Here is a 55,512-nt window from a genome sequence, read left to right as displayed (position 1 = left end):
CGTCATCTGCCTGCTTCAGGCAGCCGACGGCGGACCGCTGGAGGGTTCGGTGCGCGGCTGACGTCGGCGCGGCGTGACATTAACCTGTCGATGGTGGAGCCGACATCAACGAGGGACGACCGTCGCAGTCAGCTCCGCGATTTCCTGCGTATTCGCCGCGAGCGGTTGACACCACAAGACGTCGGCATCGTCGACGTCGGTCGCCGCCGCACGCCAGGCCTGCGACGCGAGGAGGTCGCATCGCTGGCCGGGGTCGGCCTGTCCTGGTACACCTGGCTCGAACAGGGACGCGATATCAAGGTCTCACCCGAGGTCCTCGACGCGATCTCCCGTGCGCTGCTGCTGGCGGAGCCCGAGCGTACGCACCTCTACCTGCTCGCCGGGCTCAACCCACCTCCGGTCGCGACCGACCGCCAGACTGCGATCCCACCCGAACTACGCAATCTGCTCGACGCGTGGTTGCCCAGGCCGGCCATTCTGCGGGACATGTACTGGAACGTGCTCGCGGTCAACGACGCCACCCGCACGGTGTTCGGCCTGGGCGACGACGACCGCAACTGTCTGGTGGCGTTCTTCACCAACGAGCGGTACCGCGGTGTCCACGCGTCGTGGGCCACCGCCGCTCCCGCCGTGGTGGCGGCGTTCCGTGCCGATGCCGCGCACTTCCCGGGCGACCCCGAGTTCGGCCGGATCATCGACGACCTGCGCTCCCGGAGCCCGGAGTTCGCGGCGATGTGGGCGCGCCACGACGTCGGCGTCGCATCCCAGTCCGTCAAGGCCGTCCGCCATCCCGAACTGGGCGACCTCTACTTCGACACCACCACCATGCGGATCGTCGACCAGCCACAGTGGTTTGTGGAGATGTACAACCCGCGTCTGTGATCATCCTGGTGGTGGCGGTCCCATGTTGAGTCCGCACTGGTTGCGGCGGCCGACACCACGCACGCTGGTGTGATGACCGACAACGACTTTCACGCTCCGACCACGGCCCTGATCACCGGTGGCACCAGCGGGATGGGCCTGGAGACCGCACGCCTCCTACTCCAGGCCGGTGGCAGGGTGGTTATCACCGGACGCGACACCGAGCGTCTGGCGGCGGCACTGGCCGACCTCGGCGGCGGCGACCGTGTGCTCGGGATCGCCGCCGACGCCGCCGATCCCGAAGCCCTGGATACGACGATGGCTGAGGTCGCCGAACGATTGGGCCGCCTCGATCTGCTGTTCGCGAACGCGGGAGTCGCGGCATTCCAGCCCGCCGACGAGGTCACGGACGCGGAGTTCGACCGCATCGTCGGGATCAACTTCAAGGGCGTGTACTTCACGATCCAGAAGGCCCTGCCGCTGCTCGCCGACGGTTCGGCGATCATCGTCAACGCATCGTGGACGCTGCACCGCGGGATGGCGGGTGCGACGCTGTACTCCGCGACCAAGGCCGCGGTGCACAGCCTGGCCCGCACGTTGGCGGCCGAACTCGCCCCGCGGCGGATCCGGGTCAACTCGGTGAGCCCCGGGTACATCGCGACGCCGATGTTCCACGACAACGTCGCCGACGACGCACACGATGACATCCGTTCTGCGATCCCCGCAGCGCGGTTCGGCACTGCCGAGGACGTCGCCGCGGCCGTGGTGTTCCTGGCGTCCCCGGCGGCGTCCTACGTCAACGGGCAGGACCTCGTGATCGACGGCGGCCTGGTCGGCGCGTCCTCGGGGGTGCGGGTCTGACGTCAGCGGGTCAGGTCGGCGACGATCGTCGACGACCAGGTCTCGACGCGTGAGTCCAGTCCGGACAGCGCCCGACGGGTTCGATCTCTCCCGAACGCCGAACCGATGGCGTCGAGTTCGAGATGCCCAAAGTCGTTCTCCCGGCGGACCTCACGCGACATCTGCGGTATGCACCACAACCGCCGCCAGCCCCACCCTGTCGCGCCGCTGCCCTCACCCATGGGGTCGATTCAACGAGTGCGGACGAGGTTGCCGCAAATGGTTTTTCGGCGATGGGAAAGAATCGGGTCAAGATGACCGACTCCGACCCGGACTCCGACTCCGCCTCCGACCCCGACGACGCCCCAGCCCCGGCCCCAGCGCCCGGCCCGTCCCGACGGCGCCACATCCTGCGACTGGCACTGTTCGCGGCGTTCCTGCTCGGACTGTTCTATCTCGTCGCGGTGACGCGTGTCATCGACGTCGAGGGTGTGCGGAACGCGGTCAACGCCGCAGGCCCTGCGGCCCCACTCGCCTACGTCGTGATGTCCGCCGCCCTGGGTGCGATATTCGTGCCGGGCCCGATCCTGGCCGCCGGCAGCGGTGTGCTCTTCGGCCCCGTCCTCGGGACGTTCGTCACGCTGGGCTCGGCGATGGGCACCGCGGTGATCACCAGCCTCATCGGTCGCCGCGCCGGCCGCGAGAGCGCGCGTGCACTACTCGGGACCGACCGTGCCGACCGGCTCGATCAGCAGATCCAGCGGCGGGGGCTGTGGGCGGTGGTCGGTCAGCGATTTGTCCCGGGGGTCTCGGATGCACTGGCCTCCTATGCCTTCGGCGCATTCGGCGTTCCGTTGTGGCAGATGGCGGTCGGCGCGTTCATCGGGTCGGCGCCACGGGCCTTCGTCTACACCGCGCTGGGCGCGTCGATCGGCGATCTGTCTGCACCACTGGCCTATTCGGCCATCGCGGTGTGGTGCGTCACGGCGATCATCGGGGCGTTCACCGCGCACCGTGGCTACCGCGCGTGGCGGAGACGCTCGACCGTCGACTGATCCGCCGAACGTGAAGTCGATGGTGAGATCTGACCCGATCCTCGACATCGAGTTCACGTTGGGCGCAGCGAGAGTGGTCTACTCGCCGCCGGCGTCACTCGACGAGGCGCCGCCGGAGTCACTCGAACTGGATGCGTCAGCCTTGGCGGCACCGACGCGTACGGTGCTGCGAGAACTCCTGTCGCCGAATCGCTTCCGAGGCGGAGCCTGCTTGGACTCCGCGTCGTCGGTGTCCTTGGCAGCATCGGAGTCCTTGGCAGCTTCGGAGTCCTTGGCAGCTTCGGAGTCCTTGGCAGCTTCGGAGTCCTTGGCAGCTTCGTCTGCCTTCTTGACCGGTGTGGAGGTGTCGGCTCCCGCGGAGGGCGCCTCGTCTTCGGTCGTCTCCTCCTCGACGACGGCCTTGACTGGCTCAGCGATCTTTACCGTCTCGACTGTCTCAGGGACCGGCTCAACCGTCTTGACCAGCTCAGCGACGGGCTCCACGTCGACCTCGTCCAGCACGATCGTCGTGTCGGCGAGTTCCTCGGCGACCGCCTCGGACTCGACCACAACCGCCGGCGCGTCGGGCGCCCACTTGACGTCGCGCGGTGCGGGCGGCTGTCCCCACGGGGTCAGAAGGCCGGGGGCGGGAATCGGCGTGCCGCCGATCTCGCCGGTCAGCAGCGGCCGCAGGTCGCCGTACCCGCCGAAGAGCAGACCGTCGATGACATGGCCCGGCGCCGCGGCCAGCGCCTCGAAGAACGGCTGGAGTTCCCAGTTCGACATCGACTTGAAGATCTGGGCGTGTGCGGCGCCGGCGCCGCCGATGGCGCTCAGCAGCGGACCGATCAGCCTGATCACGCCGTACTCGATCAGTCCGGGTATGGCCCGAATCTCGTCCCCCAGCACCGGGAACTGGCGCGCCACAACCTCGGCGACCGCGTCGTTGAGCGGGCCGAACAGCAGTGGAGCCACCGGCATCAGGAAGGAGTCAGCGACGAGCGCGTAGTTCCAGTGCGTCAGCTCCACGTCGGCCCACTGCGCGTCCACCTGATTCCACAGCGCGGGAAGTTTGGTGACCAGTCCGTCGACGCTCTGCTGGACGGTGGCGGCGGCGGCCTCGGAAAGCAGCTGTAACGAGCTGGCCAACCCCGCCGGGGTGACCGTGGCGGTGACGACCCGGTGCGCAACAACCACGGGCTCGTCGGCGGGCAGAACGGCGACCGCCGACCAGGTGATGGCACTCGCCCCCACGATCGCCACTCCGGCACCGAAGGAACGTCGAATCGCCTTGTACGCCATGTCTTCTTGGTGCTCCTACGCCGAGTTGCATCGCCTTAACAGGCGAACCCTAACCGAGCGACTCGGGAGATTGGGGGCTACCTTCCTGCTCATAGAGGATGCCGAGTCGGTCGATTCGCCACAGCTGGCCGTAGACGATGAGCGTCGCGCCGAACACAGTCGGCCAAACCTCGAGGGCAACGAGCCCCCAGACCAGCAGCGCGGCGCCGACGACGGCGCCAACACTCCAGAACCGTTGAACCACAGAGAACCCGACCGGCATACCCGACTGTCGCTGCAGCCAGAGCCGTTCACCGTAGATACCCTTCGACGACCAGGCGGTCGGCTTGTCGATCGGTGCGAAGGCATGCGGGTTCCACCACAGCCAGGCAATGACCAGGGCAAGTGGCGCGAGCGCCCACCAGCCGATCCAGACGCGACTCCAGATCGACAGGATGAACAACGGGATCGCGGCGAACCGGGTCCACACGCTCCACGGGTTGGCGTGGCGCTTCCAGGCCTGCTCGCTCATGCCGGCCATGCGTGCGTATCTGTCGAGAATTCTCATCGGAGCATTCCCCTCGCCAGGGACCGGACGGTGGCATCGAGAACCTGGCGGTAGTCGGTGAAGCGGTCGCGGTGCATCACGATCAGACCGGCAGCGCGGATCACGTCGACAAGCACCTCGGGGTCGATGTCGTCGACGACGGCGCCGTCGCGCTGACCTGCGGCCAGATACTCGACGAGCGGGGTGAGCAGCTGCGGGCTGATGCGTGCGATCTGTTCTCGGCCGACGCGACGGGTCACCGCGTCGAGTTCGTCCGGATGGGAGAGCAGTCTGCGGTAGAAGGGATCGGCGACGAGCACGTCGGCGATGGCGTGCATGACCGCGACCAGGCCCTCCTCATCGACCGGCCGGTCGAGCAGGCCGGTGAATCGCGCGGCGATACGCGGGGCACGCCGCAGCATCACCTCCAGGTAAAGCGTCTCCTTGGAGTCGAAGAAGGCATAGAAGCTGCCCTTGGCGATACGCGCGGGACCCACCAACTCCTCGAGCGAGGTCTTCTTCAGTCCCTGTGTCGCGAACAGGTCCTCGGCAGTGTCGACGAGAACCTTTGCAATGCCTTGTTTCTCGCGGTCAGTGAACGCCACAGCCATATCTATGACTCCTTTGGTCATCTGGTCATAGCCTACTCGCCCAGGCCGCCGGCCGCATAGCAGTCGCACTGAAATCGGCCCCTGCAATGCCCCGGCGCCCGCCAAATTGCATGTGCTTGAAAAGGGAGCAAACAATTGCGTGCCGAACATTCAATGGTCGCCCGGTGAGGGTGGCCTGTTCACGAAGTACGCACTTCAGCGGGCGCCAAAACGGCCTGTCCAGTACTACGCCGGTGCTACATTCGGCTCACCAAAGCCGTCAAATGGGGGTCTCGAAATGGCAGATGCAGATTGGTCCAAGCCCGCCGCCATGGCGATACCCAAGGAAGGGTATTTCGAACTCGAGCGGGGTCGGTACGGCCCGATTTTCCCGCGCACGCCGGCCTGCTACGGATTCTCGATCATCGCCAAGGTCAAGGAGGGTCGCGAGGAGATCGTCCGCGCCTATGGGAAGACCATCGAGGAGACGATTGCCGCCAGCCCCGAGGCACTGGCACCGTTGCGCCTGCACTATCTGCGGTGGGTGCTGTTCGACGTCGGCTCCGGCCTGCACTTTCAGTACCAGGGCATCTTCGACACCGACTTCGACAAGTACACCGAGGACGCGGTCGCCCTGTTCAGCGCGACCGGGATCACGACGGTTTTCACGAATCTCGAAGGCTTCCCTGAGGATTGGAAGGAGAACCCGGACGCGTTCATCAAGTTCGTCCGTGATCACCACTACCCCAGCTTCCTGGAGTACGGCGAGTACCCGTACGCGACGGCCGACGAGATCAAGAAGGCGCTACGGCTGAAGGCGGCCTTCTCGACCATGCTCGATCAGATGCAGTAGATGCTCGAGTTCGACGACATCCAGCACATCCTGCTGACCCGCACTCCAGCGATCACGGGCCGGTACGAGTTTCTGACGTTCGACACACCCGACGGCGGGCGCGCCTGGCTGACCGAGCTGCTCGACAAGGTCCAGTCAGCGACGGCCGCGCAGGACACGATGGACGAATCAGATCGCTGGGTTACGTTGGCGTTCACCTGGAATGGCCTGCGCGCGCTCGGCGTGCCAGAGGAGTCGTTGGCCACCTTCCCAGATGAGTTCCGCGAGGGCATGGTGTCGCGTGCGGGAATCCTCGGCGACACCGGGACGAGCGCACCCGAACACTGGGTGGGCGGTCTGGCCGGCGAGGACTGTCACGCGATCGCGATCCTGTTCTCCCGCACCGACGAGCAGTGCAAGCGCTCCATCGAGGCGCACGACGAATTGCTTGCTCGCACCGACGGTGTGCGGTCCCTGTCCTACCTCGACCTCAACGCGACACCACCGTTCAACTACGCGCACGACCACTTCGGCTTCCGGGACCGGTTGTCGCAGCCGGTGATGAAGGGCTCTGGCGAGGAGCCCACTCCCGGCTCCGGTGCGGCGCTGGAACCCGGCGAGTTCATCCTCGGTTATCCCGATGAGAACGGCCCGGTCGCCAATCTCCCTGAGCCCGAGGTGCTGTCACGCAACGGAAGCTACATGGCGTATCGGCGGCTGCAGGAGCACGTCGGTGTCTTCCGCGATCATCTGAGCGAGTACGCCGACACCGCCGACGGCCAGGAACTGCTGGCCGCCAAGTTCATGGGCCGCTGGCGCAGCGGAGCACCATTGGTGCTCGCACCGGACAAGGACGATCCCGAGCTGGGCGCCGATCCGATGCGCAACAACGACTTCAACTACAAGGAGATGGACCCGCTGGGTTATGCCTGCCCACTGGGATCGCATGCGCGCAGGCTCAATCCGCGGGACACCGCCCACAACATGAACCGCCGCCGGATGATCCGCCGCGGTGCGACCTACGGACCGGCGCTGCCGGAGGGCTCACCGGACGACGGCGAGGATCGCGGTATCGCCGCGTTCATCATCTGCGCGAGCCTGGTGCGCCAGTTCGAGTTCGCGCAGAACGTGTGGATCAACGACAAGGCCTTCCATGAGTTGGGCAACGAGCACGACCCCATCTGCGGCACCCAGGACGGCACACTGGATTTCACGATTCCCAAGCGCCCCATCCGCCAGGTGCACAAGGGATTGCCCGCCTTCACGACGCTGTTGGGCGGGGCGTACTTCTTCCTGCCGGGGATCAACGCGCTGCGCTACCTCGCCGGGCTCGGCAACTGACGACTATCGCTAGGGTGTGACTCTCGCGGCGTCGACAGTGAAGGCGATTGCCACGGTGGCCAAGTCATTGGTTGTCGTGAGGTCCAGTCCGGTGAGCGCCGTGAACGTCCGCAGTCGTGCGCGGACAGTGTTTCGGTGCCGATACGTTCGTTCGGCGATCATGGCGATGGTTCCGCCATGCGATACGAGATCTCCGACAGTCTCCAGCAGCCCGCTGCGCTCCCCCGCACTCAATGCGGCCAGCGGTTGAAAGACGGCGGCATGTATTGCCTCGGACAGTTCGGCGTTCGCAGCCGTTACGGCATTGAGCCAGTTGTCGTTGAGCCACTGGATCCCAGGGTGCGCACGCCCGCGAACTGCCATGCGCGCAAGGCGGATTGACTGAGCAACAGAGCCCAGACCGTCTGCGTGGGCGATCGAGCAGACGTGGTCACTCAGTGCGACGAGGTCATCGCTTACATCGGAACGGTCGTCAGGAACATGGGCGACTCCCCTCAGCTCCTGCGCGAACCAACTGAAGTAGAACGGGTACCCGCGCGCTTGCAGGCGGGTGGCGCACTCGGCCACGAGCTCCGGTCGAGGGATCGGGAAGGCGCCGACAACGCACACGTAGTGACCTGCGACCGGCAGTCCGAGCACCGTGGCCGCGTGCTCCACGACCTGCGGGTGCAGATCCGAGTCAAGGAGCAGCCGATCGAATGCGGCGGAACGGATTTCGTCAAGACTGTCTTGAGCCTTCTGGTAGCCGTGGACCACCTCCTCGGTGTTCAGCTCGACTGCCTCCCAGACCATCAACGACGAGCGCTCCAGGAAATCCGCACGAGCGCTGGCGCCGATGGCACGGCCCTCGGCAATGAGTGCCTCCCACAGCGATTTGAGGTCGATTCGGAACGCGTGCAGGACGCTGGGCAGGGGAACCCCCTGCTGGGCGCGGATGTGCCCAACATCGAGTGCGGCCGACTGCAGCGAATCGGGGATGGCACTGCCGGCCAGCCTGGTCAGCGCCAGTCGCATGGTTCGGTCCATGTGATAACGCAGGTCGTCACGGCTGACCGGCCCTCCGGTGTAGGTCGGCTCGTCGTCGATCGTCCGCTGCACAGTCATGTCGACGATCTCGTCGATGCGCACCTCGAGTAACCGACGAGCCGTCGTGCGGATGAGCTCAGTCGTGAGGTCCTCACCCATCGCCTCCCCTTCCGTCTGATTGGCTGTCCGGCTCAGTCACCGAAACTCTCGTAATTGTGCAATATGCACAGTGTAGGCGGATTTCTGGCGCCGTACCGGGCATTGACCAGGACGTTTTGACCTTCTTGAATGTGTGGTGCCCCACACCGCAACGGCTGCTCGAGAACCTGTCACCCGAGCAGCGGAAGGAAGTTTGATGCCCCACACGCCAGCTGAACCGCCCGTCACAGACGACGCCTGGGTGTCAGCTCTCACAGAGCGCCTCAGTGGGTGTTACGGGATCTCGGCCGTCAAACTGGCCTTCCTCGGCGGCGAACTCGATCGCAACTACCGGGTGTCCACCACCACCGGCGACCTCTACCTCGCGAAGCTCCAGGTCCGCCGGGAATCCCGCACCGACAAGAAGTGGCAGGACGACATCCTGGCCCACGTCGCCGACCAGGACCTGGCGGTCGCGGTTCCGACAGTCGTTCCCAACGTCAGCGGTGCGCGCAGCACCGTCGTCGACGCAGGTCCTGCCTATGGTCGACTCTCCGTCCTCAACTGGGTGCATGGAACCGAGTTGGCGAGGGTGGACGATCACTCCGACGCTCTGCTGACCGAGCTGGGCGCCACCGCCGCGCGAGTCACCAACGCACTCAACGGGTTTCCGCCAGCAGATCTGCCCACAACGCATCACTGGGACATCACGCGGTCCCGCGCGGCCATTCAAGAGTGCATCGACGCCGATCCCTACCTCGCGGAAGAGCCATACATCCACACCGTTCTGCAGTGGTTCGACGAGATCGAGCCGCTCCTGTCGACACTGCCACCATCGGTGGTGCACCAAGACCTCAACGACAACAACGTTCTGGTCGAGACTCGCGACGGCGGCGACCAGGCCATCGCGGGCGTGCTGGACTTCAACGACGCACTGTTCAGTGTCAGAGTCGCCGAGGTCGCGATCGCGGGCGCATACGCGATGCTGCGCAAGGACGCACCGCTGACCGCCCTGGGACATGTCGTGGCCGGCTATCACGGAGTTAACCCGCTGACCGAGGACGAGCTCGCCGTGATCTACCCGATGGCGGTGGCGCGGTTGTGCGTTCAGGCGCTGACCTGGACAACCCGTGGGCGCACGAACCCGACTGCGTACGGCAGCATGCGGATGCGTCACACACTGCCAACGCTTCAACTGGTCCTCGCCATCCATCCCGACGACGCCCGGGCGCACCTGAATGCCGTATGCGGACTGTCGACTTCAGAGAAGGTGCAGCAACAGTGAGTTCGCAACCGACGTACATGGCCAATGCCTTTGGTGGCGACGAGGATGTGCTCGACGAACCCGGCAAGCTCCTCAACCGACGACGCGCAGCGGTCTTGGCGCCCAGCTACCGGCTGTTCTACCGGCGACCCGTCAACATCGCACGGGCCGAGGGTGTTTGGCTCTATGACTCCGACGGCAACGAGTACCTCGACGCCTACAACAACGTGCCGGTGGTCGGCCACAGTCATCCCCATGTTCAGCAGGCCGTCAGCGAGCAACTCGGTGCGTTCAACACCCACACGCGGTACCTGACGGAACCTCTCATCGCATACTCGGAGCGACTGCTTGCGCTCTTCCCGCGCCCGCTGTCCAAGGTCACCTACACCTGCACCGGCAGTGAGGCCGTCGACCTAGCGCTGCGGATCGCGCGGTATCAGACTGGCGCTCAAGGCATCATCTGCACCTCGCACGCGTATCACGGCACGACGGCGGCAGCCGCGCAAATCTCTCCAAGCCTGGGGCCGAACAATGAGATCGGACCCAACGTCGTGCTCGTTGACGCTCCAGATCTCTATCGGGAGAGCCCAGACCTCGCCGGGGCGGCATTCGCCGAGCGCGTCAAGGCCGCGATCACAACGCTTGAGGAACGTGGTGTCGGCCTGGCCGGCATGATCGTTGACTCGGTGCTGTCCAGCGACGGATTGCAGTGCGACCCCGCCGGGTTCCTGGCACCTGCCGCGAGAGCCGTACGCGACGCGGGCGGACTGTGGATCGCCGACGAGGTGCAGTCAGGATTCGGGCGGCTCGGCACCGGGTGGTGGGGGTTCTCCCGCCACGGGCTGGAGCCGGACCTGGTGGTCCTCGGCAAGCCGATGGGCAACGGCATCCCCATCGCCGCTGTGATCGGAACGGACGATGTGATGAACCGCTTCGGCCGAGACATCCGCTACTTCAACACCTTCGGGGGTAACCCGGTCAGCATCGCCGCGGCCGCGGCGGTCCTCGACGTCATCGAGGCCGACGACCTGATCGCCCATGCGCACACCGTTGGTCAGCGGTTGCTCGCCGGTTTGACCGAGCTCGCCGAGCGCCACACCATTCTGGGCGATGTCCGCGGCAGTGGATTGTTCATCGCCGCCGAGTTCATCACCGACCCACAGAGCCGCGCGCCGAACGCCCCCGCCGCCTCGAACATCGTCAACGAGCTGCGGGAACGCCGAATTCTCATCAGCGCGACCGGACGCTCGGAGAACATCCTGAAGATCCGGCCCCCGCTCCCATTCCAGATTGAACACGCCGATCACCTGCTGGCGACTCTGGATGCCGTGTTGACCGCCGAGGCCAGAGCAAGTCGTTGACGTGAAATCAAATCCCCCCAAAACCGAGGAGAAGTAGTGCGCGCAGTGTTGTTCTCAGGCAAGTTCGGCGACGTCGAGATGGCGGATGTGGATCTCGACAAGCCCGGCCCCGGTGAGGTCAGGGTCAAGATCGCCGCGACCGGCGTCTGTCACTCCGACTTGCACATCATTCGCAATGAGTGGCCACTTCCGGTGCCAATGGTCCTGGGCCACGAGGGCAGTGGCACGGTGACCGAACTGGGCGCGGGTGTCACGGACCTCGCCGTCGGCGACCACGTGGTGCTGTCGTGGGTGGCGCCGTGCAACGAGTGTCGGTACTGCAAGTCAGGCCACGTGGCCCGGTGCTCCGTGGCGATGAATCTCGTCGCCCCCGGCGGCGTTCTCCAAGACGGCACCTCGCGGATTCGCCACAACGGCGAGTCGATCTTCCACTACCAGGGGGTGTCCTCGTTCGCCGAGGAGGCGATCGTGCCCGCCAGCGGTGCCATTCGCGTGCGCAAGGATGCGCCCCTGGACGTCATCTGTCTCATCGGCTGTGCGATCGCCACCGGCGTCGGCGCCGTGACCAACACCGCACAGGTCGAGAAGGACGCAACCGTCGCTGTCATCGGGTGCGGTGGGGTGGGTCTGTCCGTCGTGCAGGGGGCGCGCATGGCCGGTGCGAGCCGAATCGTCGCCATCGACGTCCAGCCTTCCAAGACGCAACTGGCTCTCACCCTCGGGGCCACCGACGAGATCGACGCATCCACGGTCGATCCCGTTGCGGCGCTTCGCGAGATCCTCCCGGATGGGGCCGACTACGTCTTCGACGCCATCGGTAAGACGACCACCACCGAGCAGGCCATCCGCATGCTCGGTCTTGGCGGGGCCGCCGTCGTCGTCGGGCTTCCAGAGGCTGGCGCCACAGCGTCGTTTGAGCCCCTGGTGCTGGCGGAGGCCGACCAGCGGATCCTCGGCTCAAACTACGGCAGCGTCCGCCCGGCCATCGACTTCCCGGAACTCGTGGATCGCTACATGGCGGGCGACCTCAAGATCGACGAACTGGTCACTGCGCGGCGCCCGTTGGAGGACGCCGCGGCCGCACTGGAGGAACTCGCCACCGGCGCCGCACTGCGCACCCTGCTCATCCCAGATCAGCACTGATCCGACCGACCCGCTAAGGAACATGCACGATGGACAGTCCGAACTCTTCAGCTCCGATCGCCGAGGCCGGCACGCCGAAAGGCACCGCACCGCTCTCCCTGCTCAGCCGCAACCTGGGTGTTCCCTCGATCGTCTTCATGGTGGTCGCGGCGGCTGCGCCGCTGGCCGTGGTCGCCGCCAACCTGCCGGTCCTGATCGCCCAGAGCGGTAACGGTGGCGCACCGTATTACTTCCTCGTGTGCACCATCCTGCTGGGGGTGTTCTCGGTCGGGTTCACGCTGATGAGCCGCTACGTTCCCAATGCAGGCGCGTTCTACTCGTACATCCAGGCCGGTCTTGGACGCATCACCGGGACGGGGGCGGCCGCGGTCGCGGTCTGCTCCTACTCGATGTTGCTCATAGGCGTCACTGCGTACTTCGGGGTGGCGACAGAGAACCTGTTGTCCACCGGCATTCCGTGGTGGGTGTTCTCACTGGGGCTTCTCGCGCTCGTCGCGCTCCTCGGCTACCGCGACATCGAGCTCAGTTCCAAGGTTCTCGTCATCGCGCTCGTTCTCGAGATCATCGTGGTGGTGGCGATGAACATCGGGGTGTTCGTCCACAGCGGCAGTGCTGGCTCATCGCTCTCCGTGCCGCTGAGCACCCTCGGGGCGGGCGTCCCGGCCCTCGGTGTGATGTTCGCGTTCTACAGCTTCATCGGCTTCGAGGCGACGGCGGTGTTTCGCAACGAGGCGCGCGACCCGGATCGCACCATCCCGCGGGCAACCTATGTCGCCGTCATCGTCATCGGCCTGTTCTCGGCGGTCTCCGCGTGGTGTGTCGTCGCCGGCGTGGGCGTCGACACCGTGGTTGCGGCCTCAGCCGACGACCCGGAGAACGTCGTGCTCAACCTGATGGGGAGTGTCGCAGGCGCCATCCTGGCCGATATCGCCCGCGTGTTGCTGGTGACCAGTTTCTTCGCCTGCGCCCTGTCGTTTCACAACATCGTGACCCGGTACGTCTTCGCGCTCGCCCAAAAGAACGTCCTCCCAGCAGCATTCGGCGAGGTCAGCACGAAGCACCACGCTCCGTCGCGGGCGTCGCTGCTGGTGTCGGCGTTCGCCGCCGCCTGCCTGGTCGCCGCGATCGCCGCGGGACTCGATCCGGTCACCGTGGTGTTCACCCTGGCTGGCGCGGCATCGTCGTTGGGTGTCGTCATCCTCATGACGTTGGTGAGCGTCGCGATGCTGGTGTTCTTCCGCCGGGTCGACACCGGAAAGGGCATGTGGCACACCGTCATCGCGCCGGCCGTGTCCACACTGGGCCTCGGGGTGATCCTGGTGCTCGTCGTCACCAACTTCAGCCTGCTTACCGGAACCCAGGCCCAGGCCTACGGCGTCATGGGCTTCGTGCTGGCGTCATTCGTGATCGGAGCTGTCGGGGCGATGATCATCCGATCCCGTCGCCCAGACGTCTACGACAAGCTCGACGACGGAGCGGCCACCGAGGAACAGCCCGTGGGCTGACGCCCGAGGTCTCGCTGTCCCAGATCCACAACTCCCAACCCTGGAGATCGACGATGTCCTCAGCAGTTCCCTTTCAGGTCGTGAATCCGGCCACCGGCGAGGCGGGCGCCCCGCATCCGTTCGCGAGCGCCGCCGAACTCGACGCCGCCGTCTACACCGCGCATGCGGCACAAAGGCCCTGGGCGAGTCGCCCCGTCAGCGAGCGGACGGCGGCGTTGCGCAAGGTCGCGCAGTTTCACCGCGACCGACTGGATGAACTCGCCGAGACGGCGGTCCGCGAGATGGGTAAGCCGATCGCCCAAGCGCGAGCTGAGGTGGAGTTCAGCGCCGACATCTACGACTACTACGCGGACAACGCTGAGAGCATGTTGGTCGATGAACCGATCGAACTCGCCGACGGCGACGGCAGCGCACTCATCAGGAAGCAGGCCATCGGCGTCGTCCTCGGCATCATGCCGTGGAACTTTCCCTACTACCAGGTGGCCAGGTTCGCGGCGCCGAGTCTTGCGGTGGGAAACACCGTGCTGCTCAAGCCCGCGCCACAGTGTCTGGAGTCCTCCCGCAGGATTGCCGACGCCTTCGCCGTGGCGGCGACACCCGAGGGCGTCTTCGCCAGGATCCTGGCCTCGGAGAGCGACCTCGCCGGTGTGATCGAGGACCCACGCATCGCCGGGGTGAGCTTCACCGGGTCCGAACGTGCCGGCGCGGTGGTCGGGCGCCTCGCGGGCGGATCGGTCAAGAAGGTCGTCCTGGAGCTCGGCGGTTCCGATCCGTTCCTGGTGCTCGATGGCACGAACCTCCCGGCAGCGGTCGACGCGGCGGTCGAGGCACGCCTGGACAACACCGGCCAGTCGTGTAACGGCGCCAAGCGCATCATCGTCGTCGACAGCGTGTACGACGACTTCGTGGAGAGCTTCGTCAATAAGCTCGCCGCTGTGACGCCGGGCGATCCCATGGACGAGCAGACGACCATCGGACCGCTGTCCTCGGTGCGCGCGGCTGAGATCCTTGAGTCACAGGTGAACCGGGCGATCGAGGCGGGCGCGACAGCGCTGCTGAGGAGTTCACGCGACGGCGCCTTCCACTCGTGCGGAGTCCTGGCCGACGTCGCCGCGAGCAATCCCGTGCACCGCGAGGAGCTCTTCGGGCCCGTCGCGATCGTGTACCGCGCGGCCGACGAGAACGACGCCGTGCAGATCGCCAATGACACGCCCTACGGGCTCGGGTCGTATGTCTTCACCGGTGACGCGGAGCAGGCGGGCAGAGTTGCCGACGCGCTCGACACCGGCATGGTCTACATCAACGGCGTCGGCCTCGATGCGGCGAACCTGCCATTCGGCGGGACGAAGCGTTCGGGTTCAGGCCGTGAGCTGGGATCACTCGGAATCCGAGAGTTCATCAATCACAAGCTGATCCGCTCGGTGCCGCTGTGAGCGCTTAGTCGATCGGGTTCTCGCCGGTACCTCGGATTATGGTGGACCCATGCCCGGCCTGCCGTTCCGTCGTTCGTGCCGCGGTCTACTGGTCGACGGCGACCGAGTCCTGCTCGCCCAGCACCGTATCGACGACGAACTCACTGTGTGGGTCGGACCCGGCGGCGGGGTCGAGGCCGGCGAGAACCACCTGCAGGCACTAACCCGCGAACTGCACGAGGAGACCGGCCTAGTGATCACCGCCGCTCATGCACCCCGGCTCGTGTGGGTCCAGAGTGTCGCCTTTCCCAGCATGCGCGAGGACGGCTACGCAGGCATCACCAACCACTACTTCCTCATCCACGCCGACAGTTTCGAGCCGACCAGCGGCGTCGCTCCCGGTAGGGCAGGCCACCCCTCCGAGGAGGGGATCCTCGATCAACGCTGGTGGACGCTGGCCGAGATCGACACCGCCCGGGCCCAGGGTGTGCTGTTCTCGCCGAGGGCTTTGCCGACTCTTCTGCGTGCCATCCTGGCCGACGGTCCGCCGCCGACGCCGATCGCGATCGGTCTCTAGACCTCACGCACCGCCTGTGGTGGCCCGCTGCGTTCAAAGAGGTGTCTTCATCCTCCGCTTCGTCAACGGCAAAGTACTTCAGCCCTTTGCCATCGTTGACGTCCTCGCGCAATTGAGGTAACTCTGCGCTGCGGAAGCGGTTCCCATACACGGTGATTCGACTGCACCCCCTGGCTTCTGAAGGGTCAGTGGAGCAGCCGAGATCGGGAAGGATCGCGCCGAGACACCAACGCGCTTGATGAAACGCGGGCGATCTCCACACCACGGGCCCGCGAAGGTCCTACTCTTGACGCCATGTCCGACCCGCGCCCGGGGTGGGGGGCTACGGTTGCCAAACTGGCCACACATTGTGTGCTGGCCGGATTTCTCACGGCCGCATTGCTATTCCCCGTCGTCGGCGGCGTCGGGATGTTGACGTCGCGGCTTTCCAGCATCGTGGCGCAGGACTCGTCGGAGGTACTGCAGGGCGACGCCCCGACCGTCTCCACCATGGTCGACGCCGCGGGCAAGCCGATTGCCTGGCTATACGAGCAGCGACGATGGGTGGTGCCAAGCGATCGGATCGCCGACACCATGAAGCTGGCGATCGTATCGGTCGAGGACAAACGCTTCGTTGAACACAACGGGGTGGATCTGCAGGGGACGCTGAACGGACTCTTCGGCTACATGCGGGGCGTCGAGCAGATGCGTGGCGGATCGACCATCGAGCAGCAGTACGTGAAGAACTACAACCTTCTGGTCAAGGCGAAAACAGACGCCGAGCGTCGGGCGGCCGTGGAGATCACCCCAGCACGCAAGCTGCGCGAGATGCGGATAGCCCTTGCCTTGGACAAGGAACTCCCCAAGGGGGAGATCTTGGCGCGCTACCTGAACCTCGTGTCGTTCGGCAACGGCGCCTTCGGCGTGCAGGACGCCGCGCGCACCTACTTCGGCATCGACGCCCGGCAGCTCAATTGGCAGCAGGCGGCACTGCTCGCCGGCCTGCTCAGATCCACCAGCATGCTCAACCCGTACACGAACCCGGACGGTGCCCTGGAGCGACGCAACACCGTGCTCGACACCATGATCGAGTATCTGCCCGACAGGGCTGACGAACTCCGCTCCGCCAAGGCCCAGCCGTTGGGAGTGCTCCCAGTGGTCGACCCGTTGCCGCAGGGCTGCATAGGCGCGGGAGACAACGCGTTCTTCTGCGAGTACGCCCTTGATTACCTGGCGCGCGCGGGCCTGAGCATGGAGGAGGTCGCGCGCAACGGCTACTTGATCCGCACCACCCTCGACCCCACGGTGCAGGCCAGCGTGAAATCGGCAGTCGACAGGGCGGCAGACCCCACCGCCGACGGCGTCGCGAGTGTGATGAGCGTGATCAGGCCGGGCAAGGACGCGCACCGGGTGATCGCGATGGCCGATAACCGCACGTACGGGCTCGACCTCAACGCCAACCAGACTGTGCAACCGCAACCCTTCTCCCTGGTCGGCGACGGTGCCGGGTCGATATTCAAGATCTTCACCACTGCCGCCGCACTCGAGATGGGGATGGGGATCAATGCTCAACTCGACGTTCCCTCGACATTTCAGGGCAAGGGCCTCGGCAGCAGTGAGACCCCCGGGTGTCCGCGGGAGACCTGGTGCGTGAGAAACGCCAGGGGGTACTCCAGTCCGTTGAGTGTCACTGACGCGCTGGCCCAATCCCCCAACACGGCATTCGCCAAACTCATCTCCCAGATAGGGGTGCCGCGCGCAGTGGATATGGCGGTCCGGTTGGGGTTGAGGTCCTACGCCGAACCGGGTAGCGCCCACGCCTATAACCCGGACTCCGACGAGAGCATCGCCGATTACGTCAAGCGGCAGAACATCGGATCCTTCACACTCGGTCCGCTCGAGCTCAATGCGCTCGAGCTGTCCAATGTCGGAGCGACGCTGGCCTCGGGCGGCACATGGTGCCCACCGACACCGATCGACAAGGTCTTCGACCGCCATGGCCGTGAGGTCGGCGTGGAAACCGTCCCGTGCGAACAAGCGGTACCCGAGGGTCTTGCCAACACACTGGCCAACGCGCTGGGCAAGGATCACACGAGTGGAACCGCCACCGGTGCAGCGGGTTCGGTCGGCTGGACGCTGCCGATGGCCGGCAAGACCGGCACCACCGAGTCGCATCGGTCCTCGGGATTCCTCGGCTTCACCAACCAGTACGCCGCAGCGAACTATATCTTCGACGACTCCCCCACGCCGTCAGGTCTGTGCTCGTACCCGCTACGCAAGTGCGGTGAGGGCGATCTGTACGGAGGTACCGAGCCGGCGCTGACCTGGTATCGGGCGATGAATCCGATCGCCGACGACTTCGGGCCCGTGGTCATGCCGCCCACCGATCCGCGCTACGTCGACGGCGGCCCCGGCAGCGAGGTGCCCAGTGTGACCGGCCTGAAGCTCGACGCGGCGCGTAAACGCCTGCAAGACGCCGGGTTCCAGGTCGCCGACCAACCCACACCGGTCAACAACAGCGCCTCGAAGGGTGCCGTGGTCGGAACGACCCCACGCGGCAGGACCATCCCCGGCTCGATCATCACGATCAACACCAGCACCGGCTATGTGCCGCCCCCTGTCGTCGTTCCCCCTCCGGGCGCTCCACCCCCACCCGGGGAACCACCACCGCCACCTGAGAACGTCATCCTGATCCCCGGGCTGCCGCCGATAACGATCCCCGGCATGGCTCCGCCGCCGCCCCCACCCCCGCCGCCTCCCCCGCCGGAGCCACCTCCCCCGGGCGCGCCGGCGTTCTAGGCCGGGCAGCCAGCCCCTAGCTGCGAATCTGCTGTGAACTTGCCGTGAGGACACCACAACTCGGGCTTCCGCGGGCTCACTAATACCCCGCGCCGGTCGCCTTCTCAGGGATAGCGTGATCGTCCGGGGTTCACGACGACGCCCACTGGCGCACCGTCTGACCCGAACAACCGTCGACTGAAAGGCGCTCGCGTGCAACCATCCAGCACTCCGCATCTCGGGCGTTCGCTCGGCCTGTGGGCGATCGTCGGCCTCGGTCTCGGCTACATGACCCCGATGACCGTGTTCGACACGTTCGGAATCGTCTCGGGCGAGACCGACGGTGTGGTCCCGCTCGCCTACATCGTCGCGCTGATCGCCATGATCTTCACCGCGATCAGCTATGGCCGGATGACGCGTGTCTATCCGTCGGCGGGATCGGCGTACACCTACGCCTCGGAGGTGATCCACCCCAACGTCGGGTTCCTCGTCGGCTGGTCGTCGCTGCTCGACTATCTGCTGCTGCCGATGGTGAACGCCGTCATCGGCCGGATCTACTTCGAGTCGTTCTTCCCCGAAGCTCCGTCGTGGATATTCGTCCTCGTCTATGTCGGCATCGTCACCGCGCTCAACGCCTGGAGCATCAAGGGCACGTCGAACATCAACGCCGTGCTGGTCGTGTTCCAGATCGTGCTGATCCTGGTGTTCGTCGTGCTCGCGTACAACTCGATCCGCAACGGCTTGGGCCAGGGCACGATATTCACGCTCGAGCCGCTCTATCACGCGGGCGTGAACATGGGCGCCGTCGCGGCGGGCGCCACGGTGGTGTGTTTCTCGTTCATCGGATTCGACGCGATCACGATGTACAGCGAGGAGGCGAAGTCGCCGAGCACTGTGCCGAAGGCGATCGTGCTCGCGCTGCTGATCGGCGGCGCGATCTTCTTCCTCGGCGCATGGTTCGCCCAGGCCGCCTTCCCCACGCTCGACGGTTTCGAGGTCACCGACGACACGCTCCCCGAACTCGCGCTGAAGGTCGGCGGCGAGTTCTTCAAGATCCTGTTCGTCTCAGCCGCGCTCGCCGCGATGTTCGCGTCGAGCCTGTCCTCGCACGCCAGCGTCTCTCGACTGATCTACGTCATGGGGCGCAACGGCACGGGCCGGATCCCACGATTCCTGTCCTACATCCACCCGAGATTCTTGACGCCGTTGCACGCGGTGCTCATCGTCGGCGCGGTATCCCTGCTGGCGGTCAACTTCACGCTCGAGTTCGTGTCCGCGATGATCAACTTCGGCGCCCTCATCGCATTCACCGTCGTCAACCTGACCGTGCTCCTGTACTACGCCGTCCGCCTGAAGAAGCGAAACACGCCTAAAGAGATCCTCACGAACATCCTGCTGCCGGTCATCGGCATGTCTCTGACAGTGGTGTTGTGGCTCAACCTGCACTTCGACGCGCTCCTCTACGGCGCGATCTGGTTCACCGTCGGCGTCATCGTGCTGGTGTACGCCACCCGCGGGTTGCGCAAGCCTCTCACCATGAAGATGGAGGAGGAGACCCTCGCCGAGGAGGGCACCCCGATCCCCCACATCGAGCACGGCAAGGCAGGTGAGCCCCGATGAAGCTGGTCGTCGGCTATCTCGCGACATCCGGTGGCGCGGACGCCGTTTCACTCGGTGTTCGGCTCGCCCGCACCCTCGGCGCCGAGCTGGAACTGCGAATAGTCCTGGCCCCCGACGACGTGACGACACCGCGCGTCACGTCAGGCAAGTTCCACGACGTCCTCGCCGAACGGGGTTCGGCGTGGCTCGACGAGGCAATGCGTCTGGTGCCCGACGACGTTACGGCTCACGGCGCGATACTCGTCGACGAATCGGTCGCCGGTGCACTCAGCGCGGAGGCGCTTCGGCTCGAGGCCGAGGCCATCGTGGTCGGCGGATCGGGCGGCGGGTTGGCCAGGAGCCTGTCGCTCGGCACACTCGTCGACGACCTGCTGCACTTCGCCCCGGTCCCAGTGGCCGTGGCTCCGCGAGGCACCCGCAACTCCGACGTACAACGCGTCCGCGCCGTCACGTGCGCCATCGGTGATCGTCCCGGCGCGCGTCGACTCCTCGAGCTGGCAGTGGGTGTGAGCAGGGCGACCGGCGCGCCGCTGCGCTTGGTGTCGCTCGTCGCGCTGGACAAACACGGCGAGCAGGGTCTCGAGGCCGCCCGCGAACACGCCAAAGCCACCCTCGAATCCGTGCAGGCGGCCCTTCCGGAGGGTGCCGACGTGACAGCCGTCGTCGCCGACGGCGCGACGATCGAAGCCGCCGTCGAGGAGCTCGACTGGCAGGACGGCGATCTGCTGATGCTCGGCTCCAGCAGGCTAGCCCCGCCCCGCCGCCTGTTCATCGGTTCCACGGCCGCCAGAATCCTGCGGGTCCTGCAGGTGCCGATGATCGTGACCCCGGGTGAGGAGGAGTCGACGTGAGGATGAGCGGCATCCGCTGAAGTGGGGCGGGCGGGGCTCGAACCCGCGACCAATGGATTATGAGTCCACGGCTCTAACCGACTGAGCTACCGCCCCGTCGCGCATCTGCGCGGCCACTATGGTCGCACAGGCCTGCTCGAGCCCTCCCAGGTGATATCGGAATGCTGATCATGCTCGGCATTGCCCGACTAGGCTGCCAGCCGTGATCCGATTTCTGCTGCGCATCGCCATATTCCTCGGGTCCTCGGCACTGGGCCTGCTTGCCGCGGCGTGGCTGGTGCCCGGTGTGACCATCCGACCGCTCGGCTTCCTGGCCGCCGTCGTCATCTTCACCGTCGCCCAGGCGATCCTCTCGCCGTTCTTCCTCAAGATGGCCAGCCGGTACGCGTCGGCGTTCCTCGGCGGCATCGGCCTGGTGTCGACGTTCGCCGCGCTGCTGCTGGCCTCACTGTTCGCCAGCGGGATATCAATCCGCGGCATCGGCTCGTGGATCGGCGCGACCATCGTGGTCTGGCTCATCACCGCGATCGCGACGGTCGTCCTTCCGGCGCTGTTCCTCAAGAGCAAGGTGGCATCGGCCAAGACGGGTAAGCCCGCGAAGTCCGAATAGTCAGGCGTACACCGGCTGGCCGTCCGCACCCAGCAGGTAGCGCTCGGTGCCCTCTGCCACCCGTGGGGCGTCGGCGGCCAGGGCCACCGCAATCTTGTTGGCCGCGTTGCGCATCACGTCGAGTGTCAGCTCAGTCGCCTCGACATCGGTGAAGTGTGCCCGCACACCCGCGGCCACGTCGGCATCGATGCGCGACGGCGTCCAGATCAGCGCATCGACATAGCGCAGGGCCGCCTTGTGCCGCTCGTCGAGCAGTGTCGAGGTGTCGTAGTGCTCGATGTCGTCATACATCGACTCCGTCCCGCCTGCGTCCAGGGCCGCGCCCTCGCGCAGCGACCGGCACAGTCGGCAGTTGTGCGCCACCGCGCCGCGCAGTCGGACGACCTCGGTTGTCACGGGATCGAGCGATCGCAGGGCACCCACTGTCGGGGCGAACCGGTTGAGCAGCAGGTCGATCGGATCGGTGTCGTGGTCCCAACCATCGGGTTCCGGCACGGCCGGAAGGCCCAGGGCCTCTATGCCTGCGAGTACGCGTGGCACGAAGTCGGCGACGAAGACCAGGGCCGTCCCGGCGAAGGCGTCGGCGCCGAGTGCGGCCAGGAACGCCTCCCGCTGGGCGGGGCTGACCCCCGCCACGTCGACGGCGAACTGTTCGGCGAAGTCGCGCACGGCCGCATCGGTCGACGGGGTGTCCTCGGCCGGCAGCTGCGGCAGCGTCATGGCCCCCGCGCACGTCTGGCGCACCTGCGCGTTGACCGCTCCGAGGCGCTGCGGTGATAGTGCGGTCAGCTGGCTCAGCAGGTCATAGGGCGCGTGGTCCACGAACGCGATTATTGCGCCTGGCTCACCGATGACATGTGAAAGTCGGGAATTCGCAGTGCGGGCATCGAGGCGCGGGTCGCCCAGTCGCCCCACTCGCGCGGCAGTGTGACCTCACTGACGCTCGCCTCGGTGGCGCGCCGCAACAGGTCCAGCGGGCTCTCGTTGAACCGGAAGTTGTTGACCGCGGCGGTCACCTCCCCGTCCTCGACCAGGCACACGCCGTCGCGGGTCAGACCCGTCAGCAGCAGCACCGTGGGATCCACGTCGCGGATGTACCACAGCGTGGTCAGGAGCAGCCCACGCTCGGTGGCCGCGACCATGTCGGCGAGGGTGGTCGAACCGCCCGTCATCAGCAGGTTGTCAGCGGCCACAGTGACCGGCACGCCGAACTCGGCGGCCGCCGCGCGCGGGTAGGCCAGCGAGTTGACGGTGCCGTCGCGAATCCAGTCGACGCGTCCGAGGTCCATCCCGTTGTCGAAGACCGACACCCGCTCCGAGGAACTCCTCGTCGCGACGAAGGGTGCGCACTGCAGGTCGGCCGCGCCGGGATCGGAGTACAGCGTCAGCCCGAGGTCGGTGAGCCGCTCCCCCACCCGGGTGCCGCCGGCCGCCGACATCGCGGTGCGACCCTCCTGGGCACCGCGGCCGTCCATGCTCCAGGTCAGGTAGATCATCATGTCGGCCACGGTCGACGGCGGCATCAGGGTCTCGTAGCGCCCGGCCGGCAACTCGACGGTGCGGTTGGCCCAGCCCAGCCGCATCGACAGGTCCTCGAGCATGGAATCGGTTGGCACATCGACGAAGTCGGCGGTGCTGACGCCCGACCACGCGCTGGCGCCGTTGCGCTTGGCGTTGATCTCCACCGTGCCGGTGGGCTGGGTGTAGCGCCGCCGCAGGCCGCCCGACGTCGCGACGAACGTCGTCTCCAGTTCGTGGCGGGCGAAGCCGTACAGCGTGTCGGCGCCGCGGAATCCGCGCGCCAGGCTCTGCGCCACACTGCCGAACACACCCGCTCCGGTTGTCGGGACCGGCGCGTGCCAGTCGGCGGGCGCGTCGGTTCCGGGCAGCACCGGCGCGGCGTCTCTCGCCTCGGGTGCTGAACGCGCCGCCGCCGCTGAGGCCTGCACCAGCCCGGCAACCGACTCGGGATCGACCTCACTGGCGGTGACCGCTCCGACGAACGCGCGCTCACCCCGCCGGACGATCGAGATGACCGTCGTGTCGCGGCCGAGCGACTCGCCGTTGGTGGTCATCGAGTTGCCTGCCCACCGCAGGGAGGCCGTCGATCGGTCGGTGACCAGCACGATGGTCTCGTCGGCGGCGCCCAGGCGCCTGGCCTCGGCAAGGGCCAGTTCCACGACCCGTGGTGCGTCAATCATCAGCTGCGCCCCGACTCTTCGCGTGTGTTGAGCACGTTGATGCCGCGGAACAGCGCCGACGGGCATCCGTGACTGACCGCCGCGACCTGGCCGGGTTGGGCCTTGCCGCAATTGAACGCGCCCCCGAGACGCCAGGTGGACGGGCCGCCCACGGCCTCCATCGCCCCCCAGAAGTCGGTGGTGGTGGCCTGGTACGCGACATCGCGGACCTGTCCGTCCAGGCGGCCGTCGCGGATGCGGTAGAAGCGCTGGCCGGTGAACTGGAAGTTGTAGCGCTGCATGTCGATCGACCACGACTTGTCACCGACGACATAGATGCCGTCATCGACGCGGGCGATCAGATCCTCGGTGCTGACATCCTCTGCGGCGGGCTGCAGCGACACGTTGGCCATCCGCTGGATCGGGACGTGATGGGGCGAGTCGGCATACGAGCACCCGTTCGAGCGGGCCTCGCCGAGGCGCGGCGCGAACACCCGGTCCAGTTGGTAGCCGACGAAGATGCCGTCGCGGACCAGGTCCCAGCTCTGCGCCTGCACGCCCTCGTCGTCGAAACCGATGCTGGCCAAACCGAACTCGACGGTGCGGTCGGCGGTCACGTTCATCAGCGGTGAGCCGTACCGCATGCTGCCCAGCTTGTCCGGCGTCGCGAACGAGGTTCCCGCATAGGCGGCCTCGTAGCCGATGGCGCGGTCGTACTCGGTGGCATGGCCGATGGACTCGTGGATGGTCAACCACAGGTTGGACGGATCGATCACCAGATCGGTGGGACCCGCGATCACACCGGGAGCCTTGGTCTTCTCGGCCAGCAGTGTCGGCAGTTCGGCGAGCTCGGTCGTCCAGTCCCAGATCTCGTCACCCGCGACGGCCTCCCACCCGCGCGCCGTTGGCGGGGCCAGCGACCGCATGGTGTCGAACGTGCCGACCGCCGCGTCCACGGCGATGGCCTCCAGGGTCGGCTGCACCCGGACCCGCTGCTGGGTGATCGACGATCCGAAGGTATCGGCGTAGAAGGTCTGCTCCTTGGCCGCGTAGAGGCTTGCGGACACGTGGTCGACGCCGTCGGCCGCCAGCAGCCTGCCCGAGTACTCGTCGAGCACGGCGATCTTGTCGGCAGCGGCCACCTCGAACGGGTCGATGCGGTAGTCCGACACCCAGGAGGCGTTGGCGTACACCGGTTCGGGCGCCAGCTCGATGCGCTCGGCGTTCAACGGCGCCAGGGTGGTCGCCACGGCGACCGCGCGCCGCGCGGTGTCTGCGGCCACCCGCGGGTCCAGCTCGGCGTGCGAGGCGAACCCCCAGGTGCCGTCGACGATGACCCGCACCGCCAGCCCCAGCTCACGCGTCAGAACGGACGTCTCCAGCTCGCCATCGCGGAGTTGAATGATCTCGGTGGTGATGCGGTGGATGCGCAGGTCCGCGTAGCTGGCACCGGCATTGACGGCCGCGGTCAACGCGGCGTCAGCAAGCTCATGCCGGGGCAGCGCGAGGAAGTCGGCATCGACACGTCGGTGCGCTGTCACGCCTACACCGTAGTGGCACGTGCTCCGGAGAGGCTTTAATGACCCCGTGACGCGTCGGAGGGTGGGAGCGGCTGTCCGGGGCTACGCCCTGCTCGCGCCCAGCCTGTTCGGCATGGTCACGTTCCTGCTGCTGCCGATGCTCGTGGTGGCGTGGTTGAGCCTGCAGCGCTGGGATCTGCTGGGCCCCATCGAATATGTCGGACTGGCCAATTGGCGCGCGGTGCTCACCGACGCCACGTTCGCCCGATCGCTCGGGGTGACCGCGCTGTTCATCGCCCTGGTGGTGCCGATACAGACAGCGCTGGGGCTGTTCGCGGCGGCAATGCTGGCGCGCGGTCTGCCGGGCAGCGGATTCTTCAGGACGCTGTACGTGCTGCCGTGGATCTGTTCCCCGTTGGCCATCGCGGTGCTGTGGCGATGGATCCTGGCCCCCACGGACGGCGCCGTCAGCACCCTGCTGGATCGCCCGATCGAGTGGCTGACCGATCCGACGCTGGCGCTGCCCGTCGTCTCGGCGGTAACGGTGTGGACCAACGTCGGCTACGTGACGCTGTTCTTCCTGGCCGGCATCCTGGCCATCCCCACCGAGGTGCAGAACGCGGCACGCACCGACGGCGCCGGCTCGTGGCAGCGCTTCCGGCACATCACGCTCCCCATGCTGCGCCCGACGCTGTTCTTCGTATTGGTCACAGGGATCGTGAGCGCGGCCCAGGTTTTCGACACCGTCTATGCCCTGACCGGTGGCGGTCCGCAGGGTCGCACCGATCTGGTGGCGCACCGCATCTACGCCGAGGCGTTCGGCGCCGCATCGATCGGGCGAGCGTCGGTCATGGCGGTGGTGTTGTTCGTCTTGCTGGTCGGTGTGACCCTGCTCCAGCAGCGGTACTTCAGGAGACGGATCAGCTATGACCTGGTCTAGGGGCGCCTCCGGCTCCGTGTCTAGCGGCGCCGTCGTCTACCCCCTGCTGATCCTCGGCGCGCTCATCACCCTCGTCCCGTTCGGGCTGGGGTTGCTGACGTCGTTCACCTCCGCCGAACAGTTCAACACCGGATCGCCGCTGTCCCTGCCGAATCCGCCCACGTTGAGCAACTACACCGGACTGGCCGATGCGGGGTTCGGGCGCGCCATCGTGGTGACGGCGCTGATGACCGCGGTGATCCTGGTGGGTCAGCTGACGTTATCGGTCCTCGCCGCGTACGCGTTCGCGCGACTGGAGTTCCCCGGCCGCGACGCGCTGTTCTGGGTGTACGTCGCCACACTCATGGTGCCCGCCACGGTCACGGTGGTTCCGCTGTATCTGATGATGGCCGAGACGGGTCTGCGCAACACGTTCTGGGCGCTGGTGTTGCCGTTCATGTTCGGCTCGCCCTACGCGATCTTCCTGTTGCGCGAGTACTTCCGCACCATCCCGGCCGACCTGATCCGCGCCGCCCGCGTCGACGGAGCCAACACCCTCGACGTCATCGTGCACGTGGTGCTTCCGGCCAGTAAGCCCATCCTCGTCACGCTCGGGCTGATCACCGTGGTGTCGCAGTGGAATAGCTTCATGTGGCCGTTGGTCATCACCAGTGGTGGGCGCTGGCAGGTCCTGACGGTGGCCACGGCCGGTCTGCAGTCGCGGTACGACGCCCAGTGGACGCTGGTGATGGCGGCGACGACCGTGGCGATCGTGCCGTTGATCGTGGTGTTCGTCGCGCTCGGGCGCCACATCACCTCATCAATCGTGGTGACGGGCCTGAAGTGAGTCTCCCCCGCGCCCGGCGATCCGCGCAGCTGCGGCCCAGGTCGTCGACGTTGTTCGCGGGCTCGGTCGCGCTGCTGATGACCGTGCTGCTGACGGTGGCCGTCCTGCTCGGCCGATCGACGGAACCCGATGACCGCGCCGTGGTGACGGTGCGACTGTGGGACGAGCAGGTGGCCGCCGCCTACCGAGAGTCGTTTGACGAGTTCACCCGCGCACATCCCGATATCGAGGTGCGGGTCAACGTCGTCCCCTACTCGTCCTACTTCGACACACTGCGCACCGACGTGGCCGGCGGCAGCGCCGACGACGTGTTCTGGTTGTCCAACGCCTATTTCGCCGGCTACGCCGACAACGGCAGGCTTCTCGATATCGGCGCGACACTGCCCGGCGCCGTCAGATCGTGGGACCCGGCGGTGGTCGCGCAGTTCACGCGCAACGACACGCTGTGGGGTGTACCGCAGCTGACCGATGCGGGCATCGCCGTGTACTACAACGCCGATCTGCTCGACGCGGCGGGAGTGAGCCTCGGCGAGATGGCGCGCCTGCGGTGGTCACCCGGCGGGCCGGACGCAGGTGACACCCTGCGGTCGCTGGCGGCACGGCTGACCGTGGACGCGGGCGGGAATCGCGCCGACACACCGGCGTTCAACGCCGACCGCATCCGGCAGTGGGGGTACAACGCCGCCAACGACCTGCAGGGCATCTACCTCAACTACATCGGATCGGCAGGTGGGGTGTTCCAGGACGGCGACCGGTTCGCCTTCGACAATGACGCTGCGACACAGGCGTTCGAGTACCTCGTGCACCTGATCAACGTCGATCACGTCGCTCCCCCGGCGTCGAACACCAACGGCAACGGCGACTTCTCCCGCAACCAGTTCCTGGCCGGGCGCATGGCGCTGTTCCAGTCCGGCACCTACAACCTGGCCGCGATCGCCGATCAGGCGCGGTTTCGCTGGGGGGTGGCGATGCTGCCGACGGGACCCGCTGGAAGGGTGAGCGTCACCAATGGCATTGCCGCGGCCGCCAACTCGGCGACCAGGCATCCCGACGCGGTGCGCGCGGTGCTGGCGTGGATGGGCAGCGCCAAGGGCAATCAGTACCTGGGTGCACGGGGCGCCGCCATTCCGGCCGTCATCGCGGCGCAGCAGGCGTACTTCGCATACTGGGCCGGCCGCGGTGTGGACGTGACACCGTTCTTCCAGGTACTCGACGGGCCGCGCATCCCCGCCCCCGGCGGCGCCGGCTTCGCGGCGGGATACGCGGCGCTGCAGCCGTTCTTCGACGAGATGTTCCTCGGCCGCACCGACGTGGCACAGACCCTGACCGACGCGCAGGCCGCAGCCAACGCCGCGGCTGAGCGCTAAGCCCCGCGCTGCGACGCCCCGGCACGAGGTCCGATCACCCGCAGCAGCGGCAGCGCGATGAGCAGTGCGACCGCAACCAGGATGGCGCTCACCCACACCGGACCCAGCTCACCGGCGTTCGCGCCGAGCGTCCCCGCTGCGACCAGGGGGCCTCCGGCCGCACCGATGTTCAGCGCCGCGGTCGCATAGGACCCGCCCATGGTCGGCGCGTCCACCGCCTCATAGAGCACTCTGGCAATCAACGTGCTGCCCACCGCGAACGCCAGGGCCCCCTGCATGAACACCAGCAGCAGAAGCGCCACCGGCTGGGCGGCCAGGGCCGCCAGCGCGATCCACCCGAGCAGCAGGATGGGACCACCGACGCCGATCACGACGGCGGGATGCTGATCCGAGAGACGGCCCGCGACGGTGACACCCACGAAGGAGCCGACACCAAAGAGGGCCAACGCCACCGGGACCCACAACGCCCCCAGGCCGGCGGTATCGGTCACGATCGGCGCCAGGAATGTGAACGTGGCGAATGTCGCCCCGTTGACCAGTGCGCCGAGCACCATGACCAGGGCCAGCCTGGGACGCGCCAGCGCAGCGATCTCGGTGCGCAGTGAGACGGCGTCTGGAGTGGACCGTGCGGCCCTGACCGGAATGCCCATCGCGATGCCGACGGCGGCGGGAACACACAGCAGCGCGATCGCCCAGAAGGTCGCCCGCCAGTCGAACAGCGCGCCGAGTACCGCGCCGCAGGGAACACCGACGACGGTGGCGATCGTAATACCCGAGAGCAACACCGCCAGCGCCCGTCCCCTGCGATCGGCCGCGACGACGGCGACCGCGGCACTCAGCGCCACGGCCAGGAAGCCCGCATTGGCCAGGGCGGCGATCACCCGGGTGACCAGCAGAACCGCGAAACTCGTTGTGAGGGCGCCGACGACATGCACGACGGCGAACACCGTCACGAACCCCAGCAGGCTGGTCCGGGGTGGCCATCGCCGGGCAAGCGCCGCCATCGTCGGCGCGCCGATGATCATCCCGACCGCGAACGCGGAGGTCAGTAGACCGGCGGCGCCGATCGACACGTCAAGGGATGCGGCGAGGTCTGGTGCCAGACCGGCGAGCATGAACTCAGATGTGCCCATGGCGAATACCGCCACGGCAAGGAGATACAGAGAAAGAGGCATTGCGGACTCCGAGGTGAGTGAGAACGAGAAGGAGACGTCTCGTCACCGCGGCCGGTGGCCCCGAAGCTGGGAAGCCGACTGGGAATTCAGCGATTCAGGGGGCTGACGGCGGCGTGACCGAAAGCCCCCACCTTGTCCGACTCAGGGCTCGACATGTCACGAACACTACCCATGCTCACCCGCCACCACGCAACCGAGTTTCGCCGCCGCTTGCAGGGCAACGCGTCCGGCGGAGATCGCGGGATGGGTGCCGGTGCCGCGCCGGTAGGCCAAGTGAGTTCGCCGCCGGATGGATAGCGGGGTCAACACCACAGCGGCAGGTGGCGCGACGGCACCCAGGTCGGGAACGAGAGCGACACCCTGACCGGCTGCCACCAACGCGAGGACGGCACCGAAGTCGTCGGCGTGGTGACGGATGCGCGGAGTGAATCCCGCAGCCTCGCAGGCTCTGACGGTCAACCTGTGGCAGAGCGTGCCCGGGGTGCCCGAGATCCAGGGCGAATCACGCTGAGCGGTCAGGGGATCGGCGGCCAGCCCGGCCAGGTGGACGACTTCTTCGAACAGCGGTTCGGTCTGCAGACCGGCATGGCGCAGGAGCGGTACATAGTCGTATTCCTGGACGAGAGCGATATCGAGGCTGTCCTCACGGAGTGCATCGGGAACTGATGCCGGATCGAGTTCGGTGACCATCAGATCCAGGCTCGGATAGTCACTACTCAGTGCGACGATCGCGGGCGTCAGAATGGTCGGGACCGCCGAGGGGAAGACGCCGATCCGCAGCGTTCCCGCGAGCGTCGTTGTCGACGATGCGAGTCCGGCGGCGGCCTCCTGCAGGAGCGCGAGGATGGACTCCGTGTGCTCGACGAGATCGCGAGCCGCCGGAGTGAGCCTCACTCGCCGCCCGGTTCGTTCCAACAGTGGCACGCCGGTGTCGCGTTCAAGTGCGGTGAGCTGTTGAGACACCGCTGATGGCGAGTATGCAAGCGCCTCAGCAACGGCCGCGATCGTCCCGCGATGGGCCAGCTCACGAAGAAGCCGAAGTTTGCGCACATCGAGCATAAGCTCAGCTTATGCTCGAATGAAGAAATGCGAACTGGACCTGCATAAAGGATTGAGTGATCGTCGACATATGTCGCTCACGGGTCTCTTCGTTCCACTCGTCACACCGTTCACAACCGCGGACGAACTCGCTTGCCACGCATTGGAGACGCTCGCCCATGGCGTACTCGATGACGGGGCGGACGGCATCGTCGCCTTGGGCACGACCGCCGAACCGGCGACGTTGACGTTCGCGGAGCGCCGCAGGGTTGTCGACATCTGCGCCGGTGTGTGCAGTGAACGCGGCGCCCACCTGATCGTCGGCACCGGGTCAAACTCGACCACGGGCTCAATCGACGCCCTCGCCGACATCGACCCCCGAGCGACTGCGGCCCTCACAGTGGTCCCCTACTACTCGCGCCCGTCCGAGGATGGCGTCGTCGAGCACTTCCGGCGACTCGCGTCAGCCAGTCCGGTGCCATTGCTCATCTACAACGTCCCTCACCGCACCTGCAGGCCGTTGGGAGCCGACACCCTCGCACGGCTCGCCTCGCTACCCAACGTTGCAGGGTTCAAGCACGCAGTCGGGGGAATCGACGAGGCCACTGTCACTTTCATGAGCAACGTGTCGACCGATGTCTCAGTCCTCGCCGGCGACGACCTCTACGCCGGGCTGTTGATGGCACTCGGGGCGAGCGGGGCAATCCTTGCCGGCGCCAATGTGGCCACCCGCGCATACGCCGACCTGCTCGCAGCGTGGCGAGGCGGCGCGCTCGACCATGCACGCGGCCTCAACAACCGGCTCGTTCCGCTGGCCCGTGCGCTATTCGCCGAACCCAATCCCGCGGTGATCAAGGCCGTGCTGGCGGCTCATGGCCGGATTCCGTGCCCCCACGTCCGACTACCGCTGCTTGCGGCCAGCACGGCGGCCACCGCGGCGGCCCTGGAGTGTTGCGATTCGCTGGCGTCAGTCCGCTAGGCGCTGGTCGCCAGCGGCGTGAAGACCTCGACGTAAATCGAGACTGCGCACATCACCGCCACGATCACGAGCGCCACGGCGTCGCGCCATTTCGGCCTCGACGGCTGCGCCGAGATCTGGCCCGCCCCACCACGTGCGGTGATCGCGTCGCCCATCTCGTCGGCGCGGCGCAATGCCACGGTGATGGCCGCGGCGAGCAGATCGATGGTCTCGGCGGCCCAGCGCTGGCTGCGCGCACGCCCGCGGGTCGCCGCGTCACGCGGCCGGAGCCGACGGGCCGCGAACAAGATGCGGAACTCGTCGATGAGCATCGGGAAGGCGCGCAGGGCCAACGCCAGCGCCACCGCCCAGTCGTCGACGGGAATCCGGAAAATCCGCAGCGGACGCCCGAGTTTGGCGACCGCCGGCGCGATCTCGGCGACATTGGTCGTCCAGGACACCAGCGCTCCGAGGCCGAGCAGGACGATCGACAAAACGGTGATCCGCAGGAAGTTGAAGAGTCCACCCAGCCCCACGGTCATGGTGCCGACGGTGATCTCTGGGCTTCCCGCGGCGAACGTTGCCGTCAGTCCGCCCAGGAAGACGATGAACCACAACCAAATCGGAATCGACGGAAGCGCGCCGCGCGGCACCCGGGCGATCAGTGCGGTGGCCACGACCAGCAGGCCCACCAGAGCGATCGGGATCCATCCCGGATAGAAGGTCATCAGCAGGCCCACCGCGGCGACGGCGAGAAGTTTCGTGCCAGCCCACAATTCGTGCACGGGCGAGCGGCCGGGCACCGGCCGCAGAAGCACGACGGGACGGCGTTGCCGCTTGGTCTCGGCGCTCACGACATACCCCCTGTCGTGGTGCTACTGGGGGTATGCGCGATCACGCCGCTGTCCAGGTGCAGTGTGCGTGGACAGAGTTCCTCAAGGCCGGAGAAGTCGTGCGATATGACCACCACGGTGAGTCCGGAGTTGCGACGCAGATCCTCCAGGACCGAGAGCAGACCGCGCTGGCTGGCGGCGTCCAGACCTGCCAGCGGTTCGTCGAGGATGAGCACACGCGGCGACTTGGCCAGCAGTCCGGCCAGCACCACCCTGCGCATCTGGCCGCCACTGAGTTGATCGATGCGCCGCAATCCGAGCGCGGGGTCCAGTCCGACGCGCGTCATCGCCCGCACGACCTTCGAATGGTCGTGGTAGTCGAACCCGGCGCTGGAGGCGATCTCGAGATCGACCCGGCCACGCATCAGCTGCAGGCGCGCGGCCTGGAATGAGATGGCAACAGCGCCAACCTGATCCGCCACGGGAACGCCGTCGAGCAGGCAGCTGCCGGTGGTGGGTTCGAGCAGACCGGCCATGATCCACGCCAGCGTCGACTTGCCGGATCCGTTGAGGCCGTGGATAAGCAGACCGTCACCCTCGTGCACCACGAAGTCGATGTCCCGCAAGGCCGTCGACGCCCACGGTGTCCCGCTGCCGTACTCGTGGCTGACACCGCGCAGTTCGAGCAGCGGCCTGCCCGCGTGGTGGGCCGTGCTCGCGGCGGGAGCGGGTGCGGTCGGCACCATCTCGACGTTGTCGGCGGTACCGCCGTTGCCGACGAGGTTCACCGACCGCTCGGCGGAGTCCGCCTCGTCGTTGTAGTGGGTGATGTGCACCAACGACATTTGATGCCGCTGTGTGAGACCGCCCAGCACCGATATCAAGGCCTCGCGGCCCTGTTGGTCGACCATGCTGGTGACCTCGTCGGCGATCAGCAGTCGGGGTTCACGGGCGAGTGCGCCTGCGACGGCGAGGCGCTGCAGCTCACCGCCGGACAGTCCGCCCGTGTCGCGCTCGGCCAGCCCGTCGAGGCCCACCTCGGCGAGCAGACGGTCGACATCGGGGTGGGTGCCGGCGGGCAGCCCCCAGACCACGTCGTCGGCGACGCGGGTGCCCAGCACCTGACTCTCCGGGTGCTGCATCACCACGGCGGTTCCTCCGACGTGACCGAGCCCCACCCCACCGGGCCGCTCGATCACCCCTGCCGTCGGTTCGCGTCCGGCGAGCAGCAGCATCAGCGTGGTCTTGCCGGACCCGTTGGCCCCGGTGATGGCGACGTGCTCGCCCGGTTCGATGCTCAGCGACACCGGACCTAGGGCGTCGTGGTTGGCACCGGGATAACGGAAATGCACGTCGCGCAGCCGCACCGGTACCGGTGATGCCGCCGGCGCGTCAGCGGCGGGAGCGTCGAGTTTGTGGACATCGGGGACGCCGAACAGACGCGACAGCACGCGCGAGAGTGCCCACCACCCGATCAGGCTGACGCCCGTGATGCTGACGATGCCCGCGGCCAGGATCAGCAACGGCCAGTAGTTGAGCATCGTGGCGAAGTCCTCGCGCAACCGCAGCGCGAAGGGCTCCATGCCGGGGATCTGCTCCAGCACCCTGGAGGTGCCGGTGACATTGGCTGTCATGGCGTCGAAGACCAGATTGCGCAGGCGGGAGAGGACCGTCAGTGCCGCTATCGCGGCGAGACCGAACACGGTGCCCGCGACCAACGCGGCAAGGGTCACGGTTGGCGTGCCCCGCCCCCGGCGCTTCACCACACCCGTGAGCCCACCGATGTAGGCGCAGTCCACGACCGTCATGAAACCGCCCATACCGGCGATGAGGAAGGCGATCATCGCACCCGCGACGGTGGCAGCGACCAGAACCCGCAGCCGGTAGCGGTACGCGAGCAGGCCCATCGGGACGGTACCGAGCAACGAGAGCCCCGCCGCGAACGGCACCACGACGGCGATGATCGCGGTCGCGGCGCACAGCGCGGCCATGACGGCGGCGTGCGCGAGTTCGGCGGGTTGCAAGGACCCAGCACGTCGAGTTTCGCGTGCGCCGGTCAGGACCATTTCTCGATTCTGCCAGCCGCGAGCCAAGAACTGTCATCGCCGCCTGTGAGCGTTGCCAGGGTCACCCCCGCCACCTACATAGAATGTCTATGTAATATGGGGACCATGATTCCACCTGCCTCGGCTGAAACGGCACTCTCGTCGGATCTACTGACCGTGGTCGCCAGGATCAATCGCCTGGCAAGTCAACGGGTCCGGCTCGAACTCCCCGTCGCCCAGGCGCGCCTGTTGGCCGCCATCGAGGACCAGGGCGCCGCACGCATCTCCGACCTCGCGGCTCTCGACCACTGCTCTCAGCCGACGATGACCACTCAGGTTCGCAGGCTCGAGGACGCCGGCCTGGTCTCCCGCACAGCCGACCCCGCCGACGCGCGCGCCGTGCTCATCAGCATTACGGGAAAGGGCGTGCGGGTGCTGGCCTCGGTACGCGCGGACCGCAGCGCGGCACTCGACCCCTACCTCGAGCGACTCGACGCGACAGACCGTCAGACCCTGGCCGACGCGGTCCGGGTGATGCGCGAGTTGCTCGACGAGGCCCAGCGTCGCTGACCCCGATATCCACGAAACACCAACCATCAGGAGGACCCGCCACATGTGGCGCCAACCCAAGGCCGTCTGGGCGGTCGCGTTCGCTTCCGTAGTCGCCTTCATGGGAATCGGCCTCGTCGACCCCATCCTCAAGCCGATCGCCGACGGTCTTGACGCCTCGCCGTCACAGGTGTCGCTGCTGTTCACCAGCTACATGGCGGTGATGGGCGTGTCGATGCTCATCACCGGGGTGGTGTCGAGTCGGATCGGGCCGAAACGCACTCTGCTGCTGGGCCTGTTGGTGATCATCGTCGGCGCGGGCCTGGCCGGCATGTCGGGCACCATCATGGAGATCGTCGGCTGGCGGGCGCTGTGGGGTCTGGGCAACGCCCTGTTCATCGCCACCGCGCTGGCGACCATCGTGAACTCGGCGCGCGGGTCGGTGGCCCAGGCGATCATCCTGTACGAGGCCGCCCTCGGCCTGGGCATCGCGGTTGGCCCGTTGGTCGGCGGCGCGCTGGGCTCGATCTCCTGGCGTGGCCCGTTCTTCGGGGTGTCGGCGCTGATGGCCATCGCCCTCGTCATCACCGCGTTCCTGCTACCCGACAGCCCACGCCCCGAGCGGGCCACCACGCTGGCCGACCCATTCCGTGCACTGCGCCACCGCGGCCTGTTCGGCGTCGCGATGACGGCACTTCTCTACAACTTCGGTTTCTTCACGCTGCTCGCCTTCACCCCGTTCCCGCTCGACATGACCGCCCACCAAATCGGGCTGATCTTCTTCGGGTGGGGTGTGGCGCTCGCATTCACCTCGGTCGTGGTGGCGCCGCGCCTGCAACGCCGGTTCGGCACCATCCCGACGTTGGTGGTCAACCTTCTGTTGATGACGACGACGCTGGCGGCGATGGCCGTGTGGACCGACCACAAGGCCGTGCTGGCCACCTGCGTCGTGGTGGCTGGTCTGTTCATCGGCGTCAACAACACGTTGATCACCGAGACCGTGATGAAGGCCGCGCCGGTTGAGCGCAGTGTGGCGTCGGCGGCGTACAGCTTCGTGCGCTTCGGCGGCGCCGCCGCCGCGCCCTGGCTGGCCGGTTTCCTCGGCGAGCGATTCAACGCCCACCTCCCCTTCTGGGTCGGCGCGGGCGCAGTCCTGCTGGGCGCGGCGGTGCTGTTCGCCACACGCAGCCACCTCGCGGACGTCGACGCCGAGGAGGAGTCGATCGACGAACTCACCGACGAGGCCACCGCGATCACGGTGGGCAGCGACAGCTAGGCGACGGTCGTCCCTATGAGCATGCCGACCACATAGGTGGCGCCGATGGCCCGACCCCAGCCGTCGGGCCGCACACAGTGGCGCGGACAGCTGGGACGGCGGGCACCGGCGTATTTCGTCTGGACGCAGGACGTCATTGTCCGCCCAAACACGTCGGGGGCGGCAAACTCGTATGGCAACGTTGACGCCGTGACTGACAGCATCGACGCGGCGGACTCGCGCGACGACTCACCGTCCAAGCTCGGTTCTAGCGCTGCGGCTACGCATGTCGGGACGTCTGCGCCGCCGAAACGAAAGCGGAGCGTGCTGCGCAAGGTCGTTGTCGTCGTGGGATTGCTGATCGCCTTTCTCGCGGTTCTGTACTTCGTCATCGTCATGTTTTTTGCTCGGACGTACACGATCCAGTCGGAGGGGATGGGACCGACCCTTCTGGGCTGCAGTGGCTGCGCCGATGACCATGTCGCCGTCGACAAATTCACCTACCGCTTCAACTCACCGCAGCCCGGTGACGTGATCGTGTTCCGAGCTCCGTCGGCATGGAACGTCGGCTCGAAGTCGACCGACGAGAACGACCTGGTCAAAAGGGTCATCGCGGTGGGCGGCCAGACCGTCCAGTGCAGCGCGGCCACAGGGCTGACCGTCGACGACAAGAGACTCAACGAGCCCTATCTCGATCCCACCACGATGATGGCCGACACCAGCGTCTACCCGTGTTTGGGCAACGATTTCGGCCCAGTTGAGGTACCGGAGGGCCGACTGTGGGTGATGGGCGACAACCGCACTCATTCGGCCGATTCACGCGCGCATTGCACGAGTACGCCCGCCGACGCCGTACGCGGGTTGTTATGCACCGGCGACCCTATGGCTGGATCCGTACCGGTGGACAGTGTCATAGGGAAGGTGCGGTTCATCGCCTGGCCACCCTCACGATGGCGCGACGTCGGGCCGTGAACGGGCGGCATCCTGACGCTGGCTCAAGCGGGACGACCCGGAGCTCGCGGACGTCGACGCCGAGGAGGAGTCGATCGACGAACTCACCGACGAGGCCACCGCGATCACGGTGGGCAGCGACAGTTAGGTGACGGTCGTCCCTATGAGCATGCCGACGACATAGGTGGCGCCGATGGCTATGCCGCCGAAGGCCAACTGCCGCAACGACCCCTGCCACACCGGCTTGCGGGTGAAAGTCGCAGCCACCCCGCCGGCGATCAGCAGGCCCACACCGCCGCACGCCAGCCCGAACCACAGCGTGCCGAAGCCGAGTAGGTACGGGATCAACGGAATGATGGCGCCGATCGCGAACATCAGGAATGACGATCCCGCGGCCGTCCACGGCGACGGCTTCGACCTCGGGTCGACACCCAGCTCCTGCACCAGGTGGAAGTTGAGTGCGGTGTTCTCGTCCTGGTGGATCTCCTCGGCGGCCGAGGTGGCGGTGGCCTGAGTCATCCCCATGCTCATGAGCGTCTCGACCAACTCCGCCTGCTCGGCATGCGGATGCTTGCGGAACGAACGTCGCTCGACACGGACCTCTGACTCCACCTGCTCGTTGGCCGTGGTCACCGACGTGTACTCGCCGAGCGCCATCGAGAACGCACCGGCAAGCAGTCCGGCGACGCCGGACAACACGACGGTGCTGGCGTCGGCGCTGGCCGCGACACCCGCGATGAGCGCCGTGTTGCTCACCAACCCGTCCATCGCCCCGAAGGTGGCCGCCCGCAGCCACCCACCTGACACGTCCGCATGCCGATGATCAATCTGGTGCGGCATGCCGGCCCCCGGCTGCGCTTCGCGAGGCTCGACCATGACGTTGATCATGCGCCTTCACCGATCGCCGCGTCGACCCAGGATCCCCTGCGTTTGCCACATCACGGTTTTAGGGATGCGTTCGCGGGCTACCGTCGAGGTATGACGACGACTGCCGATCATCTCCGGAACACGCTGGACGGACGCTGGCGTGATGTGAAGAACCGCGTGCGCCAAGAACTCTCCACCGAGATCTTCCGCCCGCACTACACACCCAACACCGTCATCGCCCGGACCAAGGTGGCCGAGCAACTGAAGATCATGGCCGCCAGGGGTGCGGCGGAGGACGGCTTCAAGAAGGAGCACGGCGGCAACGGCGACGTGGGCGCCGCGGTGACCCAGATCGAGATGCTCGCGATGTCGGACCTGTCGCTCATGGTGAAGGCCGGCGTGCAGTGGGGTCTGTTCGGCGGCGCCATCGAGAACCTCGGCACCGAACGTCATCACCAGGCCTATGTGAAGAAGATCATCAACCTGGAACTGCTGGGCTGCTTCGCCATGACCGAGACCGGGCACGGCAGCGACGTCCAGTCATTGGAGACCACCGCCACCTACGATCCGGCCACGTGCGAGTTCGTCATCGACTCCCCCACCCGGACATCGCGCAAGGACTACATCGGCGGCGCGGCCGAAACCGCCCGCGTGGCAGCCGTGTTCGCACAGCTGATCACCCACGAGGACGGTAACCCCGTGGTGCACGGCGTGCACTGCCTGGTGGTGCCGATCCGCGACGACGAGGGCAACGACCTGCCCGGCGTGACGACATCGGACTGTCACTACAAGGGCGGCCTCCCCGGTGTCGACAACGGCCGCATCCAGTTCGACCAGGTGCGTGTCCCGCGGGAGAACCTGCTCAACAAGTACGCCGACGTCGCCGAGGACGGCACCTACACCTCACCCATCGAGAACCCCAACCGCAGGTTCTTCACCATGCTCGGCACCCTGATCCGGGGGCGGGTCACCGTCGGCGGCAGCGCGGCCGCGGCCGCCCGCGTCGCCCTCGACATCGCGGTCCGATATGCGTTGGAGCGCAGGCAGTTCGAAGCACCCGGAGATGAGAGTGAGGTGCTGATCATGGACTACCTGGTGCATCAGCGCCGCCTGTTCCCCCTTGTCGCGCAGTCCTACGCACTGCAGTTCGCGCAGAATGAGCTCGTCGCCAAGTGCCACGAACTGCAGACGTCGGACAGCCCTGACGCCGAGGAGCAGCGGGAGCTGGAATCCCGCGCCGCGGGGCTGAAGGCCGCCAACACCTGGCATGCGACACGCGCCATTCAGGAGGCTCGCGAAGCGTGCGGCGGCGCAGGTTATCTCGCCGAGAACCGGCTGATCGCATTGAAGGCCGACACCGACGTGTTCACCACGTTCGAGGGCGACAACCACGTGCTCACCCAGCTGGTGGCCAAGGAACTGCTCACGGCCTACGCCGACGACGTCAAGGGCATGAGCCCGGTCGAGTGGGTGCGCTTCGCGGCGAACTTCGCAGGCGAGCGGGTGATGAAGCGGACCGCGGCGCAGACGATCATGCAGACGATCATCGACACCCGCGAGGACAACGAGGAGGAGGGCAGCCTCTTCAACCGCGGCACGCAGGTCAAGATGTTCGAGGACCGCGAGGAGTACATGATCGCCTCCGTGGCCCGCCGCCTTCAGGGCAAGTCCAAGGAGATGTCCCCGTTCGATGCGTTCAACGCCGTACAGGACCACGTGTTGCACGCCGCCCAGGCACACATCGACCGGATAGTCCTGGAGGCGTTCGTCGCCGGTATCGACGCCTGTGAGGACGCGAAGGCCCGCGAGATCCTCGGCCTGGTGTGCGATCTGTACGCGCTGACGGTGATCGAGGCCGACAAGGCCTGGTTCGTCGAGCACCGCTTCCTGTCCACCGAGCGCGCGAAGGCCGTCACCCGCGGCATCAACGACCGGTGCCGCAAGCTGCGCCCGCACGCCGAACTACTGGTCGACGGGTTCGGGATTCCCGAGCAACTCCGCTACGCCGAGATGCTGCACCCAGAACACATCCCAGACGCCGACGAGGGCGAGCAGCAGGACGCCGACTAGGGCTGCGGCCCGGGAATCGGGTCGAGCGCCTTCAGCCCGTCGTCAGCCAGCTGGAAGCGCACGGTCCCGATACCCGTCGGGCAGCACGCCTTGTCCGCGCCCTGGCGCCACTGGTACTGGACCGTCACGGTGTCAGGACTGGAGTTCACCACTGCGATGTAGGGCCGCGGGTCGGGCGTCGGCGTGCCGATCGGCGTGCCACCGTCGAAGAACAGCACCTGGCCCGGCGCATCGGAGGCGGGCGCAGCCGAGGCGACCTGCACCCAGTACAGGCGGCAGTCGGTGGTGTTGCCCCGCGCCGACTCCCGCCATTGCTGACCGCCGGAGAGCTTGGCGATCTCGGCATTGACGGTGTCAGTCGACGGTCCCTGCTCGGCCGTGCAGGTGTTGGGCTGCGCCTGGTTCCCGCTCGATGGGCTCCAGCCGCAGCCGGCGGCGACCAGGATGAAGACGGAGGCCATCGGGATCATGACCGCGGCCGCGAATGCTCGCATGAACGCGAGTTTACGGGTGGCTCCCCCGCCTGGACTCGAACCAGGAACCGTCCGATTAACAGTCGGAAGCTCTGCCAATTGAGCTACAGGGGATTGCCCGTCTGGTGCGCGAAAACCTGCCCGCGAACCGAGGCATGACTCTAGCGCATGCGGGCCGAAACTCTGGAACCGGGCAGGCGACCGCCCAGTGACCGGGGCTATCCGCGCGCGGCCCAACACCATCCCGCCGCACTCGCCTCGGGTGAGGCAGGATGGAGGCGATGCACCGTCTCGATGGAGGACTCCTGTGATCCGCTTCGCCGCCGTCCTGGCAGTCGGCTACGTGCTGGGCAGCAAGGCCGGCAGACAACGTTATGAGCAGATTGCGGGCACCTACCGTGCCGTCACGGAGAGCCCGCGAACCAAGGCGTTGATCGACGCAGGGCGACGCAAGGTAGCGGACCGGGTGTCACCCGATCCGCACTTGGTGAAGTTAACGCCCATTGACGCCACGACCTCGGTGTTGCGGCCGGAAACGGCCGCAGACCGCTAGCCGATCGGCATGGTCCAGGTCTGGCCCGGCAGCAGGGGGCCGGTGGTGACGCCGATGCCGCCGCCGCGACCGTTGGCGGCACCACTGTTGGGTCCGTACACGCCGATCTCAGGGGTGCCCACGTTGATGCCGTTACCGCTGGAGTATCCGGCGCACACGCCGTCCTCGATGTTGCCAACGTGGGACAGGCACCTGGGGCCGGCAATGGCTCCGGAGGCGTCGGTGCTGGTCAGCGCAATGGCGATCGGAGCGGCCAGGGCGGCGACGGCCAGCGAGCCGGCGGCGACGAGACGGTGTGCTCGGATGGTCATGGGGTGGGCCCTCCAGATGGGTCGACGTGCTGAGACAGCGCCCTCACCATAGCGCGAATGCTCTGCTCACGCAGTGAGGTCGTCGCCGCTCGCACGCTCGATCAGGCTCTTGCGGTACGTCTCGAGTGCGATCAGGTCGCCGTACAGGGCGTGATACTCATCGCTGTGGTCCACCGACGACATCCTCTGCAGCTTGGACTTCATCTCGGCGATCTGCCTGCCGACCCAGACCTCCTGCTGCCGGGCCAGCACTGCCCCGATGTAGCGCGGTAGCCGCTCGTCGTCGACGACGTTGATGGACTCAGCGCTCAACTCGTTGACCAGGTTGGCCGCCTCGACCGATGGCACCTTCGCGCGCACGGCCTCGATCCAGTCCGCGCCCGACAGCCCCGCTGAGGTTCCGCCCGCCGCGACGATCGCCGCGTGCACGCCGAGGTAGGCCGGATGCGCGAAGCTCTCGGTGGTCAACGCGTCGAACACGGGTCCGGCGATGGCCGGATACTGCAGCGCGCCCTTGAGTGACTCGCGCTGCGTCCACAGCGTGGGGTCGCGGGGGTCCGGGCGTGACACCGGCGGCGGTACGGCACGCGCAACGGCGGACGCGTTTTGGGCCGCCGAGGGCCGCCGGCCCGCCTGCCGTCCCCCACCGCGGCCGGCCTCCTCGCGCACCCGGCCGAGAACCTGACCGACGTCATCCCAGCCGACCCAGCCGGCGAGTTGTCGCGCGTACTCGTCGCGCAGCGAGGAGTCCTTGATCTTGGCGACGATCGGCACGCAGCGGCGCAGTGCGGCCACGCGCCCCTCGGCGCTGTCGAGGTCGTGCTCACCGAGAGCGGTGCGAATGGCGAACTCGAACAGCGGTGTTCGCCTCGCGACCAGATCGCGCAGGGCACCCTCGCCCGATCGCAGTCGCAGGTCGCACGGGTCCATACCGTCGTCGGCCACCGCGACGAACGACTGCCCGGCGAGGTTCTGCTCGCCCTCGAACGCCTTGACCGCAGCCGCACGGCCCGCCGCGTCGCCGTCAAAGACGTAGATCAGCTCGCCGCGAAAGAAGTTGTCGTCCATCATGAGTCGCCGAAGCATCGAGAGATGCTCGTCACCGAAGGCGGTACCGCAGGACGCCACCGCCGTCGTCACACCGGACAGGTGCATCGCCATGACGTCGGTGTAGCCCTCCACGACCACCGCCTGGTGCCCGCGGGCGATGTCACGCTTGGCCAGGTCAAGACCGAACAGCACGTTCGACTTCTTGTACAACACCGTCTCCGGTGTGTTGACGTACTTGGCCTCCATGTGATCGTCGTCGAACAACCGACGCGCCCCGAACCCGATCACCTCACCGGCCGACACCCGGATCGGCCACAGCAGGCGGCGGTGGAAGCGATCCATCGGCCCGCGCTTGCCCTCGCGCGACAGCCCCGCCGCCTCGAGCTCCTTGAACTCGAATCCCTTGCGCAGCAGATGCTTGGTCAACGTGTCCCACCCGGACGGGGCGAACCCGCACCCGAACCGGGCGGCCGCCTCGGCGTCGAAGTTGCGGTCCAGCAGGTACTGCCGCGCCGCGGCGGCCTCATCCGACTTGAGTGCCTCGGCGTAGAACTCCTGCGCGGCGGCGTTGGCGGCGATCAGCCGACTGCGACTGCCGCGGTCGCGCTGGACGTTGGTGGTCGACCCGCCGGTGTAGGTGACGGTGTAGCCGATGCGGTCGGCCAGCAATTCCACCGACTCGACGAAGGTGACGTGCTCGATCTTCTGCAGGAAGGCGTAGACGTCGCCACCCTCACCGCACCCGAAGCAGTGGAAGTGGCCGTGGTTGGGCCGGACGTGGAAGGACGGGGACTTCTCGTCGTGGAATGGGCACAGGCCCTTCATCGAATCGACGCCGGCGCGGCGCAGCTGAACGTAGTCACCGACGATGTCCTCGATGCGAATGCGTTCACGTATGGCCGCGATATCGCGATCGGGGATTCGACCACCCCGTGTCGCTTCGCTCCTACCCGTCGAACCGACCATCGGCTCAGTCTAGGGGCCGGGGCGAGCGCGCCTCGTGCACTCGTTCCAACCGCCCCTCGGTGTAGGACGCGATCTGGTCGATCACCACCCGCAGCCGGGCTCCGTCGTCGGCGGCCGCGACGAACTCCGGCGCGAACTGCGGGTCCAGACTGCTCGGCGCCTGCGCCCACAAGGCCAGGGCGACCTCGTGCACGAGGGTCCGCTGGTCCGCCTGGACCTGCAGGTGCTGGTGGTCGGACATGATGAATTGCAGGGCCAGCATCTTGAGCACCGCGACCTCGGCGCGCACCAGCGCAGGCACCGCGAGGTCGGTGTCGAAGCGCTTCAGCGGGCGGCCACCGGCCACGGCGCGGGTCGCGGTGATCGCCGCATTGGCGAACCGGCCGACGAGTTCACTCGTCAGCCGCTTGAGCGCGACGGACGCCGCGATGGTGCCGTCATACTTGCCCACCGCCGCCACCACCGGTATCTGCGACAGCCGCTGTGCGGCCTCGAGCAGATCGTCGTGGCGCACCGCCGGGAAGGACTTGGTGCCGAGACGGGCCAGCGAGGTGGCCTCGGCGGTGTCGGCCAGCACCCGCAGGTCGATGCGCCCGGAGATCACACCGTCCTCGACATCGTGCACCGAGTAGGCGACGTCATCGGCCCAGTCCATCACCTGGGCTTCCAGGCACGGCCGTTCGGCGGGCGCGCCGTCGCGCACCCAGGCGGCCCCGTCGGCGTCGTCGTCATAGAACCCGAACTTCTTGCGGTCGCCGCGTACCCACGGATACTTCGTCACCGCGTCGAGTGATGCCCTGGTCAGATTCAGGCCCGCGGAACGCCCCTCGTCGTCAAGGACTTTGGGCTCCAGTCGGGTCAGAATCCGGAAGTTCTGCGCGTTGCCCTCGAAACCACCGAAGGCCTTCGCGATCTCATCTAGCGCGCGTTCCCCGTTGTGCCCGTACGGCGGGTGGCCGATGTCGTGGGCCAGCCCGGCCAGGTCGACAAGATCCGGATCGCAGCCCAGACCGACGGCCATCCCGCGGCCGATCTGGGCCACCTCCAGGGAGTGGGTGAGCCGGGTGCGCGGGGTGTCGCCCTCCCGTGGCCCGACCACCTGCGTCTTGTCGGCGAGCCTGCGTAGCGCGGCACAGTGCAGCACCCGGGCCCGGTCTCTGGCGAAATCGGTGCGGTGCTCGCTGTCGGTACCCGCCAGTGCCGCAGCCTTGGGCGCCTCGACCACCAGGCGCTGCCGGTCGAAGTCGTCGTAGATGTCGCTGGTGGTAGTCACTGACGCACAGTCTGCCAGCACCGTTGTTCGGTCTCGGGTGCCCGGGCCGTGCCGACCACTAGATTGACGATCATGCGCAGGAGACTTCGGGTGACCCGCCTTTTCAGCCTGGTGCTCGCGGTGCTCGCCGCAGCTCTGCTGGTGCCCACTGCCCCAACCGCCTGGGCCGACCCGCCGCTGCGGCTGTCCAACTACGTCACCGACAACGCCGGGGTGCTCGACCGCGCCCAGTCCTCGGCGGTGCAGACCGCGGTCGAGGATCTCTACGCGCAGCGCCGCGTTCGACTGTGGGTGGTCTACGTGGACTCGTTCTCAGGCCAGAGTGCTGACACCTGGGCGCGAAACACCATGCGGATCAGTGACTTCCAGAATGAGGACGCCATCCTGGCGGTGGCCACCACCGACCGTGCCTACGCACTGCTGGTGCCCAAGGCCGCGGCGGGCAGCATCGACGTCGACACGCTGCGCCGCAACGAGGTCGAGCCGGCGTTGCGGCGCGGCGACTGGGCCGGGGCGGCGGTCGCCGCGGCAACCGGCCTCAACGCCACCAGCTCGGGCGGCAGCGAGATCACCTGGGTGGGCATGCTCGCGATCCTCGCCGTGATCGTCATCGCCGTTGCGCTGCTGCTGTGGTGGCGGAGCTGGCGGCGACGCAAGCGCCGCGCGGCCGAGTTCGCGGCGGCACAACGCGTCAACCCGGCCGACCCCGCCGCGTTGGCGGCGCTCTCGCTCGACGCGCTCGACGATCTCTCCCGCTCGATCGTGGTCGACGTCGACAATGCCGTCCGAACCAGCGACAACGAACTGGTCCTGGCCGTCGAGGAATTCGGCGAGAAGGACACCGCACCCTTCAGCGCGGCGGTCGCCGCCGCCAAGAAGACGCTGACCCAGGCGTTCAACGTGCGTCAGATCCTCGACGACGCCGTCCCCGAGACGCCCGCGGAGCGCCGCGACCTGCTCACGCGCGTCGTGGTGGCCGCGGCCAAGGCTGACCGCGAACTCGACGCCCAACGCGATGCCTTCCAGGGACTTCGAGATCTGGTCATCAATGCGCCCAGCCGCCTCGACAGCCTGACCCAGCAGATGGTGGATCTCACCGCGCGAATCGAACCGGCACGCCAGACCTTGGCCGCGCTGGGAGCGCAGTTCTCCGAGACCGCCCTGACCTCGGTCTCCGGGAACGTCGAAACGGCAAGCCAGCGACTGACGTTCGCCGATCAGAACATCACCAATGCCAGGACGCTTGTCTCCCGGCCCGCCGGAAGCCAGAGCGGTCTGGTCGACTCCATCCGGGCCGCGGAGTCCGCGCTGGGTCAGGCGCGCACGATGCTCGACGCGATCGACAGCGCCTCCACCGATATCAATCGTGCGGTCGCGGGCCTGCCCGCCGCGATCGCCGACATTCAGAACGGCGTCAAGCAGGCGGGTGAACTGCTCGCACAACCTGGCACGCCCCGGGCCGACGAGCTGCGCACCGCCCGTGACGCGGCCGCCGCGGCAGTGGCGGTCGCGCAGAGTGGCGGCAGCGCCGACCCGCTGGGCGCCTTCACACAGTTGACGCAGGCCGACGCCGACCTGGATCGACTGCTGGCCACCATCACCGAGGAGCGCGAGACCGCGGAGCGCATGAGCCGCGCATTCGACCAGGCGCTGTTCAGCGCGCAGTCGCGGGTGCGGGCGGTGACCGACTTCATCGACACCCGCCGCGGCAGCGTCGGCCCGGAGGCGCGCACCCGGCTGTCGGAGGCGGTCCGTCAGCTCGGGGCCGCGCAGTCCAAGCGGACGAGTGACCTGGCCGAGGCCATCGCGCACGCCAACGGTGCGGCGATGCTGGCCGAACAGGCGCAGACCCTGGCGCACACCGACGTCAGCAATGCGCAGCGTGCGTACTCCAACTACCGCGGCGGTGGTGGTGGCGGGAACTCCGGAGCGATCCTCGGCGGCATCATCATCGGCAACATCCTGTCGGGTGCCCTGGGCGGCGGGCTCGGCGGCAGCGCCGGAGGCGGCTGGAGTTCAACGACATTCGGCGGCTCGGGCGGTGGTGGTTTCAGCGGCGGCGGCGGCCGCTTCTAGGTTCCAACTCCCCCGCGAGCGCGCGTGTTTGCGGGCGACACGCCGAGCCTAGATCGAACTCTGCGCGCGCTCATGCCGCATGCGAGCGGTTCAACTCGGTCTCGATCCGACGCACCGTCTCGCAGGGCCGCCGCCTGACATCGTCGAACACGATCGATATGACAGACCATCCCATCTCGAGCAGAGCGGCGCGCTTCAGCCGGTCGCGCCGGAAGGCGACGGGATCGCTATGCCAATCGAAGCCGTCGTACTCGACGGCGACCTTGACACCTGGCCAGGCGAAGTCCAGCCGCCACAGCCGGCCGTCCGCGTCGATCACCTCGTATTGCAATGCGGGCGAGGGTAAGCCACCATCAAGCATCATCAGTCGCGCCTCGCTCTCCATCGGCGACTCGGCGAGCGCGTCGGCGAGCGGGATGAGTTCACGGACATGGACGATCCCTCGACGTCGGAACTGTTCGACAGCAGCCATGTGCATGTCCTGCCGAACACACGTCCGACTGCGCAGCGCTGCATCCAAGGTGGCCAGGGCCCGTGGTCGCCTAAGACTGCGGGCCACCTCGACCGCGGTCCATGCCGGCGAGGTGGCCCGCCGACCGTCAACCATCACCAGCGGCGCCCCGTCTCGGCGGTGCACCTTCAAGCCGTCCGAGTCGCGCAACAGATGTCGAGGCGGAGTGAGGACGTGGAGGTCGTCGTCCTCCTCGGTGTCGAATCCGTGCGCCGCCGCCGCGGTACCAAGGCAGATGGCGACAGACGCGCCCGCACGAAGGTCGAGGCCACGAAGCCGGGTCTTCGTATCGGGCTCAGCACTGGCGTAGACGCCGGTCCACACCTTGATCAGATCGCCGCGTGCGATCCTGGTGTCGAGTTGGCTTCGGCTCAACACATCCCGTAGCTGACCCGACGTCGCCACGCCACCGTGGGCGTCGAGTACCGCTTGCACCGCATCATCCACATGTCGGATGTTCCAGCCGGACGACCGTCCGCAACAGACCTCTGGCCCAATTTGTGGATGACGGCCCGTCTGTGGACAGATCGACCGAGCGCGAGAGCGCGCAAAGTCCGATTTCCAGACGGCGTGTCGCCCGCAAACACGCGCGCTCGCGGAAGTGGGTCAGCGGAAGGGGGTCAGCAGCCCTTGAGGCGCACCGCCAGGTAATCGGACACGGCGTCGATCGCCACGCGCTCCTGTGTCATCGCGTCACGTTCGCGAACGGTGACCGCGTGATCGTCGAGCGAGTCGAAGTCCAGCGTCACGCAGAACGGGGTGCCGATCTCGTCCTGACGTCGGTACCGACGACCGATCGCACCCGCGTCGTCGAACTCGACGTTCCAGGACGTGCGCAGTTCGGCGGCCAGGTCGCGGGCCTTGGGCGACAGATCCGCATGCCGCGACAGCGGCAGCACCGCCGCCTTGACCGGGGCCAGCCGCGGGTCGAGCTTGAGCACCGTGCGCTTGTCCACGCCGCCCTTGGCGTTGGGCGCCTCGTCCTCGGTGTAGGCGTCGACCAGGAACGCCATCAGCGAGCGCGTCAGGCCGGCTGCCGGCTCGATGACGTAGGGCACGAACCGGGCCTCGGTGGCCTGGTCGTAGAACGACAGGTCCACTCCGGAATGCTTTGAGTGCTGCGACAAGTCGAAGTCAGTGCGGTTGGCCACGCCCTCGAGCTCACCCCACGGGTTGCCCTGGAATCCGAACTTGTACTCGATATCGACCGTGCGGGTGCTGTAGTGCGACAGCTTGTCCTTGGGGTGCTCGAAGAGCCGCAGGTTCTCGGGGTCGATACCGAGATCGACGTACCACTGCAGGCGGGTGTCGATCCAGTACTGGTGCCACTCCGGCGCGGTGGACGGCTCGACGAAGAACTCCATCTCCATCTGCTCGAACTCGCGGGTCCGGAAGATGAAGTTGCCCGGGGTGATCTCGTTACGGAAGCTCTTGCCCGTCTGGGCAATTCCGAACGGGGGCTTCTTGCGTGCGGTCGTCACCACATTGGCGAAGTTGACGAAGATGCCCTGCGCAGTCTCCGGCCGGAGGTAGTGCATGCCCTCCTCGGTCTCGATCGGACCGAGGTGGGTCTTGAGCATCATGTTGAAGTCGCGTGGCTCGGTCCACTGCCCCTTGGTGCCGCAGTCCGGGCACGCGATCTCCGCCATCGGAACGGCGTCCGGGTCGTCGAGCCCCTTCTTGGCCGCGTACGCCTCCTGCATGTGGTCCTGCCGATGCCGCTTGTGGCAGTTCAGGCACTCCACGAGCGGGTCGTTGAAGGTCTTGACGTGTTCGGAGGCCACCCACACCTCACGCGGCAGGATGACCGCGCTGTCGAGGCCGACGACGTCGTCACGGCCGGTGACGATCGCACGCCACCACTGCCGCTTGATGTTCTCCTTGAGCTCCACGCCCAGCGGACCGTAGTCCCACGCCGACTTGGTGCCGCCGTAGATCTCACCGGACTGAAAGACCAGCCCACGACGTTTCGCCAGGTTCGCAACGGTGTCGATGATGGATGCCACGGGTGCACAGCGTAGTCACGTGCCAAAGTCCCTCGCGCCGCGCCACTGGATTGACGTACACGTTGACATGCACTATCGCGCATGTATCCTCACTACTAATGAAAACGGTTTCCAGTTTAGCCGGTCGGGCCGATCAGCCGCACGACCCCCACGAGCACGACGGCATCCCCGCAGTCGAGCTGCCCGCCCGTGAGGTCCTCGACTCCGCGGGTGAACTGCTGCGCGCCCTCGCGGCGCCCGTTCGCATCGCGATCGTGCTGCAACTGCACGCGTCCCCGCGCTGCGTGCACGAGCTGGTCGACGCGCTCGGGGTGCCCCAACCGCTGGTCAGCCAGCACCTGCGGATCCTCAAGTCAGCCGGTGTGGTCTCGGGTGAGCGGTCCGGGCGCGAGGTGCACTACCGGCTGGTGGACCACCACCTGTGCGAGATCGTGCTCGCCGCCGTCGCACACTCCGCCGAGGACCACCGGTGACGGGGACCGTGGAGAAGCCGGCCAACGAGTCGACCAAGGTCGCGGTCCGCGCCACCAAACAGCGCGCAGCGATCGCCGCCCTGCTGGAGAGCGTGGAGGAGTTTCGCTCCGCGCAGGAGCTGCATGACGAACTGCGCCGCCGCGGCGAGGTCATCGGTCTCACCACCGTGTACCGGTCGCTGCAGTCGTTGGCCGCGGCAGGAGCGGTCGACACCCTGCGTACCGACACCGGAGAGTCGGTGTACCGACGGTGCTCGGCACATCACCACCATCACCTGGTGTGCCGCGCGTGCGGAACCACCATCGAGGTGGAGGGCGGGGCCGCCGAGAAGTGGGCCGCCGACGTCGCCAGCGAGCACGGCTTCACCGATGTCACCCACACCATTGAGATCTTCGGTGTGTGCGGCGAGTGCGTCTCGGCGTAGGCGTCAGCCGGTGAGGTCCGCCCGGACTTCCGCGCCGGCCGAGAGCACCATCATCACCAGGGTGCGCAGCGCATCGTCGCCGAGCCCCGCAGCCGGAAAGTTGTAGCGCAGCAAGACGTCGGCGACCTTCTTGGCCGACGACCGCCCCGTCGCCGACTTGGTCGAGGATCCGTTCACCGGTGATTCGACGAGCTTCTCGACAAGCACCACGGTGCCCAGCATCGTCCTGCCCGCGTGGCCACCGACGCGTTCGCGGAGCTTGTTGGTCAACGGCAGGTCCCACGCCAACGGCTGGGTCAGCGACACCATCTCCAGTCCGTCGGCGATCAACACGACGCGCAGCGACGCGACGGTGCCCTCGTGACCGACGGTGATGGCCTCGTCGTCCTCCTCGAGCAGCGTGGTCACCGCGCCGAGCACCGACGAGAGGCGCCCGAGCAACTCGCCGGACGCCATCAGGCCCTGCCGAACCTGCGGTTGCGGTTGACGTACTCCTCGCACGCCGCCCACAAGTCGCGCCGGTCGTAGTCGGGCCAGAGCTTGTCCTGGAAGACGTACTCCGCGTAGGCGGCCTGCCAGATCAGGAAGTTACTGGCCCGCTGCTCCCCCGACGTCCGGATGAACAGGTCGACGTCGGGAATGTCGTTGCGGTGCAGGTGCTTGGCGAATGTCGCCTCGGTGATCTTGGCTGGATTGATCTTGCCGTCCGCCGCCTGCTGCGCGAGTTCTTGTGCGGCCTCCACGATCTCGGTGCGGCCACCGTAGTTCACGCAGTAGTTGACCGTGATGACGTCATTGTCGACCGTCATGTCCTCGGCGATGTCGAACTCCTTGATGACGCTGCGCCACATTCGAGGCCGAGACCCGACCCAGCGCATCCGCACGCCCATCGCGTCGAGGTTCTCCCGGCGGCGGCGCACCACCTCCCGGTTGAAGCCCATCAGAAAGCGCACCTCCTCGGTGCTGCGCTTCCAGTTCTCCGTGGAGAACGCGTACACGCTGAGGTGTTTGATACCCAGTTCGATCGCACCGCAGGTGATGTCGATGAGCACCGCCTCGCCCATCTTGTGCCCGTCGGTGCGGCCCAGGCCACGCTGAGTGGCCCAGCGACCGTTGCCGTCCATCACCACGGCGACGTGGTTGGGCACCTGACCCGCCGGGATCTGCGGAGCCACCGCCTTCGACGTGTGCTGCGGCGGACGGGAGAACCTGCCGTTGGTGTTGGGCGGCAGTTGCGGGAACTCCACCGGCCAGGTGGACTTGTCCGGGAAGCTCGGATAGTCGTCAGGCGCTGGAGGCAGCTGCGGGAAGGTCTCCTTGCCCCGGATGGATGCCATGCGCCTCATCCTGCCTGACCAGGGCGGCCCTTTTCTCGCCGACCGTGGTGTCCGCGCGGTAGACGCGTTCCACCAGCGGCAATGTTCGCATCTGCCGTTCCAGGTGCCACTGCAGGTGCGCGGCCACCAGACCGCTGGCCTGGCTCCGGTGCGATGCCGACGAGATCTCGGCAGCCTCCCAGTCGCCGTCGTGCAGCGCGGCCATCAGGTCCAGGACGCCCTGGGGCGGTGTGACCGAACCGGACGGCCGACAGTGCACGCAGACACTGCCGCCCGCGGCGACATGAAACGCCCGGTGTGGGCCCGGGGTGGCGCACCGGGCGCATTCGACGAGCGAAGGCGCCCAACCCGCAATCGACATGGCGCGCAACAGATAAGCGTCGAGTACCAGTTCCCGCGCCCGCGCCCCGTCGGCCACCGCACGCAACGCCGCGACCGTCAGACGGTGCAACGCGGGCGCCGGAGCGCGCTCCTCGCCTGCGATCCGCTCGGCGGTCTCCAGCACCGCGCACCCGCAGGTGTAGCGGCCATAGTCGCTGACGATGTCACTGGCGAAGGCGTCGATGGCCTGCACCTGCGTGACGATGTCGAGATTGCGCCCTGGGTGCAGTTGGACGTCGATGTGCGCGAACGGCTCCAGCCGGGCCCCGAACTTGCTCCGGGTTCGGCGCACACCCTTGGCCACGGCGCGGACCAGCCCATGGTCCCGGGTGAGCAGGGTCACGATCCGGTCAGCCTCGCCGAGCTTGTGCTGGCGCAGCACCACAGCCCGATCTCGGTACAACCGCATCGGGACAGTCTCCCATCAGAAGGCGACAACGCCGCCGAGGCCCGCCCGTCGCGGGGCCGGATATTCTCGGAACCGACATGCCACGCACTCCCTCCCCGACACGCAACTCCTCCAACCGGTTCCCCACCCTGACCCAGCAGCTCTATCAACTCGCCAGCGGCCAGACGACGTCGGTCAAGCTGGTACGACGTTCCCTGGACGCCATCGCCGCCAGCCAACACAGCCTCAACGCGTTCCGGGTGGTGTTGGCCGAACAGGCCCTCGCCGATGCAGTTGAGGCCGATCGCAAACGGGCGACCGGGCACTACCTTCCGCTGCTGGGCATCCCGCTTGCGGTCAAGGACGACGTCGACATCGCGGGTATTCCCACCCGGTTCGGCACATCGGGCCCGGTGGCTCCCGCCGCCGCCGACAGTGAGGTCGTGCGCCGCCTGCGGGCGGCGGGCGCTGTGATCGTCGGCAAGACCAACACGTGTGAACTCGGACAGTGGCCGTTCACCAGCGGGCCGGGTTTCGGTCACACCCGAAACCCATGGTCGGCAGAGCACTCCCCCGGCGGATCGTCGGGAGGCAGCGCCGCTGCCGTCGCAGCCGGGTTGGTGACCGCGGCCATCGGCTCGGACGGCGCCGGAAGCGTTCGCATCCCCGCGGCCTGGAGCCACCTCGTCGGCATCAAGCCGCAGCGCGGACGCATCTCGACCTGGCCGCTGCCCGAGGCGTTCAACGGAATCACCGTCAACGGGGTGTTGGCCCGCACGGTCACCGACGCCGCTCTCGTCCTCGACGCGGCGTCGGGCAACGTCGACGGCGACCTGCACCAGCCGCCGCCGATCCGCGCCACCGAGCACGTCGCCCAGGCACCCGGCCCGTTGACGGTCGCGATGTCGACGGCGTTCCCGTTCACGTTCTTTCGGGCCACGCTTCATCCCGAGATCCGGTCGGCCATGGAGGTGATCGCCGGTCAGCTCGGGGAACTGGGGCACACCGTGCGGGCAGCCGATCCCAACTACGGACTCCGGATGTCCTGGGACTTCCTGTCCCGCTCGACATCGGGTCTGCTGAACTGGGCCGATCGCCTCGGCCCGTTGGTCGACCTGGATGTGCGCACCACGAGCAACATGCGGACCGGCCGTCTGCTGTCCGAACGGGTGCTGCACAAGGCCCGCAGGCACGAGGCCGATGCCCAGCGCCGGATCGGGTGGATCTTCAACCTGGCCGATGTGGTCCTGGCGCCCACCACGGCGCTGCCCCCGCCGCGGGTCGACGCCTACGACCGGCGCAGCAGCCTGGCCACCGACCGCGCCATGATCCGCGAATGCCCGGTGACGTGGCCGTGGAACGTGCTGGGCTGGCCCTCGATCAACATCCCGGCGGGTTTCACCTCCGATGGCCTGCCGATCGGCGTGCAGTTGATGGGTCCAGCGAACAGCGAACCCCTGTTGGTCTCGCTGGCCGCCGAACTCGAGGCCATCGGCAACTGGGCGACAAGACAGCCCGATCCGTGGTGGGAATCGGCGGGCGAAGGTTAGACCGGATCGCTCACCGGGCTCTGCTGCAGCGCGTAATGTCGCCGAACATGAAGACCAGCGATGTCGCACGCCGGTGTGCCCGCGCCCTGCCCGCACTGGCCGTCATCGGCGGTGCGGTCATCGCGGCACCCACGGCCACCGCCGACAACAAGCGGCTGAACGAGAGCGTCGCCGCCAACGTCTACACCATCCAGCAAAAGGCCGGCTGCCAAACGGACCTCAAGATCAACCCGCAGCTGCGGTTGGCCGCGCAGTGGCACACCAACGACGTCCTGAACAATCGCGCGCTCGACGGTGACATCGGATCCGACGGCTCGACGACGCAGGACCGCGCGAACGCCGCCGGCTTCAAAGGTGTGGTCGCCGAGACCGTCGCCATCAACCCCGCGCTCGCCATCAATGGTGTCGAGATCATGAACCAGTGGTTTAACCGGCCCGACTACATGGCGATCATGTCGAACTGCGCCAACACTCAGATCGGGGTGTGGTCGGAGAACCGGCTCGACCGCAGCGTCGTTGTCGCGGTCTACGGCCAGCCCGGCTGAGCGCAATGACGTAGCCCGGGAAGAGAGCGCAGTAGATGCGGATTCTGGTGGCGGGAGCGACGAGCGTGCCCGGCATTCCGCTGCTGCGTGAGCTGACTGCCCGCGGTCACGACGTGGTGGGCCTGACCCGGTCAGCGTCGAAGACGCCGCAGATCGCCGCCACAGGTGCGAAACCAGTGGTTGCCGACGTGTTCGACCCGACCCAGATCGACGCGGTGCTGGCCGAGATCGCCCCTGAGGCGGTGGTCAGCCTGCTCACCACACTGCCTGCCTGGGGGCCCAAGCGCGCCAAGGACTTTGAACCCGCGACCAAGTTGTGGAGTATCGGTGCACCGAACCTGGTGGCGGCCGCACAGCGTGCAGGCGTTCGCCGGGTGGTGGCTGAATCGGTGATCTTCGCCTACGGGTACGCCCCCACCGGTCCGGCGCTGATCGACGAGACCGACCCGTATCCCGGCCCGCCGCCCCCGAAGGGCGCCGGGTTTCTCGCCGCGCTGCGGGAGATGGAGCAGACAGTGCTCGCGGCGGACGGAATCGTGTTGCGGTACGGCGTGTTCTACGGCCCCGGCGTGACGCACGACGAACTGTTCGTCAAGCTCGCGAAATGGTGGGCGGTGCCCGCGATGACGGGTACGGGAATCCTGTCGTGGGTGCACATCGATGACGTCGCCAGGGCGACGGCCGACGCCGTGGAGAACGGCCGAAATGGCCAGATCTACAACATCGTCGACGACCGGCCGCGATCGTTCGGCGACTACATCCGCGAACTCAACGCGAAACTGCACAGGCCGAGGCCGTGGCCGATCTCACCGAAGCTCGTCGGGCTGGTCGCCTCGTATCCGGCGACGGCGTTCGGCAAGACGTGGCTGCCGCTGTCGAACGCGAAGGCCAGGGCCGAACTCGGCTGGACACCCATTCACGGGTGAGCCAAGTGATTTTGGCGCGCAAACCGTCGCTCAGCGAACTGTGGTGTCTCGGGACATCGTTGACACATATGTCTCGGGACATCGCTGACAGTCATGGTGATGGT

General features: G+C 67.2%; 53 protein-coding genes and 2 tRNA genes (1 of these 55 only partly in view). 31 read left to right on the top strand and 24 right to left on the bottom strand.

Annotated elements, in window-relative coordinates:
• From ACZY0X_RS29125 to ACZY0X_RS29115, 3 genes are all read left to right on the top strand, one after another.
• Window positions 1-61, top strand: the end of a protein-coding gene (locus ACZY0X_RS29125; protein ID WP_463775364.1) for a hypothetical protein. The gene continues 461 nt to the left of window position 1, outside the view; only the last 61 of its 522 coding nucleotides appear in the window; its start codon lies beyond the left edge, outside the window; its stop codon occupies window positions 59-61.
• Window positions 62-93: 32 nt separating this feature from the next.
• Entirely contained in the window at window positions 94-882 is a 789-nt protein-coding gene (locus tag ACZY0X_RS29120) for a helix-turn-helix transcriptional regulator (RefSeq protein ID WP_463775363.1), read from the top strand.
• 72 nt (window positions 883-954) lie between these two features.
• A complete protein-coding gene (locus ACZY0X_RS29115; RefSeq protein ID WP_463775361.1) occupies window positions 955-1,722 on the top strand; it encodes a glucose 1-dehydrogenase in 768 nt (255 codons plus the stop codon).
• 2 nt (window positions 1,723-1,724) lie between these two features.
• Here the strand turns inward: ACZY0X_RS29115 and ACZY0X_RS29110 are convergent, their stop codons facing one another.
• The gene (locus tag ACZY0X_RS29110; RefSeq protein ID WP_463775360.1) at window positions 1,725-1,943 is read right to left on the bottom strand and encodes a hypothetical protein; all 219 of its coding nucleotides are present in this window, start codon (window positions 1,941-1,943) and stop codon (window positions 1,725-1,727) included.
• A gap of 72 nt (window positions 1,944-2,015) precedes the next feature.
• Between ACZY0X_RS29110 and ACZY0X_RS29105 the strand changes: the two genes are divergently transcribed.
• Window positions 2,016-2,756 carry a TVP38/TMEM64 family protein gene (locus tag ACZY0X_RS29105; protein WP_463775461.1) on the top strand — a complete coding sequence of 247 codons (741 nt, stop codon included), beginning with the start codon at window positions 2,016-2,018 and terminating at the stop codon, window positions 2,754-2,756.
• A gap of 78 nt (window positions 2,757-2,834) precedes the next feature.
• Here the strand turns inward: ACZY0X_RS29105 and ACZY0X_RS29100 are convergent, their stop codons facing one another.
• Genes ACZY0X_RS29100 through ACZY0X_RS29090 form a run of 3 tightly spaced genes read right to left on the bottom strand, consistent with a single transcriptional unit; the run spans window position 2,835 to window position 5,195 of the window.
• A complete protein-coding gene (locus ACZY0X_RS29100) occupies window positions 2,835-4,037 on the bottom strand; it encodes a hypothetical protein (RefSeq protein ID WP_463775359.1) in 1,203 nt (400 codons plus the stop codon).
• 49 nt (window positions 4,038-4,086) lie between these two features.
• Window positions 4,087-4,584 (bottom strand): DUF6653 family protein, encoded by a 498-nt coding sequence (locus tag ACZY0X_RS29095; protein ID WP_463775358.1) that lies wholly within the window; start codon window positions 4,582-4,584, stop codon window positions 4,087-4,089.
• The gene (locus ACZY0X_RS29090; RefSeq protein ID WP_463775356.1) at window positions 4,581-5,195 is read right to left on the bottom strand and encodes a TetR/AcrR family transcriptional regulator; all 615 of its coding nucleotides are present in this window, start codon (window positions 5,193-5,195) and stop codon (window positions 4,581-4,583) included. The genes ACZY0X_RS29095 and ACZY0X_RS29090 overlap by 4 nt, the downstream gene beginning before the upstream one ends.
• A 256-nt stretch (window positions 5,196-5,451) precedes the next feature.
• On the opposite strand from ACZY0X_RS29090, the gene ACZY0X_RS29085 reads away from it, so the two are divergent.
• Complete coding sequence (locus ACZY0X_RS29085) at window positions 5,452-6,006, top strand: hypothetical protein (RefSeq protein WP_463775355.1); 555 nt, start codon at window positions 5,452-5,454, stop codon at window positions 6,004-6,006.
• The gene (locus ACZY0X_RS29080; RefSeq protein WP_463775353.1) at window positions 6,007-7,326 is read left to right on the top strand and encodes a Dyp-type peroxidase; all 1,320 of its coding nucleotides are present in this window, start codon (window positions 6,007-6,009) and stop codon (window positions 7,324-7,326) included.
• A 9-nt stretch (window positions 7,327-7,335) separates the two neighbouring features.
• Here the strand turns inward: ACZY0X_RS29080 and ACZY0X_RS29075 are convergent, their stop codons facing one another.
• The gene (locus ACZY0X_RS29075; RefSeq protein ID WP_463775352.1) at window positions 7,336-8,511 is read right to left on the bottom strand and encodes an RsbRD N-terminal domain-containing protein; all 1,176 of its coding nucleotides are present in this window, start codon (window positions 8,509-8,511) and stop codon (window positions 7,336-7,338) included.
• A 196-nt stretch (window positions 8,512-8,707) separates the two neighbouring features.
• Here ACZY0X_RS29075 and ACZY0X_RS29070 point away from each other — a divergent pair, with 196 nt between their 5' ends.
• The 9 genes from ACZY0X_RS29070 (at window position 8,708) to ACZY0X_RS29030 (ending at window position 20,980) form a co-directional block, all read left to right on the top strand.
• A complete protein-coding gene (locus tag ACZY0X_RS29070) occupies window positions 8,708-9,775 on the top strand; it encodes a phosphotransferase (protein WP_463775350.1) in 1,068 nt (355 codons plus the stop codon).
• Between the two features lie 17 nt (window positions 9,776-9,792).
• The gene (locus tag ACZY0X_RS29065) at window positions 9,793-11,115 is read left to right on the top strand and encodes an aspartate aminotransferase family protein (RefSeq protein ID WP_463775459.1); all 1,323 of its coding nucleotides are present in this window, start codon (window positions 9,793-9,795) and stop codon (window positions 11,113-11,115) included.
• Window positions 11,116-11,151: 36 nt separating this feature from the next.
• Window positions 11,152-12,258, top strand: coding sequence for an alcohol dehydrogenase catalytic domain-containing protein (locus tag ACZY0X_RS29060; RefSeq protein ID WP_463775349.1), 1,107 nt, complete (start codon window positions 11,152-11,154; stop codon window positions 12,256-12,258).
• A 29-nt stretch (window positions 12,259-12,287) separates the two neighbouring features.
• Window positions 12,288-13,763 (top strand): APC family permease, encoded by a 1,476-nt coding sequence (locus ACZY0X_RS29055; protein ID WP_463775348.1) that lies wholly within the window; start codon window positions 12,288-12,290, stop codon window positions 13,761-13,763.
• A 53-nt stretch (window positions 13,764-13,816) separates the two neighbouring features.
• Complete coding sequence (locus ACZY0X_RS29050) at window positions 13,817-15,196, top strand: NAD-dependent succinate-semialdehyde dehydrogenase (RefSeq protein WP_463775346.1); 1,380 nt, start codon at window positions 13,817-13,819, stop codon at window positions 15,194-15,196.
• Between the two features lie 49 nt (window positions 15,197-15,245).
• Window positions 15,246-15,752: an NUDIX domain-containing protein gene (locus tag ACZY0X_RS29045; RefSeq protein ID WP_463775345.1), complete on the top strand. Its 507-nt coding sequence runs from the start codon at window positions 15,246-15,248 to the stop codon at window positions 15,750-15,752.
• 294 nt (window positions 15,753-16,046) lie between these two features.
• Window positions 16,047-18,530, top strand: a complete 2,484-nt coding sequence (gene ponA2 / locus ACZY0X_RS29040; protein WP_463775343.1) for a transglycosylase/D,D-transpeptidase PonA2 — start codon at window positions 16,047-16,049, stop codon at window positions 18,528-18,530.
• A 192-nt stretch (window positions 18,531-18,722) separates the two neighbouring features.
• Window positions 18,723-20,129: an APC family permease gene (locus tag ACZY0X_RS29035; RefSeq protein ID WP_463775342.1), complete on the top strand. Its 1,407-nt coding sequence runs from the start codon at window positions 18,723-18,725 to the stop codon at window positions 20,127-20,129.
• On the top strand, window positions 20,126-20,980 hold the full coding sequence (locus ACZY0X_RS29030) for a universal stress protein (RefSeq protein WP_463775340.1): 855 nt from the start codon (window positions 20,126-20,128) through the stop codon (window positions 20,978-20,980). Before ACZY0X_RS29035 ends, ACZY0X_RS29030 begins: the two co-directional genes overlap by 4 nt.
• Before the next feature lie 22 nt (window positions 20,981-21,002).
• Here the strand turns inward: ACZY0X_RS29030 and ACZY0X_RS29025 are convergent.
• A tRNA-Ile gene (locus ACZY0X_RS29025) sits at window positions 21,003-21,076 on the bottom strand.
• A 106-nt stretch (window positions 21,077-21,182) separates the two neighbouring features.
• Here ACZY0X_RS29025 and ACZY0X_RS29020 point away from each other — a divergent pair.
• Window positions 21,183-21,590 carry a phage holin family protein gene (locus ACZY0X_RS29020; protein ID WP_463775339.1) on the top strand — a complete coding sequence of 136 codons (408 nt, stop codon included), beginning with the start codon at window positions 21,183-21,185 and terminating at the stop codon, window positions 21,588-21,590.
• Here the strand turns inward: ACZY0X_RS29020 and ACZY0X_RS29015 are convergent, their stop codons facing one another.
• From ACZY0X_RS29015 to ACZY0X_RS29005, 3 genes are read right to left on the bottom strand one after another with little or no spacing between them, the layout of a single operon-like run.
• Window positions 21,591-22,412, bottom strand: a complete 822-nt coding sequence (locus ACZY0X_RS29015; RefSeq protein WP_463775337.1) for a carboxymuconolactone decarboxylase family protein — start codon at window positions 22,410-22,412, stop codon at window positions 21,591-21,593.
• Window positions 22,413-22,420: 8 nt separating this feature from the next.
• Entirely contained in the window at window positions 22,421-23,791 is a 1,371-nt protein-coding gene (locus ACZY0X_RS29010) for a metallopeptidase TldD-related protein (RefSeq protein WP_463775336.1), read from the bottom strand.
• Window positions 23,791-25,311 (bottom strand): TldD/PmbA family protein, encoded by a 1,521-nt coding sequence (locus ACZY0X_RS29005; protein ID WP_463775334.1) that lies wholly within the window; start codon window positions 25,309-25,311, stop codon window positions 23,791-23,793. The genes ACZY0X_RS29010 and ACZY0X_RS29005 overlap by 1 nt, the downstream gene beginning before the upstream one ends.
• Window positions 25,312-25,357: 46 nt before the next feature.
• On the opposite strand from ACZY0X_RS29005, the gene ACZY0X_RS29000 reads away from it, so the two are divergent.
• The 3 genes from ACZY0X_RS29000 (at window position 25,358) to ACZY0X_RS28990 (ending at window position 28,423) form a co-directional block, all read left to right on the top strand.
• The gene (locus tag ACZY0X_RS29000) at window positions 25,358-26,230 is read left to right on the top strand and encodes a carbohydrate ABC transporter permease (RefSeq protein ID WP_463775333.1); all 873 of its coding nucleotides are present in this window, start codon (window positions 25,358-25,360) and stop codon (window positions 26,228-26,230) included.
• Entirely contained in the window at window positions 26,217-27,056 is an 840-nt protein-coding gene (locus ACZY0X_RS28995; protein WP_463775331.1) for a carbohydrate ABC transporter permease, read from the top strand. Before ACZY0X_RS29000 ends, ACZY0X_RS28995 begins: the two co-directional genes overlap by 14 nt.
• Window positions 27,057-27,133: 77 nt before the next feature.
• Window positions 27,134-28,423, top strand: a complete 1,290-nt coding sequence (locus ACZY0X_RS28990) for an ABC transporter substrate-binding protein (protein WP_463775458.1) — start codon at window positions 27,134-27,136, stop codon at window positions 28,421-28,423.
• On the opposite strand, the gene ACZY0X_RS28985 is transcribed toward ACZY0X_RS28990, so the two are convergent.
• Both ACZY0X_RS28985 and ACZY0X_RS28980 read right to left on the bottom strand, forming a co-directional pair.
• Window positions 28,420-29,598: a Cmx/CmrA family chloramphenicol efflux MFS transporter gene (locus tag ACZY0X_RS28985; RefSeq protein WP_463775330.1), complete on the bottom strand. Its 1,179-nt coding sequence runs from the start codon at window positions 29,596-29,598 to the stop codon at window positions 28,420-28,422. The genes ACZY0X_RS28990 and ACZY0X_RS28985 overlap by 4 nt on opposite strands.
• A 165-nt stretch (window positions 29,599-29,763) precedes the next feature.
• Window positions 29,764-30,657 (bottom strand): LysR family transcriptional regulator, encoded by an 894-nt coding sequence (locus ACZY0X_RS28980; RefSeq protein WP_463775328.1) that lies wholly within the window; start codon window positions 30,655-30,657, stop codon window positions 29,764-29,766.
• Between the two features lie 70 nt (window positions 30,658-30,727).
• On the opposite strand from ACZY0X_RS28980, the gene dapA reads away from it, so the two are divergent.
• Window positions 30,728-31,615, top strand: a complete 888-nt coding sequence (gene dapA, locus ACZY0X_RS28975; RefSeq protein WP_463775327.1) for a 4-hydroxy-tetrahydrodipicolinate synthase — start codon at window positions 30,728-30,730, stop codon at window positions 31,613-31,615.
• Here dapA and ACZY0X_RS28970 read toward each other — a convergent pair.
• Together ACZY0X_RS28970 and ACZY0X_RS28965 are read right to left on the bottom strand one after the other, a co-directional pair.
• The gene (locus tag ACZY0X_RS28970; protein WP_463775325.1) at window positions 31,612-32,448 is read right to left on the bottom strand and encodes a CbiQ family ECF transporter T component; all 837 of its coding nucleotides are present in this window, start codon (window positions 32,446-32,448) and stop codon (window positions 31,612-31,614) included. The two genes, dapA and ACZY0X_RS28970, sit on opposite strands and share 4 nt — an antisense overlap.
• Window positions 32,445-34,493: an ABC transporter ATP-binding protein gene (locus ACZY0X_RS28965; protein WP_463775324.1), complete on the bottom strand. Its 2,049-nt coding sequence runs from the start codon at window positions 34,491-34,493 to the stop codon at window positions 32,445-32,447. The genes ACZY0X_RS28970 and ACZY0X_RS28965 overlap by 4 nt, the downstream gene beginning before the upstream one ends.
• 105 nt (window positions 34,494-34,598) lie before the next feature.
• On the opposite strand from ACZY0X_RS28965, the gene ACZY0X_RS28960 reads away from it, so the two are divergent.
• The 3 genes from ACZY0X_RS28960 (at window position 34,599) to lepB (ending at window position 37,248) form a co-directional block, all read left to right on the top strand.
• Window positions 34,599-35,042, top strand: a complete 444-nt coding sequence (locus ACZY0X_RS28960; protein ID WP_463775323.1) for a MarR family winged helix-turn-helix transcriptional regulator — start codon at window positions 34,599-34,601, stop codon at window positions 35,040-35,042.
• Between the two features lie 43 nt (window positions 35,043-35,085).
• Complete coding sequence (locus tag ACZY0X_RS28955; RefSeq protein ID WP_463775321.1) at window positions 35,086-36,297, top strand: MFS transporter; 1,212 nt, start codon at window positions 35,086-35,088, stop codon at window positions 36,295-36,297.
• 189 nt (window positions 36,298-36,486) lie between these two features.
• Entirely contained in the window at window positions 36,487-37,248 is a 762-nt protein-coding gene (gene lepB, locus ACZY0X_RS28950; protein WP_463775319.1) for a signal peptidase I, read from the top strand.
• 123 nt (window positions 37,249-37,371) lie between these two features.
• On the opposite strand, the gene ACZY0X_RS28945 is transcribed toward lepB, so the two are convergent.
• Window positions 37,372-38,103 (bottom strand): VIT1/CCC1 transporter family protein, encoded by a 732-nt coding sequence (locus ACZY0X_RS28945; protein WP_463775317.1) that lies wholly within the window; start codon window positions 38,101-38,103, stop codon window positions 37,372-37,374.
• Window positions 38,104-38,205: 102 nt separating this feature from the next.
• On the opposite strand from ACZY0X_RS28945, the gene ACZY0X_RS28940 reads away from it, so the two are divergent.
• Window positions 38,206-40,164: an acyl-CoA dehydrogenase family protein gene (locus tag ACZY0X_RS28940; RefSeq protein ID WP_463775315.1), complete on the top strand. Its 1,959-nt coding sequence runs from the start codon at window positions 38,206-38,208 to the stop codon at window positions 40,162-40,164.
• On the opposite strand, the gene ACZY0X_RS28935 is transcribed toward ACZY0X_RS28940, so the two are convergent.
• Window positions 40,161-40,658, bottom strand: coding sequence for an LppP/LprE family lipoprotein (locus tag ACZY0X_RS28935; protein ID WP_463775314.1), 498 nt, complete (start codon window positions 40,656-40,658; stop codon window positions 40,161-40,163). The genes ACZY0X_RS28940 and ACZY0X_RS28935 overlap by 4 nt on opposite strands.
• 17 nt (window positions 40,659-40,675) lie before the next feature.
• A tRNA-Asn gene (locus ACZY0X_RS28930) sits at window positions 40,676-40,751 on the bottom strand.
• Window positions 40,752-40,944: 193 nt separating this feature from the next.
• Between ACZY0X_RS28930 and ACZY0X_RS28925 the strand changes: the two genes are divergently transcribed.
• Window positions 40,945-41,190: a hypothetical protein gene (locus ACZY0X_RS28925; RefSeq protein ID WP_241404519.1), complete on the top strand. Its 246-nt coding sequence runs from the start codon at window positions 40,945-40,947 to the stop codon at window positions 41,188-41,190.
• Here ACZY0X_RS28925 and ACZY0X_RS28920 read toward each other — a convergent pair.
• The 3 genes from ACZY0X_RS28920 to ACZY0X_RS28910 form a co-directional block, all read right to left on the bottom strand.
• Window positions 41,187-41,501, bottom strand: a complete 315-nt coding sequence (locus ACZY0X_RS28920) for a DUF7155 family protein (RefSeq protein ID WP_463775312.1) — start codon at window positions 41,499-41,501, stop codon at window positions 41,187-41,189. The genes ACZY0X_RS28925 and ACZY0X_RS28920 overlap by 4 nt on opposite strands.
• A gap of 66 nt (window positions 41,502-41,567) precedes the next feature.
• The gene (gene dnaG / locus ACZY0X_RS28915; RefSeq protein WP_463775310.1) at window positions 41,568-43,517 is read right to left on the bottom strand and encodes a DNA primase; all 1,950 of its coding nucleotides are present in this window, start codon (window positions 43,515-43,517) and stop codon (window positions 41,568-41,570) included.
• Window positions 43,518-43,521: 4 nt separating this feature from the next.
• Window positions 43,522-44,790, bottom strand: a complete 1,269-nt coding sequence (locus ACZY0X_RS28910; RefSeq protein ID WP_463775309.1) for a deoxyguanosinetriphosphate triphosphohydrolase — start codon at window positions 44,788-44,790, stop codon at window positions 43,522-43,524.
• A 72-nt stretch (window positions 44,791-44,862) separates the two neighbouring features.
• On the opposite strand from ACZY0X_RS28910, the gene ACZY0X_RS28905 reads away from it, so the two are divergent.
• Window positions 44,863-46,866 carry a TPM domain-containing protein gene (locus ACZY0X_RS28905; protein WP_463775307.1) on the top strand — a complete coding sequence of 668 codons (2,004 nt, stop codon included), beginning with the start codon at window positions 44,863-44,865 and terminating at the stop codon, window positions 46,864-46,866.
• A gap of 70 nt (window positions 46,867-46,936) precedes the next feature.
• Here ACZY0X_RS28905 and ACZY0X_RS28900 read toward each other — a convergent pair whose 3' ends face one another.
• Both ACZY0X_RS28900 and ACZY0X_RS28895 read right to left on the bottom strand, forming a co-directional pair.
• Window positions 46,937-47,824 (bottom strand): hypothetical protein, encoded by an 888-nt coding sequence (locus ACZY0X_RS28900; RefSeq protein WP_463775306.1) that lies wholly within the window; start codon window positions 47,822-47,824, stop codon window positions 46,937-46,939.
• A 173-nt stretch (window positions 47,825-47,997) separates the two neighbouring features.
• Window positions 47,998-49,383: a glycine--tRNA ligase gene (locus ACZY0X_RS28895; RefSeq protein ID WP_463775305.1), complete on the bottom strand. Its 1,386-nt coding sequence runs from the start codon at window positions 49,381-49,383 to the stop codon at window positions 47,998-48,000.
• A gap of 98 nt (window positions 49,384-49,481) precedes the next feature.
• Here ACZY0X_RS28895 and ACZY0X_RS28890 point away from each other — a divergent pair, with 98 nt between their 5' ends.
• Both ACZY0X_RS28890 and ACZY0X_RS28885 read left to right on the top strand, forming a co-directional pair.
• Window positions 49,482-49,856, top strand: a complete 375-nt coding sequence (locus ACZY0X_RS28890) for an ArsR/SmtB family transcription factor (RefSeq protein ID WP_463775304.1) — start codon at window positions 49,482-49,484, stop codon at window positions 49,854-49,856.
• Window positions 49,853-50,281, top strand: coding sequence for a Fur family transcriptional regulator (locus ACZY0X_RS28885; protein ID WP_463775302.1), 429 nt, complete (start codon window positions 49,853-49,855; stop codon window positions 50,279-50,281). The genes ACZY0X_RS28890 and ACZY0X_RS28885 overlap by 4 nt, the downstream gene beginning before the upstream one ends.
• 3 nt (window positions 50,282-50,284) lie before the next feature.
• Here ACZY0X_RS28885 and ACZY0X_RS28880 read toward each other — a convergent pair whose 3' ends face one another.
• From ACZY0X_RS28880 to recO, 3 genes are read right to left on the bottom strand one after another with little or no spacing between them, the layout of a single operon-like run.
• Complete coding sequence (locus ACZY0X_RS28880; protein ID WP_463775300.1) at window positions 50,285-50,737, bottom strand: hypothetical protein; 453 nt, start codon at window positions 50,735-50,737, stop codon at window positions 50,285-50,287.
• Entirely contained in the window at window positions 50,737-51,618 is an 882-nt protein-coding gene (locus ACZY0X_RS28875) for a decaprenyl diphosphate synthase (RefSeq protein WP_463775299.1), read from the bottom strand. The genes ACZY0X_RS28880 and ACZY0X_RS28875 overlap by 1 nt, the downstream gene beginning before the upstream one ends.
• Window positions 51,566-52,408: a DNA repair protein RecO gene (gene recO / locus ACZY0X_RS28870; RefSeq protein ID WP_463775298.1), complete on the bottom strand. Its 843-nt coding sequence runs from the start codon at window positions 52,406-52,408 to the stop codon at window positions 51,566-51,568. Before recO ends, ACZY0X_RS28875 begins: the two co-directional genes overlap by 53 nt.
• A 77-nt stretch (window positions 52,409-52,485) precedes the next feature.
• Here recO and ACZY0X_RS28865 point away from each other — a divergent pair, with 77 nt between their 5' ends.
• The 3 genes from ACZY0X_RS28865 to ACZY0X_RS28855 are packed head-to-tail and all read left to right on the top strand — an operon-like array spanning window position 52,486 to window position 55,408.
• The gene (locus tag ACZY0X_RS28865; RefSeq protein WP_463775296.1) at window positions 52,486-53,937 is read left to right on the top strand and encodes an amidase; all 1,452 of its coding nucleotides are present in this window, start codon (window positions 52,486-52,488) and stop codon (window positions 53,935-53,937) included.
• Between the two features lie 47 nt (window positions 53,938-53,984).
• Window positions 53,985-54,482, top strand: coding sequence for a CAP domain-containing protein (locus ACZY0X_RS28860; RefSeq protein ID WP_463775295.1), 498 nt, complete (start codon window positions 53,985-53,987; stop codon window positions 54,480-54,482).
• A gap of 35 nt (window positions 54,483-54,517) precedes the next feature.
• Window positions 54,518-55,408 carry an NAD-dependent epimerase/dehydratase family protein gene (locus ACZY0X_RS28855; RefSeq protein WP_463775294.1) on the top strand — a complete coding sequence of 297 codons (891 nt, stop codon included), beginning with the start codon at window positions 54,518-54,520 and terminating at the stop codon, window positions 55,406-55,408.
• Window positions 55,409-55,512: the final 104 nt, after the last annotated feature.

This window comes from Mycobacterium sp. IDUB_39, assembly GCF_055419205.1.
Note: the sequence above shows the minus strand (reverse complement) of the source record. Positions and strands in the feature narration are given on the sequence as shown.

What these genes read in the sequence shown, in the direction of transcription:
- ACZY0X_RS29090 (WP_463775356.1), bottom strand. Translation starts at nt 5,195, where the DNA reads ATGACCAAAGGAGTCATAGATATGGCTGTGGCGTTCACTGACCGCGAG.
- ACZY0X_RS29100 (WP_463775359.1), bottom strand. Translation starts at nt 4,037, where the DNA reads ATGGCGTACAAGGCGATTCGACGTTCCTTCGGTGCCGGAGTGGCGATC.
- ACZY0X_RS29095 (WP_463775358.1), bottom strand. Translation starts at nt 4,584, where the DNA reads ATGAGAATTCTCGACAGATACGCACGCATGGCCGGCATGAGCGAGCAG.
- ACZY0X_RS29050 (WP_463775346.1), top strand. Translation starts at nt 13,817, where the DNA reads ATGTCCTCAGCAGTTCCCTTTCAGGTCGTGAATCCGGCCACCGGCGAG.
- ACZY0X_RS28955 (WP_463775321.1), top strand. Translation starts at nt 35,086, where the DNA reads ATGTGGCGCCAACCCAAGGCCGTCTGGGCGGTCGCGTTCGCTTCCGTA.
- ACZY0X_RS29085 (WP_463775355.1), top strand. Translation starts at nt 5,452, where the DNA reads ATGGCAGATGCAGATTGGTCCAAGCCCGCCGCCATGGCGATACCCAAG.
- ACZY0X_RS28935 (WP_463775314.1), bottom strand. Translation starts at nt 40,658, where the DNA reads ATGCGAGCATTCGCGGCCGCGGTCATGATCCCGATGGCCTCCGTCTTC.
- ACZY0X_RS28890 (WP_463775304.1), top strand. Translation starts at nt 49,482, where the DNA reads ATGAAAACGGTTTCCAGTTTAGCCGGTCGGGCCGATCAGCCGCACGAC.
- ACZY0X_RS28995 (WP_463775331.1), top strand. Translation starts at nt 26,217, where the DNA reads ATGACCTGGTCTAGGGGCGCCTCCGGCTCCGTGTCTAGCGGCGCCGTC.
- ACZY0X_RS29080 (WP_463775353.1), top strand. Translation starts at nt 6,007, where the DNA reads ATGCTCGAGTTCGACGACATCCAGCACATCCTGCTGACCCGCACTCCA.
- ACZY0X_RS28940 (WP_463775315.1), top strand. Translation starts at nt 38,206, where the DNA reads ATGACGACGACTGCCGATCATCTCCGGAACACGCTGGACGGACGCTGG.
- dapA (WP_463775327.1), top strand. Translation starts at nt 30,728, where the DNA reads ATGTCGCTCACGGGTCTCTTCGTTCCACTCGTCACACCGTTCACAACC.
- ACZY0X_RS29115 (WP_463775361.1), top strand. Translation starts at nt 955, where the DNA reads ATGACCGACAACGACTTTCACGCTCCGACCACGGCCCTGATCACCGGT.
- ACZY0X_RS28865 (WP_463775296.1), top strand. Translation starts at nt 52,486, where the DNA reads ATGCCACGCACTCCCTCCCCGACACGCAACTCCTCCAACCGGTTCCCC.
- ACZY0X_RS29105 (WP_463775461.1), top strand. Translation starts at nt 2,016, where the DNA reads ATGACCGACTCCGACCCGGACTCCGACTCCGCCTCCGACCCCGACGAC.
- ACZY0X_RS28920 (WP_463775312.1), bottom strand. Translation starts at nt 41,501, where the DNA reads ATGACCATCCGAGCACACCGTCTCGTCGCCGCCGGCTCGCTGGCCGTC.
- ACZY0X_RS28860 (WP_463775295.1), top strand. Translation starts at nt 53,985, where the DNA reads ATGAAGACCAGCGATGTCGCACGCCGGTGTGCCCGCGCCCTGCCCGCA.
- ACZY0X_RS29110 (WP_463775360.1), bottom strand. Translation starts at nt 1,943, where the DNA reads ATGGGTGAGGGCAGCGGCGCGACAGGGTGGGGCTGGCGGCGGTTGTGG.
- ACZY0X_RS29075 (WP_463775352.1), bottom strand. Translation starts at nt 8,511, where the DNA reads ATGGGTGAGGACCTCACGACTGAGCTCATCCGCACGACGGCTCGTCGG.
- ACZY0X_RS28960 (WP_463775323.1), top strand. Translation starts at nt 34,599, where the DNA reads ATGATTCCACCTGCCTCGGCTGAAACGGCACTCTCGTCGGATCTACTG.
- ponA2 (WP_463775343.1), top strand. Translation starts at nt 16,047, where the DNA reads ATGTCCGACCCGCGCCCGGGGTGGGGGGCTACGGTTGCCAAACTGGCC.
- ACZY0X_RS28875 (WP_463775299.1), bottom strand. Translation starts at nt 51,618, where the DNA reads ATGGCATCCATCCGGGGCAAGGAGACCTTCCCGCAGCTGCCTCCAGCG.
- ACZY0X_RS29065 (WP_463775459.1), top strand. Translation starts at nt 9,793, where the DNA reads ATGGCCAATGCCTTTGGTGGCGACGAGGATGTGCTCGACGAACCCGGC.
- ACZY0X_RS29070 (WP_463775350.1), top strand. Translation starts at nt 8,708, where the DNA reads ATGCCCCACACGCCAGCTGAACCGCCCGTCACAGACGACGCCTGGGTG.
- ACZY0X_RS28990 (WP_463775458.1), top strand. Translation starts at nt 27,134, where the DNA reads ATGACCGTGCTGCTGACGGTGGCCGTCCTGCTCGGCCGATCGACGGAA.
- ACZY0X_RS28980 (WP_463775328.1), bottom strand. Translation starts at nt 30,657, where the DNA reads ATGCTCGATGTGCGCAAACTTCGGCTTCTTCGTGAGCTGGCCCATCGC.
- ACZY0X_RS28880 (WP_463775300.1), bottom strand. Translation starts at nt 50,737, where the DNA reads ATGGCGTCCGGCGAGTTGCTCGGGCGCCTCTCGTCGGTGCTCGGCGCG.
- dnaG (WP_463775310.1), bottom strand. Translation starts at nt 43,517, where the DNA reads ATGGTCGGTTCGACGGGTAGGAGCGAAGCGACACGGGGTGGTCGAATC.
- ACZY0X_RS29010 (WP_463775336.1), bottom strand. Translation starts at nt 23,791, where the DNA reads ATGATTGACGCACCACGGGTCGTGGAACTGGCCCTTGCCGAGGCCAGG.
- ACZY0X_RS29055 (WP_463775348.1), top strand. Translation starts at nt 12,288, where the DNA reads ATGGACAGTCCGAACTCTTCAGCTCCGATCGCCGAGGCCGGCACGCCG.
- ACZY0X_RS29030 (WP_463775340.1), top strand. Translation starts at nt 20,126, where the DNA reads ATGAAGCTGGTCGTCGGCTATCTCGCGACATCCGGTGGCGCGGACGCC.
- recO (WP_463775298.1), bottom strand. Translation starts at nt 52,408, where the DNA reads ATGCGGTTGTACCGAGATCGGGCTGTGGTGCTGCGCCAGCACAAGCTC.
- ACZY0X_RS28985 (WP_463775330.1), bottom strand. Translation starts at nt 29,598, where the DNA reads ATGCCTCTTTCTCTGTATCTCCTTGCCGTGGCGGTATTCGCCATGGGC.
- ACZY0X_RS28905 (WP_463775307.1), top strand. Translation starts at nt 44,863, where the DNA reads ATGCGCAGGAGACTTCGGGTGACCCGCCTTTTCAGCCTGGTGCTCGCG.
- ACZY0X_RS28855 (WP_463775294.1), top strand. Translation starts at nt 54,518, where the DNA reads ATGCGGATTCTGGTGGCGGGAGCGACGAGCGTGCCCGGCATTCCGCTG.
- ACZY0X_RS28945 (WP_463775317.1), bottom strand. Translation starts at nt 38,103, where the DNA reads ATGGTCGAGCCTCGCGAAGCGCAGCCGGGGGCCGGCATGCCGCACCAG.
- ACZY0X_RS28965 (WP_463775324.1), bottom strand. Translation starts at nt 34,493, where the DNA reads ATGGTCCTGACCGGCGCACGCGAAACTCGACGTGCTGGGTCCTTGCAA.
- ACZY0X_RS29045 (WP_463775345.1), top strand. Translation starts at nt 15,246, where the DNA reads ATGCCCGGCCTGCCGTTCCGTCGTTCGTGCCGCGGTCTACTGGTCGAC.